This is a genomic window from Streptomyces sp. NPDC107546, assembly GCF_055639175.1.
Window position 1 is genome coordinate 1 of record NZ_JBVKBA010000023.1, and the last position, 55,282, is coordinate 55,282.

The 55,282-nt window shown below is 71.4% G+C and carries 53 protein-coding genes, 1 tRNA gene and 1 pseudogene (1 of these 55 cut by a window edge); 31 read left to right on the top strand and 24 right to left on the bottom strand.

Annotated features, from left to right (window positions below):
• Window positions 1-17: 17 nt before the first annotated feature.
• Complete coding sequence (locus tag ACZ7L1_RS28070; protein WP_471440801.1) at window positions 18-572, bottom strand: DUF5753 domain-containing protein; 555 nt, start codon at window positions 570-572, stop codon at window positions 18-20.
• A complete protein-coding gene (locus tag ACZ7L1_RS28075; protein ID WP_471440802.1) occupies window positions 497-943 on the bottom strand; it encodes a helix-turn-helix domain-containing protein in 447 nt (148 codons plus the stop codon). Before ACZ7L1_RS28075 ends, ACZ7L1_RS28070 begins: the two co-directional genes overlap by 76 nt.
• On the opposite strand from ACZ7L1_RS28075, the gene ACZ7L1_RS28080 reads away from it, so the two are divergent.
• The 4 genes from ACZ7L1_RS28080 to ACZ7L1_RS28095 all read left to right on the top strand — a co-directional run bounded on the left by ACZ7L1_RS28080 (window position 900) and on the right by ACZ7L1_RS28095 (window position 3,089).
• Window positions 900-1,292, top strand: a complete 393-nt coding sequence (locus ACZ7L1_RS28080) for a hypothetical protein (RefSeq protein ID WP_471440803.1) — start codon at window positions 900-902, stop codon at window positions 1,290-1,292. The two genes, ACZ7L1_RS28075 and ACZ7L1_RS28080, sit on opposite strands and share 44 nt — an antisense overlap.
• A gap of 150 nt (window positions 1,293-1,442) precedes the next feature.
• Window positions 1,443-2,261, top strand: a complete 819-nt coding sequence (locus ACZ7L1_RS28085) for a hypothetical protein (RefSeq protein ID WP_471440804.1) — start codon at window positions 1,443-1,445, stop codon at window positions 2,259-2,261.
• Between the two features lie 115 nt (window positions 2,262-2,376).
• Complete coding sequence (locus ACZ7L1_RS28090) at window positions 2,377-2,643, top strand: cupin domain-containing protein (RefSeq protein WP_471440805.1); 267 nt, start codon at window positions 2,377-2,379, stop codon at window positions 2,641-2,643.
• Window positions 2,640-3,089: a PIN domain-containing protein gene (locus ACZ7L1_RS28095; protein ID WP_471440806.1), complete on the top strand. Its 450-nt coding sequence runs from the start codon at window positions 2,640-2,642 to the stop codon at window positions 3,087-3,089. Before ACZ7L1_RS28090 ends, ACZ7L1_RS28095 begins: the two co-directional genes overlap by 4 nt.
• 45 nt (window positions 3,090-3,134) lie before the next feature.
• On the opposite strand, the gene ACZ7L1_RS28100 is transcribed toward ACZ7L1_RS28095, so the two are convergent.
• From ACZ7L1_RS28100 to ACZ7L1_RS28110, 3 genes are all read right to left on the bottom strand, one after another.
• Complete coding sequence (locus ACZ7L1_RS28100) at window positions 3,135-3,785, bottom strand: hypothetical protein (protein WP_471440807.1); 651 nt, start codon at window positions 3,783-3,785, stop codon at window positions 3,135-3,137.
• Window positions 3,786-4,005: 220 nt separating this feature from the next.
• Window positions 4,006-4,710: a GntR family transcriptional regulator gene (locus tag ACZ7L1_RS28105; protein WP_471440808.1), complete on the bottom strand. Its 705-nt coding sequence runs from the start codon at window positions 4,708-4,710 to the stop codon at window positions 4,006-4,008.
• A 103-nt stretch (window positions 4,711-4,813) separates the two neighbouring features.
• A complete protein-coding gene (locus tag ACZ7L1_RS28110) occupies window positions 4,814-6,169 on the bottom strand; it encodes an aminotransferase class III-fold pyridoxal phosphate-dependent enzyme (protein WP_471440809.1) in 1,356 nt (451 codons plus the stop codon).
• A 199-nt stretch (window positions 6,170-6,368) separates the two neighbouring features.
• On the opposite strand from ACZ7L1_RS28110, the gene ACZ7L1_RS28115 reads away from it, so the two are divergent.
• A complete protein-coding gene (locus ACZ7L1_RS28115; protein WP_471440810.1) occupies window positions 6,369-8,225 on the top strand; it encodes a serine/threonine-protein kinase in 1,857 nt (618 codons plus the stop codon).
• Window positions 8,226-8,245: 20 nt separating this feature from the next.
• Here ACZ7L1_RS28115 and ACZ7L1_RS28120 read toward each other — a convergent pair whose 3' ends face one another.
• Window positions 8,246-9,010: an SLATT domain-containing protein gene (locus ACZ7L1_RS28120; protein ID WP_471440811.1), complete on the bottom strand. Its 765-nt coding sequence runs from the start codon at window positions 9,008-9,010 to the stop codon at window positions 8,246-8,248.
• 387 nt (window positions 9,011-9,397) lie between these two features.
• Here ACZ7L1_RS28120 and ACZ7L1_RS28125 point away from each other — a divergent pair, with 387 nt between their 5' ends.
• The 7 genes from ACZ7L1_RS28125 (at window position 9,398) to ACZ7L1_RS28155 (ending at window position 16,171) form a co-directional block, all read left to right on the top strand.
• On the top strand, window positions 9,398-9,736 hold the full coding sequence (locus ACZ7L1_RS28125) for a YbaB/EbfC family nucleoid-associated protein (RefSeq protein WP_471440812.1): 339 nt from the start codon (window positions 9,398-9,400) through the stop codon (window positions 9,734-9,736).
• Window positions 9,737-9,875: 139 nt separating this feature from the next.
• Window positions 9,876-10,475: a recombination mediator RecR gene (gene recR / locus ACZ7L1_RS28130; RefSeq protein WP_391600248.1), complete on the top strand. Its 600-nt coding sequence runs from the start codon at window positions 9,876-9,878 to the stop codon at window positions 10,473-10,475.
• Window positions 10,468-11,127 carry a DUF5063 domain-containing protein gene (locus ACZ7L1_RS28135; protein WP_471440813.1) on the top strand — a complete coding sequence of 220 codons (660 nt, stop codon included), beginning with the start codon at window positions 10,468-10,470 and terminating at the stop codon, window positions 11,125-11,127. The genes recR and ACZ7L1_RS28135 overlap by 8 nt, the downstream gene beginning before the upstream one ends.
• 270 nt (window positions 11,128-11,397) lie before the next feature.
• Window positions 11,398-12,690 (top strand): aspartate kinase, encoded by a 1,293-nt coding sequence (locus ACZ7L1_RS28140; protein WP_471440814.1) that lies wholly within the window; start codon window positions 11,398-11,400, stop codon window positions 12,688-12,690.
• Entirely contained in the window at window positions 12,687-13,766 is a 1,080-nt protein-coding gene (locus ACZ7L1_RS28145) for an aspartate-semialdehyde dehydrogenase (RefSeq protein WP_471440815.1), read from the top strand. Before ACZ7L1_RS28140 ends, ACZ7L1_RS28145 begins: the two co-directional genes overlap by 4 nt.
• A gap of 378 nt (window positions 13,767-14,144) precedes the next feature.
• On the top strand, window positions 14,145-14,813 hold the full coding sequence (locus tag ACZ7L1_RS28150; protein ID WP_471440816.1) for a SigE family RNA polymerase sigma factor: 669 nt from the start codon (window positions 14,145-14,147) through the stop codon (window positions 14,811-14,813).
• On the top strand, window positions 14,810-16,171 hold the full coding sequence (locus tag ACZ7L1_RS28155) for a hypothetical protein (protein WP_471440817.1): 1,362 nt from the start codon (window positions 14,810-14,812) through the stop codon (window positions 16,169-16,171). The genes ACZ7L1_RS28150 and ACZ7L1_RS28155 overlap by 4 nt, the downstream gene beginning before the upstream one ends.
• 57 nt (window positions 16,172-16,228) lie before the next feature.
• On the opposite strand, the gene ACZ7L1_RS28160 is transcribed toward ACZ7L1_RS28155, so the two are convergent.
• From ACZ7L1_RS28160 to ACZ7L1_RS28170, 3 genes are all read right to left on the bottom strand, one after another.
• Entirely contained in the window at window positions 16,229-17,116 is an 888-nt protein-coding gene (locus tag ACZ7L1_RS28160; protein WP_471440818.1) for an SURF1 family protein, read from the bottom strand.
• A gap of 48 nt (window positions 17,117-17,164) precedes the next feature.
• Window positions 17,165-19,015: a S9 family peptidase gene (locus ACZ7L1_RS28165; RefSeq protein WP_471440819.1), complete on the bottom strand. Its 1,851-nt coding sequence runs from the start codon at window positions 19,013-19,015 to the stop codon at window positions 17,165-17,167.
• Window positions 19,016-19,145: 130 nt separating this feature from the next.
• The gene (locus ACZ7L1_RS28170) at window positions 19,146-21,101 is read right to left on the bottom strand and encodes an NAD-binding protein (protein WP_471440957.1); all 1,956 of its coding nucleotides are present in this window, start codon (window positions 21,099-21,101) and stop codon (window positions 19,146-19,148) included.
• Between the two features lie 254 nt (window positions 21,102-21,355).
• On the opposite strand from ACZ7L1_RS28170, the gene ACZ7L1_RS28175 reads away from it, so the two are divergent.
• On the top strand, window positions 21,356-22,303 hold the full coding sequence (locus ACZ7L1_RS28175) for an MIP/aquaporin family protein (protein WP_471440820.1): 948 nt from the start codon (window positions 21,356-21,358) through the stop codon (window positions 22,301-22,303).
• 127 nt (window positions 22,304-22,430) lie between these two features.
• On the opposite strand, the gene ACZ7L1_RS28180 is transcribed toward ACZ7L1_RS28175, so the two are convergent.
• Window positions 22,431-24,557, bottom strand: coding sequence for a SpoIIE family protein phosphatase (locus tag ACZ7L1_RS28180; protein WP_471440958.1), 2,127 nt, complete (start codon window positions 24,555-24,557; stop codon window positions 22,431-22,433).
• Window positions 24,558-24,990: 433 nt separating this feature from the next.
• Here ACZ7L1_RS28180 and ACZ7L1_RS28185 point away from each other — a divergent pair, with 433 nt between their 5' ends.
• The 3 genes from ACZ7L1_RS28185 to ACZ7L1_RS28195 all read left to right on the top strand — a co-directional run bounded on the left by ACZ7L1_RS28185 (window position 24,991) and on the right by ACZ7L1_RS28195 (window position 27,051).
• On the top strand, window positions 24,991-25,578 hold the full coding sequence (locus ACZ7L1_RS28185; protein WP_471440822.1) for an RNA polymerase sigma factor: 588 nt from the start codon (window positions 24,991-24,993) through the stop codon (window positions 25,576-25,578).
• The gene (locus ACZ7L1_RS28190) at window positions 25,568-26,455 is read left to right on the top strand and encodes an anti-sigma factor family protein (RefSeq protein ID WP_471440824.1); all 888 of its coding nucleotides are present in this window, start codon (window positions 25,568-25,570) and stop codon (window positions 26,453-26,455) included. The genes ACZ7L1_RS28185 and ACZ7L1_RS28190 overlap by 11 nt, the downstream gene beginning before the upstream one ends.
• Before the next feature lie 185 nt (window positions 26,456-26,640).
• Window positions 26,641-27,051, top strand: coding sequence for a hypothetical protein (locus ACZ7L1_RS28195; RefSeq protein ID WP_471440826.1), 411 nt, complete (start codon window positions 26,641-26,643; stop codon window positions 27,049-27,051).
• A gap of 7 nt (window positions 27,052-27,058) precedes the next feature.
• Here ACZ7L1_RS28195 and ACZ7L1_RS28200 read toward each other — a convergent pair whose 3' ends face one another.
• Window positions 27,059-27,898: an EamA family transporter gene (locus ACZ7L1_RS28200; protein WP_471440828.1), complete on the bottom strand. Its 840-nt coding sequence runs from the start codon at window positions 27,896-27,898 to the stop codon at window positions 27,059-27,061.
• Window positions 27,899-28,336: 438 nt separating this feature from the next.
• Here ACZ7L1_RS28200 and ACZ7L1_RS28205 point away from each other — a divergent pair.
• Window positions 28,337-28,582, top strand: a pseudogene (locus tag ACZ7L1_RS28205) (hypothetical protein); the annotation flags it as partial.
• Window positions 28,583-28,734: 152 nt separating this feature from the next.
• Window positions 28,735-29,616 (top strand): COG4705 family protein, encoded by an 882-nt coding sequence (locus tag ACZ7L1_RS28210; RefSeq protein WP_471440830.1) that lies wholly within the window; start codon window positions 28,735-28,737, stop codon window positions 29,614-29,616.
• A 35-nt stretch (window positions 29,617-29,651) separates the two neighbouring features.
• Here ACZ7L1_RS28210 and ACZ7L1_RS28215 read toward each other — a convergent pair whose 3' ends face one another.
• Complete coding sequence (locus tag ACZ7L1_RS28215; RefSeq protein ID WP_471440832.1) at window positions 29,652-30,056, bottom strand: ArsR/SmtB family transcription factor; 405 nt, start codon at window positions 30,054-30,056, stop codon at window positions 29,652-29,654.
• A 115-nt stretch (window positions 30,057-30,171) separates the two neighbouring features.
• Between ACZ7L1_RS28215 and ACZ7L1_RS28220 the strand changes: the two genes are divergently transcribed.
• From ACZ7L1_RS28220 to ACZ7L1_RS28230, 3 genes are all read left to right on the top strand, one after another.
• Window positions 30,172-32,172 carry a heavy metal translocating P-type ATPase gene (locus tag ACZ7L1_RS28220; RefSeq protein ID WP_471440834.1) on the top strand — a complete coding sequence of 667 codons (2,001 nt, stop codon included), beginning with the start codon at window positions 30,172-30,174 and terminating at the stop codon, window positions 32,170-32,172.
• The gene (locus tag ACZ7L1_RS28225; RefSeq protein WP_471440836.1) at window positions 32,169-32,579 is read left to right on the top strand and encodes a (2Fe-2S) ferredoxin domain-containing protein; all 411 of its coding nucleotides are present in this window, start codon (window positions 32,169-32,171) and stop codon (window positions 32,577-32,579) included. The genes ACZ7L1_RS28220 and ACZ7L1_RS28225 overlap by 4 nt, the downstream gene beginning before the upstream one ends.
• Window positions 32,580-32,812: 233 nt before the next feature.
• The gene (locus ACZ7L1_RS28230) at window positions 32,813-35,485 is read left to right on the top strand and encodes a WD40/YVTN/BNR-like repeat-containing protein (protein ID WP_471440838.1); all 2,673 of its coding nucleotides are present in this window, start codon (window positions 32,813-32,815) and stop codon (window positions 35,483-35,485) included.
• A gap of 110 nt (window positions 35,486-35,595) precedes the next feature.
• On the opposite strand, the gene ACZ7L1_RS28235 is transcribed toward ACZ7L1_RS28230, so the two are convergent.
• Together ACZ7L1_RS28235 and ACZ7L1_RS28240 are read right to left on the bottom strand one after the other, a co-directional pair.
• A complete protein-coding gene (locus ACZ7L1_RS28235) occupies window positions 35,596-35,817 on the bottom strand; it encodes a hypothetical protein (protein ID WP_471440840.1) in 222 nt (73 codons plus the stop codon).
• A gap of 653 nt (window positions 35,818-36,470) precedes the next feature.
• A complete protein-coding gene (locus ACZ7L1_RS28240) occupies window positions 36,471-37,073 on the bottom strand; it encodes a TetR/AcrR family transcriptional regulator (RefSeq protein ID WP_471440842.1) in 603 nt (200 codons plus the stop codon).
• Window positions 37,074-37,163: 90 nt separating this feature from the next.
• Here ACZ7L1_RS28240 and ACZ7L1_RS28245 point away from each other — a divergent pair, with 90 nt between their 5' ends.
• A complete protein-coding gene (locus ACZ7L1_RS28245; protein ID WP_471440844.1) occupies window positions 37,164-38,072 on the top strand; it encodes an oxidoreductase in 909 nt (302 codons plus the stop codon).
• 98 nt (window positions 38,073-38,170) lie between these two features.
• On the opposite strand, the gene ACZ7L1_RS28250 is transcribed toward ACZ7L1_RS28245, so the two are convergent.
• The 3 genes from ACZ7L1_RS28250 to ACZ7L1_RS28260 form a co-directional block, all read right to left on the bottom strand.
• Window positions 38,171-38,244 (bottom strand) — tRNA-Pro (locus ACZ7L1_RS28250).
• A gap of 32 nt (window positions 38,245-38,276) precedes the next feature.
• On the bottom strand, window positions 38,277-39,053 hold the full coding sequence (locus ACZ7L1_RS28255; protein WP_471440846.1) for a Pr6Pr family membrane protein: 777 nt from the start codon (window positions 39,051-39,053) through the stop codon (window positions 38,277-38,279).
• Window positions 39,054-39,138: 85 nt separating this feature from the next.
• A complete protein-coding gene (locus ACZ7L1_RS28260) occupies window positions 39,139-40,080 on the bottom strand; it encodes a metallophosphoesterase (RefSeq protein ID WP_471440848.1) in 942 nt (313 codons plus the stop codon).
• Between the two features lie 156 nt (window positions 40,081-40,236).
• On the opposite strand from ACZ7L1_RS28260, the gene ACZ7L1_RS28265 reads away from it, so the two are divergent.
• Complete coding sequence (locus ACZ7L1_RS28265) at window positions 40,237-40,704, top strand: GatB/YqeY domain-containing protein (RefSeq protein WP_471440850.1); 468 nt, start codon at window positions 40,237-40,239, stop codon at window positions 40,702-40,704.
• 81 nt (window positions 40,705-40,785) lie between these two features.
• Here ACZ7L1_RS28265 and ACZ7L1_RS28270 read toward each other — a convergent pair whose 3' ends face one another.
• Complete coding sequence (locus ACZ7L1_RS28270; protein ID WP_471440852.1) at window positions 40,786-43,083, bottom strand: transglycosylase domain-containing protein; 2,298 nt, start codon at window positions 43,081-43,083, stop codon at window positions 40,786-40,788.
• 409 nt (window positions 43,084-43,492) lie between these two features.
• Here ACZ7L1_RS28270 and ACZ7L1_RS28275 point away from each other — a divergent pair, with 409 nt between their 5' ends.
• Window positions 43,493-43,831, top strand: a complete 339-nt coding sequence (locus ACZ7L1_RS28275) for a WhiB family transcriptional regulator (RefSeq protein WP_471440854.1) — start codon at window positions 43,493-43,495, stop codon at window positions 43,829-43,831.
• 372 nt (window positions 43,832-44,203) lie between these two features.
• On the opposite strand, the gene bagB is transcribed toward ACZ7L1_RS28275, so the two are convergent.
• Together bagB and bagA are read right to left on the bottom strand one after the other, a co-directional pair.
• Window positions 44,204-45,670: an ATPase BagB gene (bagB, locus tag ACZ7L1_RS28280; protein ID WP_471440856.1), complete on the bottom strand. Its 1,467-nt coding sequence runs from the start codon at window positions 45,668-45,670 to the stop codon at window positions 44,204-44,206.
• Window positions 45,667-46,644 (bottom strand): ATPase BagA, encoded by a 978-nt coding sequence (gene bagA / locus ACZ7L1_RS28285; RefSeq protein WP_471440858.1) that lies wholly within the window; start codon window positions 46,642-46,644, stop codon window positions 45,667-45,669. Before bagA ends, bagB begins: the two co-directional genes overlap by 4 nt.
• A 210-nt stretch (window positions 46,645-46,854) precedes the next feature.
• On the opposite strand from bagA, the gene ACZ7L1_RS28290 reads away from it, so the two are divergent.
• The 4 genes from ACZ7L1_RS28290 to ACZ7L1_RS28305 all read left to right on the top strand — a co-directional run bounded on the left by ACZ7L1_RS28290 (window position 46,855) and on the right by ACZ7L1_RS28305 (window position 49,330).
• The gene (locus tag ACZ7L1_RS28290) at window positions 46,855-47,016 is read left to right on the top strand and encodes a DUF4177 domain-containing protein (RefSeq protein WP_003981536.1); all 162 of its coding nucleotides are present in this window, start codon (window positions 46,855-46,857) and stop codon (window positions 47,014-47,016) included.
• Window positions 47,013-47,480: a RidA family protein gene (locus ACZ7L1_RS28295; protein ID WP_471440860.1), complete on the top strand. Its 468-nt coding sequence runs from the start codon at window positions 47,013-47,015 to the stop codon at window positions 47,478-47,480. Before ACZ7L1_RS28290 ends, ACZ7L1_RS28295 begins: the two co-directional genes overlap by 4 nt.
• Window positions 47,481-47,595: 115 nt before the next feature.
• The gene (locus tag ACZ7L1_RS28300; RefSeq protein ID WP_471440861.1) at window positions 47,596-48,465 is read left to right on the top strand and encodes an NUDIX hydrolase; all 870 of its coding nucleotides are present in this window, start codon (window positions 47,596-47,598) and stop codon (window positions 48,463-48,465) included.
• A gap of 34 nt (window positions 48,466-48,499) precedes the next feature.
• Entirely contained in the window at window positions 48,500-49,330 is an 831-nt protein-coding gene (locus ACZ7L1_RS28305; protein WP_471440863.1) for an MBL fold metallo-hydrolase, read from the top strand.
• A 288-nt stretch (window positions 49,331-49,618) separates the two neighbouring features.
• Here ACZ7L1_RS28305 and ACZ7L1_RS28310 read toward each other — a convergent pair whose 3' ends face one another.
• Window positions 49,619-50,293: a Crp/Fnr family transcriptional regulator gene (locus tag ACZ7L1_RS28310; protein ID WP_103837943.1), complete on the bottom strand. Its 675-nt coding sequence runs from the start codon at window positions 50,291-50,293 to the stop codon at window positions 49,619-49,621.
• 275 nt (window positions 50,294-50,568) lie between these two features.
• On the opposite strand from ACZ7L1_RS28310, the gene nth reads away from it, so the two are divergent.
• From nth to ACZ7L1_RS28325, 3 genes are all read left to right on the top strand, one after another.
• A complete protein-coding gene (nth, locus tag ACZ7L1_RS28315; protein ID WP_471440865.1) occupies window positions 50,569-51,726 on the top strand; it encodes an endonuclease III in 1,158 nt (385 codons plus the stop codon).
• Window positions 51,727-51,862: 136 nt separating this feature from the next.
• Window positions 51,863-52,576, top strand: a complete 714-nt coding sequence (locus ACZ7L1_RS28320; protein ID WP_471440867.1) for an NUDIX hydrolase — start codon at window positions 51,863-51,865, stop codon at window positions 52,574-52,576.
• A gap of 125 nt (window positions 52,577-52,701) precedes the next feature.
• On the top strand, window positions 52,702-53,901 hold the full coding sequence (locus ACZ7L1_RS28325; RefSeq protein ID WP_471440870.1) for a MarP family serine protease: 1,200 nt from the start codon (window positions 52,702-52,704) through the stop codon (window positions 53,899-53,901).
• Window positions 53,902-53,940: 39 nt separating this feature from the next.
• On the opposite strand, the gene ACZ7L1_RS28330 is transcribed toward ACZ7L1_RS28325, so the two are convergent.
• The 3 genes from ACZ7L1_RS28330 to ACZ7L1_RS28340 all read right to left on the bottom strand — a co-directional run.
• Window positions 53,941-54,120: a hypothetical protein gene (locus tag ACZ7L1_RS28330; protein ID WP_263231158.1), complete on the bottom strand. Its 180-nt coding sequence runs from the start codon at window positions 54,118-54,120 to the stop codon at window positions 53,941-53,943.
• Between the two features lie 189 nt (window positions 54,121-54,309).
• On the bottom strand, window positions 54,310-55,260 hold the full coding sequence (locus ACZ7L1_RS28335; protein ID WP_471440872.1) for an alpha/beta fold hydrolase: 951 nt from the start codon (window positions 55,258-55,260) through the stop codon (window positions 54,310-54,312).
• Window positions 55,257-55,282, bottom strand: partial view of a phage holin family protein gene (locus ACZ7L1_RS28340; RefSeq protein WP_471440874.1) — the end only. The gene runs 454 nt beyond the window's last position; the window shows 26 of its 480 coding nt (coding positions 455-480); its start codon lies beyond the right edge, outside the window; its stop codon occupies window positions 55,257-55,259. The genes ACZ7L1_RS28335 and ACZ7L1_RS28340 overlap by 4 nt, the downstream gene beginning before the upstream one ends.

The following is a 55,282-nucleotide window of genomic DNA, read 5'->3' on the forward strand; positions in this document are numbered from 1 at the left end:
TGGGTGCTCTGAACGTTCTACGGGCCGGGCTGGTCCGTCGCGACGCCAACCCGGCATAGCGAGAAGCCCCCGGCTTCAGCCGGGGGAGGAGTCACGTAGACCACGTGGTGGTGCTCCTTCGTCTCCAACAGGACCATGTCACCGCGCGTGCCCGCGTGGGCGCCGCGCAGTCCGCGCTCCAGCGGCACCACTTGGACGCTGACATTGTCCCTCTCGGCATCCTCGGCGAGCGAGTGCAGTTGCCCGTGCAGCACGTCCCAGCTGCCGAAGGGCCGCCGCAGCACCGACTCGTCGAGGATCAGCTCGATCATTGCGGTGGGATTCCGATCGAATAGCGCCTTGCGAGCCATGCGTGCTTCAACCAGCTCCTCCACCTTGCCGTCGCTGAGTTTCGGGTAGCCTCCGCCGATCAGAGCGCGGGCATAGCTCTCAGTCTGGAAGAGACCGTCCATCACGTACGTCTGGTACGACGACAGGGTCACGGCCTCCGCCTCCATCAGGGCGAAGTTCTTGAACTGCGGCGGGTACTTGTCGAGCAGCACGTACTTGCGGGCCTTCTCGAAGACGCCCAATCCCCCGCGAGCGCCTCCTCCAGCTTGACGAGCATCGTGTCGCTCGCGGGCTGCGCGCACGTCTCCATCGCGCTGACCGCCGACCCGGTGTACCCGATCTTCCTCCCCAACTCCTCCTGCGACAGTTGTTGCTGCTCGCGCAGCGCCTTCGCCAGAGCGGCGACCAGGTGCGCCGTCCCGCTCGCCTCCGCCTTGTTCACAGCCCGCGCCATTGCGGTCACCCCCGAACTCAACCGGTCGCAAGTCACTCGTGCCGGTTTCCGACCGTTGCCATTGGTCGACACAGAGTTATGGAAGACGCTATCCCCGCCTGTCGAAACTGGCCGCATGAATACGCAAAGTGACCTGGACTGGATCCCCTCCACCGGCATCCAACTCCGCAAAGCCGGCGTCCGGTTCGACGCCCTCCGGATCGACGGCGACCGGGGCCGCGCCCTCGCCGACCGTCTCGCCCGCATGACCGGCGGAGCCCCAGGACCCGTCATCGAGGAGGACAACGGAAGACGTGCCGTCTACTTCCTCGTCCCGGTCGGCACCACGTCCCACCGCTCCTGGCCGGACGGAGTCACGCGCCTCACCGCCGGCCCGAACCGCATCTCGTACATCCCGATCCCGGCGCTCGACGGCCTGACCTGGCTGAGTTGGCGCTACCGGCCGACGGCATCCGGCGACCTGGTCCACACGCTGCTCCTGCGCACCGCCCTTCACTCCCCGGAGTGAAATATGCCAACGGCCGCCTGGGAAAGGTCAGTTCCGGCTTGCATCCATCGCTCTGCGTGCCCATAGAGTCGCGCCAACAGGCCAAGCAAAAAGAACGCCCCCGCGGTGCGCCAACACCCGGGGGCTCGACACCAGGAGCTAGCCCTCCCAATGCGCATCCATCGTACGACGCCCACGCGCGCCTTTTCCGTCTTCTCCAACGCTCTTCTCCGCGACCGCAGCATCTCCTGGTGCGCGGTAGGCGTACTGACGTACCTATTGAGCCTGCCGAACGACGCCCGCGTCACCATCCGCACGCTCGCGGAGCAGCGGAAGGAGGGGCGGGCGCGGATCGCCGCCGCCCTGCATGAGCTGGAGGAATCCCGGTATCTGCGGCGGGTGGTGCACAAGAGCCGCGCGACGGGCCAACTCTCCACCGTCTACGAGGTGTTCGACACTCCGTACGAGGACGAGCCACCCTCGGGTGAATCGGAGGAATCCCAGAACCTGGCCTCCGGCGAGTCGGCCGACGCGCCGTCGGACGCTCCCCCTTCGGGGGAAAAGACCAGGGAAGAAGAACCTCCCTCCCCGCCGCCGTCCCCGCCGTCCCCGCCCGCCGCTCCGAGCGAGCGCACCGCGCTCGCGGCCAAGCTGCTCGGCTCGCTCGGCCGCACGCACCCCCGGCTGACGCTCGGTGCCGAAGACGCGCTGCGGCTCGCACCGCTGGTGGAGGCCTGGTGGGACGCGGGGGCGAGTACTGCCCAGGTGCGGGCGGCCCTGACGGACGGGCTGCCGCCCCGCGTGTACTCGCCCCGCGCCCTCATCGAGAACCGCCTGCGCCGCAAGCGCCCGGCGCCGCCAACGCCCGGACCGGTCACGACCGTCGAGGTCGAGACCCGCACACCTGGCGCGTCCGCCTACCGGGAGGCGGCGCGACGGGGCGGCGCGCTGGCATGGGCGCTGCTGCGGGGCCAGGCCGCGCCCGCGTAGGCGCACAGACTCCCGGCCGCACGACCGTGCCGCCGGGTCCTTCCAGAGAAACGGAGTGCTGATGACCGTCACACTCGAACGCCCTGAGACGGTATACCGACGGTATACTCTGCTCATGGCTGACACCACGATCAAGGTCGACCCCGCTGTCCGAGACCGCCTCCAGGAGCTCGCCCGGGATCGCGGGATGAGCATGCGGGACCTCGTGGCGGAGCTGGCCGGGGCCACGCCCACCAAGGAAGAGCTGCGCAAGCGGTACGAGGAGACCAAGGCGTACGTCGAGGAGCACTTCCTCGGCAGGCCCTACACCGAGGACGACGAGAAGGCCGGCGAGAAGCTGTGGGCCGACCTGCAGGCCGGGCGCATCGGGGAGATCCAGTGAGGGAGCAGGACCAGTACCCGCTGCCGCGTGCCGTCATCTTCGACGACACTGCCGCCCTCGCGCTCGGCGCGGGGAACAGCATGGCCTCCCGGCTCGTCGTCGAGGCCGAGAAGGACCCCGCCCTGCGCGTGTACATCCCGGCGCTCAGTCTGGCCGCCGCCGAGCGGGAGCGGGCGGGAGTCGCCGAGCACCTCGGCGCGCTGCCGTCCCTCAACATCGAGGCGCTCGACTTCGCCGCGGCAACCGCCGTGGGTAAGCGCCTGCGGACAGCGGCCGCCGCAGAAGCAGAGGACGACGGAAAGCTGGAGCCGGACTGGAGCGGTGCGCACGTGCTGCACCTCGCCCTGCCCACGGTGGAGTGGCCGCGCGGCCGTCCCGTCCTGACCAGGACACCCACCCGGTACCGCGGTACGGGTATCCGTACGATCCGGATCGTGGAGAGCTGACGAGGAGCCGGGGAGGGGCTCCCGCCCGGGAGCCCCTCCCCGGCCTCAGCTGAAGACGATCATCGAACCCTGCGCCAGGCTTCGTGTCGCCGCCGCGTGCAGGCCCAGCCACACATGCCGTTCGCGGGCGAACGGGCTCGGGTCGTACGGGGCCGGAACCGCGGGTTCCTCCAGAGCCGTGGGGGCGAGCGGCGGGTCCGGGGCGGCCGGGGGGTTCGCCGGGTCGATACCGATCGACGGGGCCACGAACTCCAGCTCCCGCAGCAGCGCCTGCGACGAGCCCAAGGGGCCGCCGCCCGCGAGGAGTTCGTCGTTCGACAGGGGCTGTGGGAAGTCCACCGGGACGTAGGCGCCCGCGTGGTCGTAGTGCCACACCAGGTGCGACTGCTGTGCCGTCGACTCGAACATCTCCAGGAGCTGCTCGTAGTCGCCGCCCAGCTCGTCGACCGGGGTCACGGCGAGACCGCACACCTGGAGCAGATAGGCACGGCGCAGGAAGTGCAGCGCGTCGTAGTCGAATCCCGCGACCGGAGCCACCTCGCCGGTGAGGCCCGGCATGTACTGGTACACCGGCACCGGCGGCAGTCCGGCCTCGCCCAGCACCTTGTCGTAGAGGGCGAGTTCCTCGGCGAACGGGTTGTCGGGGGTGTGGCACAACACGTCGACGAGCGGGACCAGCCACAGGTCACAGGCCAACAGTAAGCTCCTCGGGTTATCGGTGTGGTGCAGGAAGCGTAATGGGCGTGCGTGCGGCCGGTCGCGCTCATCCGTGCAAGCCGTGCAGGTCCCATACCCACACCCCACCCACCCACTTACATGGCGGCGGTGAAGGGGAGTCGGCGCGAGGGACGACGACGGACAGGTCGATGGAGATGGCCGGCATGTCCTCCAAGACGTCCGCGGCCTGCCCCCGTGCTCAACCGGCGGCCAGGCGCTCCAGCAGCGCGAGGGAGTGCGCGTTGTACGCGGCGACCACTGCGTGCGCGGCGGCCGGGTCGCGGCGGGCGAGGGCGTCGACGAGTTCGGTGTGCCCGGACCACAGCCGGCCCTTCAGATCGGTGACCCGGCGCAGGTGCTGCACCGCGCACACCCAGGACTGCACGCGCAGCCGGTGCAGGAAGTCGGCGAGATAGGGGTTGCCGTACAGGGCGCTCAGCTCGCGCCAGAAACGCAGGTCGTAGCCGATGAGGACGTTCAGGTCGCCGGCGGTGGCGGCGCGCTCGGCCTCTTCGCCGCGGCGGCGCACCGCGGCGAGGGCGGCGCTGCGGCGCGGATCGTCCGTGGCGGACCTGCGGTGGCCTGTGCCGGCACCGTCCTCGACGAGTCGGTGGAAGATGCCGTCGGTGACCAGGCTGCGGGCCTCGATCATGCCGCGGTAGTCGTCCAGGGAGTAGGCGCGGACCTCGAAACCCCGGTGCTGGACGGCGTCCAGGAGACCCTGCGCCGACAGGTCGACCAGCGCCTCGCGGACGGGGGTCGCGGAGACGCCGTACTGCTCGGCGATCTCCTTCACCGTGAACTCCTGCCCCGGCTGCAACCGGCCGGCCAGCACCTCGTCGCGGAGCGCGTCCGCGATCTGCTGCCGCAGGGTGCTACGAGTGACGGCGCCGTTGCCGGGCATCGTTGGCTGGGTCCCCCTCCGCGTACGGGTGCGTCTTCCTGCCGGAGACACGTCACCTTACGCGTTGGGGGACCCGTGAGGCCCCTGTGTGCGGCGGAGCCGGTCAGACCGTGTACTCGTCGGCCACGGACAGCGCCGCGTCCAGGGCCGCGAGGCCCTCCTTCGCCTCCGCCTCGGTGATCGTGCAGGGCGGGACGACATGGGTGCGGTTCATGTTGATGAAGGGCCACAGACCGTGCGCCTTGGCGGCGGCGGCGAACGCGGCCATGGGGGCGTTCGCCTCACCGGCGGCGTTGTACGGCACCAGCGGCTCCCGGGTCTCACGGTTGCTGACCAGCTCCAGGGCCCAGAACATGCCGACGCCGCGCACCTCGCCCACCGACGGGTGCCGCTCGGCCAGCGCGCGCAGGCCCGGCTCGATGACCTGTGCGCCGACCACGGCGGCGTTCGCGACGACGCCCTCCTCGGCCATCAAGTTGATCGTGGCGACCGCGGCGGCGCAGGCCAGCGGGTGACCGGAGTAGGTCAGACCGCCCGGGTAGGGCCGCCTGCCGAAGGTCTCGGCGATCCGCGGCGAGATGGCGACGCCGCCGAGCGGCACATAGCCGGAGTTCACACCCTTGGCGAAGGTCATCAGGTCGGGGACCACGTCGAACAGATCGGCCGCGAACCATTCGCCGGTGCGCCCGAACCCTGCCATCACCTCGTCCAGGACGAAGACGATCCCGTGCTGGTCGCACAGTTCCCGCACGCCCGCGAGGTAGCCGCGGGGCGGAACCATGATCCCGGCGGTCCCCGGGACGGTCTCCAGGACGATCGCGGCGATCGTGCCGGGCCCTTCGAAGGCGATGGTCGTCTCCAGGTGCTCCAGCGCCCGCTCGCACTCCTGCTGCTCGGTCTCGGCGTAGAACCGCGAGCGGTACAGGAACGGCGCCCAGAAGTGCACCACGCCCGCCGCACCGCTGTCGGAGGCCCAGCGGCGCGGGTCGCCGGTGATGTTCACGGCCTGCTGGGTGCCGCCGTGGTAGGAGCGGTACGCGGAGAGCACCTTGGGCCGGCCGGTGTGCAGGCGCGCCATGCGCACGGCGTGTTCGACCGCGTCGGCGCCGCCGTTGGTGAAGAAGATCTTGTTCAGGTCGCCCGGGGTGTGCCGGGCGATCAGCCGGGCGGCCTCGGAACGGGCCTCGACGGCGAAGGCGGGCGCGAACGTGGCCAGGGTCGCTGCCTGCTCCTGGATCGCGGCGACGACCTTGGGGTGCTGGTAGCCGATGTTGGTGAAGACGAGCCCGCTGGTGAAGTCGAGGTAGCGGTTGCCGTCGTAGTCCCAGAAGTACGACCCCTCCGCACCGGCGACGGCGAGCGGGTCGATGAGCTCCTGCGCTGACCACGAGTGGAAGACGTGCGCACGGTCCGCGGCCTTGACGGCGGCGCCGGTCTGGGGGTCGGTCTGAGGGATCATGCCGGGAGGTTAGGAGCGGCGCAGGCGGGCGGGACATGGGCGGGATGTCTGCGGTCAGGGGTATTCCGCGACAGGTTGTCGGGTGCCGGGCGCCTCGACGCGGCCTGTTACGGAACCGTGCACGCCGCTGCCGCCGACTCCCTCCAAGGCGGCACTATTCTCTGGCTGTCGCACGCACAGGGGGGTAGGTGAGGCGGCGATGGAACGGCTGGGGGCCGGGGATCCACCGGGGGTGCCCGGGGGCTTCAAGCTCCGGGGGAGCGTGGGGGGGTATCGGCTGCTTGCGCGGCTGGGGGCCGGCGGTATGGGCAGCGTGTATCTGGCCCGCTCCGACCGGGGCCGTACGGTCGCGGTGAAACTCGTGCGGCGGGAGCTGGCCGAGCAGGAGGAGTTCCGGGCCCGCTTCCGGCAGGAGGTGCAGGCCGCGCGGCGGGTCGGCGGGTACTGGACCGCGCCCGTCCTGGACGCCGACACCGAGGCCGACATCCCCTGGGTCGCCACCGGCTACGTCGCCGGGCCGACCCTCCAGACCGTGGTCTCGCAGGACCACGGTGCGCTGCCGGAGCGGTCGGTGCGCGTGCTGGCCGCCGGGCTCGCTCACGCCCTGCAGGACATCCACGCCGCCGGGCTGATCCACCGCGACCTGAAACCGTCCAACGTCCTCGTGACCATCGACGGTCCCCGGGTCATCGACTTCGGCATCGCCCGCGCGCTGGAGACCCTCACGGGTGCCGGCTACACGCGCACCGGGGCGCTCGTCGGGTCGCCCGGGTTCATGGCGCCCGAGCAGGTGCGGGGTGACCGCGTCACGCTCGCGTGCGACGTCTTCTGCCTGGGCTCCGTGCTCGCGTACGCCGCCACGGGCAGCCTTCCCTTCGGCAGCGCGAACAGCGGGGTGCACGCCCTGATGTTCCGCATCGCGCAGGATGACCCGGATCTGGAGGGTCTGCCGCAGGGGCTTGCGGACCTGGTACGCGACTGCCTGCACAAGGACCCGGCCGCGCGGCCGACCCCGGCGCAGATCCTGGAACGCACGGGCGCCGACGACACGCTCAGCGAGGGCCGCAGCCGCGAGCCGTGGCTGCCGGGCGCCCTGATCGCCCAGCTGGGGCGCCATGCGGTGCGGTTGCTGGAGACGGAGGATCCGGAGGACCTGGAGGAACGGGGAGATCCGGGGGGTCCGGGCGGTACGGAGGGGCCTCAGGGGCCGGCGGGTGGGGCGGGGCGGGGGGGTCCGGGGAGTCCGGGGGAGGCTGGAGCGGGGGCTCCGGCGGCTGCGGATGCGCCCACGACTCCGGCACTCCCGGCAGCTCCCACGATCCCGGGGCCGCCCCCCGCCTCGGGCGCCCCCTACGGTGCGGTCCCGCCACCGCCCGGCGTCTTCGGCCCTCCGCCGCAGGACCCCCGGCTGCCTGGCCCCGGAGGCTGGGGCACGTCGCCGTACGGTCCGCCCGCGTACGGTGATCCGGCAGCTGCGCGGCGCAGCGGTCGTTTCACCGCCGTGCTGATCGTGGTCGCCCTCGTCGTCGCCCTCGGCGCGGGCGGTTCGGTGTACGCGGTGCTGCGCGGGGACGGGACCGGCACCGGCGGCGGCACCCCGTCCCGGACCTCCGCCGCGCCCTCGACCCCCGGCCCGAGCACGCCCGGGCAGCCGTCCCCGTCCCCGTCCACTTCGGCTTCGGCGTCCGCGTCGGCCGGTACCGGCTCTCCGGGGGCCGTCCCCGGCGCCTACCTCGGCACCTGGACGGCCGCGATCGACAACGCCACCGGGCACAACACCCGGCGCCTGGTCATCCAGCAGGGCGGGGTGGGCGACACGGTGCTGTCGCTGACCGCCGACGGCGACACGTACCACTGCGTCTTCCGGGCCGAGCTCGCCGAGAAGCCCGCCGCGAACGGCCCGCTGAGGATCGGCCCGTCCACGGTCACGGGCGGCCGGTCGGCGTCGTCCTGCACCCCGGGCGGCGCGACAGAGCTGACGCTGCTCCCGGAGGGCCGCCTCAAGCGTGTGAACACGACCACCGGCGAGGCCCTGACCTACACGAAGGCGGGGTAGGCGCAGGCCTGGTCACCTGGTCACCTGGCCTCCGGCGGTCGCTGCCGCGGCATGTTGGGCCGTGCGCCCGGCGGCGGGAACCGCCCCGGAAGCGTGCCCTCCGGGCGGGGCGCCGCCGCGCCCGACGACTGCATCGCCAGCGGTGCCGAGCCCGTGCGGAACTCCGCCATCCAGTCCGCCGTCTCCGCCCGCACCAGCTCCGTCACGTCCTCGGAGAACCGTCGCAGTACCGAAAGGCACCGTTCCGCAGCCTCCGCCGCGGTCCCCTCCGTCGGCCCCAGGACCTCCCGCACGCTCTCGGAGGCCCAGTCGAACTGCAGCGCCTGCAGCCGCCGCCCGATCGCCTGTGCCGTCGCCACGTCCCGCATCCATCCGGACGTCACCCCGAAGTACCGGTCCCCGGCCACACACGCCACCCCGACCAGCAGCGACAGGTACGCCCACGGCGCCGCCCCGTCCGCCACCCCGGTCAGATCCAGCAGCGGCAGCGCGGCCCCGCACACGGCCCCCACCGCCGCGCCCGCGCGCAGCGCCTGCGCCCCCCGCCGTTTCCACACCCGGTTCCCGAGGTACCAGGCCGCCGTCTCCAGCGCCCGCCGCTCCACCCACCGGTACAGCTCGTCGAGCCGCTGCGCCGGCTCCCCCCAGTCGCCGTGCGGGAACGGCCGGCCCATGAGGTCGCCGGGGGCGCCGGGGTCGCCCGGGTCGCCCGGCCGCAGCCCCGCCGCTCCGTCGCCCCGCCCGTCCTGGAGCGGACCCTCGGGCTGCATCTCCGGCTGACTCACCCGGCACTCCCTACCTACGGCCATGACGTTCCGCGATGCACAATCCCCTGCACGTTCCGCGGTACGTGCGCTGCTCACTTCGTGCACCCCCGCAGTGTGCTCGTGACGCATGGTGCTGAAGCGCCGCACCCTTCCTACCGCCGGGCGGATGGCGGGCAACCTGGTTTCGCGGCTTTTCCGCCCGGAAGGAGGCCTTGGTCGGGTATACGACGCTCGGCAAACTCACTCGAAAGAGTGCCGCCGTGGGCGGGAACCGAGTCCGGACGGGCTACCCCAGCGCACACCCCGGTGACCACGTAGGCTCGTGCCGAGGCGGCAAAGCCCGCCCTGACATCCGTACGCACATACGCACATCCGAAGCCGAACCGTACGAGGCAGGAGCTGATCGTGATTCCCGGTGGTGGGCAGCCGAACATGCAGCAGTTGCTCCAGCAGGCCCAGAAGATGCAGCAGGACCTCGCCGACGCGCAGGAGGAGCTGGCGAGGACCGAGGTCGACGGTCAGTCGGGCGGCGGCCTGGTGAAGGCGACGGTCACCGGCGCCGGCGAGTTGCGCGCCCTGGTCATCGACCCCAAGGCGGTGGACCCGGAGGACACCGAGACTCTCGCCGACCTGATCGTCGCGGCCGTCCAGGCGGCCAACGAGAACGCGCAGGCGCTCCAGCAGCAGAAGCTCGGCCCGCTGGCCCAGGGGCTCGGGGGCGGCATCCCCGGCCTGCCGTTCTGAGCCCACCGGGCGGTCCCGCCCGGGGAAGGGCGTCCACGGGACCGTCCCTTCTGCGTAAGGCAAGCGCCAACTACCGTACGTACGAGGAAACCGAGTCCGGCTACGGTACGTACCGAAGCTCTTCAGGAAAGGCAGTCCGTTGTACGAAGGCGTGGTCCAGGACCTCATCGACGAGCTGGGGCGGCTGCCCGGCGTCGGTCCCAAGAGCGCGCAGCGGATCGCCTTCCACATCCTGCAGGCCGAGCCGACGGACGTGCGCCGCCTCGCCCAGGCGCTGCTCGAGGTGAAGGCGAAGGTCCGCTTCTGCGCGACCTGTGGCAACGTCGCGCAGGAGGAGCTGTGCGGCATCTGCCGCGACGCCCGCCGTGACGCGTCCGTCATCTGCGTGGTGGAGGAGCCGAAGGACGTCGTCGCGATCGAGCGGACCCGCGAGTTCCGGGGCCGCTACCACGTGCTCGGCGGCGCGATCAGTCCCATCGAGGGCGTGGGCCCCGACGATCTGCGCATCCGCGAACTGCTCGCGCGACTGGCCGACGGCACGGTCACCGAGCTGATCCTGGCCACGGACCCGAACCTGGAGGGCGAGGCCACGGCCACGTACCTCGCCAGGATGATCAAACCCATGGGCCTGAAGGTCACCCGCCTGGCCAGCGGCCTCCCGGTGGGTGGCGACCTGGAATACGCGGACGAGGTCACCCTCGGCCGCGCCTTCGAGGGGAGACGACTCCTAGATGTCTGACGCCACGCTGCACGCGACGACGCAGGACCCGGACGACTTCGCGGTCCAGATCGCGGACCAGATCGAGAGCTTCCTGGTCGCCGTCACGGAGGTCGCGAAGGGCGACGAGCCGGACTCGGCCGTCCCGTTCCTCCTGCTGGAGGTCTCCCAGCTGCTCCTGGCCGGCGGCCGCCTCGGCGCGCACGAGGACATCGTCCCCGACGAGCGTTACGAGCCGGACCCGGGTCCGGAGCCCGACGTGGACGAGCTGCGCGAGCGGCTCGCCGCCATGCTGGACCCGGTCGACGTCTACTCCGAGGTCTTCGACCCGTACGAGCCGCGCAAGGCCCCGGTCCCGGCCCGTATCTCCGACGACCTGGCGGACGTCATCACCGACCTGCGCCACGGCATGGTCCACTACCGGGCCGGGCGCACCACGGAGGCCCTGTGGTGGTGGCAGTTCTCGTACTTCTCCAACTGGGGCGCCACCGCCTCCGCCACGCTCCGCGCCCTGCAGTCGGTGGTCGCGCACGTCCGCCTGAACCAGCCCCTGGAGGAACTGGACGGCCTCGACACCGACCAGGACCTCGGCGACGAGATACTCGCCGAGGAGGCCGGCCGGGTCATGGTCAAGGAGATCGCGGACCCGCTGGGGCTGCGGTCGGTCAAGTGACCCCTCCGCTGTGACTCGCGGCACGTTTCGCGTACCGTCCCGGCCCCGGGGCAGATGCCGTGCTGAGCGGCCTCGGGTGCCGACGGAAAGCGGTGGTGAAAACCGTCGTACGGCCGTCGTGCGTCCGAAGAAAACCGGGATGATCCCCGCGTGAGCGGGACATCTCACCATGCGGTATCCCGGAAGGGAAATTGGGTCGCTCGATAGACTGAGCCGACCGCACCTGCGTCTCGCAGGCGCGGAAAGAGACGGACTGAGCGAGGAGCGCACGTGGGCCTTGTCGTGCAGAAGTACGGAGGCTCCTCCGTAGCCGATGCCGAAGGCATCAAGCGCGTCGCCAAGCGGATCGTGGAAGCGAAGAAGAACGGCAACCAGGTGGTTGTCGTGGTTTCCGCGATGGGCGACACGACGGACGAGCTGATCGATCTCGCCGAGCAGGTTTCCCCGATCCCTGCCGGGCGCGAGCTCGACATGCTGCTGACCGCCGGAGAGCGGATCTCCATGGCACTGCTGGCCATGGCGATCAAAAACCTGGGTCACGGGGCCCAGTCGTTCACCGGCAGCCAGGCAGGTGTCATCACCGACTCGGTCCACAACAAAGCCCGGATCATCGACGTCACGCCGGGTCGCATCCGGACGGCGCTGGACGAGGGCAACATCGCGATCGTCGCCGGCTTCCAGGGCGTCAGCCAGGACAAGAAGGACATCACCACGCTCGGCCGTGGTGGCTCGGACACCACTGCGGTGGCCCTCGCGGCCGCCCTCGACGCCGAGGTGTGCGAGATCTACACCGACGTCGACGGCGTGTTCACCGCCGACCCGCGCGTGGTGAAGAAGGCCCGGAAGATCGACTGGATCTCCTTCGAGGACATGCTGGAGCTGGCCTCGTCCGGGTCCAAGGTACTGCTCCACCGCTGCGTGGAGTACGCCCGCCGCTACAACATCCCGATCCACGTCCGCTCCTCCTTCAGCGGGCTGCAGGGCACGTGGGTCAGCAGCGAGCCAGTCGTTCAAAAGACACAGCAGCAAGGGGAAACGAAGGTGGAGCAGGCCATCATCTCCGGTGTCGCGCACGACACCTCCGAGGCCAAGATCACGGTCGTCGGCGTGCCGGACAAGCCGGGCGAGGCCGCCTCGATCTTCCGGGCCATCGCCGACGCCGAGATCAACATCGACATGGTCGTCCAGAACGTGTCGGCCGCGTCGACGGGTCTGACGGACATCTCCTTCACGCTCCCGAAGAGCGAGGGGCGCAAGGCGATCGACGCCCTGGAGAAGGCCAAGACCGCGATCGGCTTCGACTCGCTGCGCTACGACGACCAGATCGGCAAGATCTCCCTCGTCGGCGCCGGGATGAAGACGAACCCGGGCGTCACGGCCGACTTCTTCACCGCGCTGTCCGACGCGGGCGTGAACATCGAGCTGATCTCGACCTCCGAGATCCGTATCTCGGTCGTCACGCGCAAGGACGACGTGCCCGAGGCGGTCCGCGCGGTGCACACCGCGTTCGGTCTGGACTCCGAGAGCGACGAGGCGGTCGTCTACGGAGGCACCGGGCGATGACCGGGCTCCCCCGCAGGGGGACGAAGCCGACGCTCGCGGTCGTGGGTGCGACCGGGGCCGTCGGTTCGGTCATGCTCCAGATCCTGTCCCAGCACGCGGACATCTGGGGCGAGATCCGTCTGCTCGCCTCGCCGCGCTCGGCCGGCCGCAAGCTGGCCGTGCGCGGCGAGGAGGTCGAGGTCATGGCGATCTCCGAAGAGGCGTTCGTCGGCGTCGACGTGGCGATGTTCGACGTACCGGACGAGGTCGCGGCGCACTGGGCGCCCATCGCCGCCGCGCTGGGCGCGATCGTGGTGGACAACTCGGGCGCCTTCCGTATGGACCCCGATGTGCCGCTGGTCGTGCCGGAGGTCAACCCGCACGCCGCCCGGGTGCGTCCGCGCGGCATCATCGCCAACCCCAACTGCACGACGCTGTCGATGATCGTGGCCCTCGGCGCCCTGCACGCCGAGTTCGGGCTGCGTGAGCTGGTCGTCTCCTCGTACCAGGCCGTGAGCGGTGCGGGCCGCGCGGGCATCGACACGCTGCGGCAGCAGCTGTCGCTGGTCGCGGGCACGGAGCTGGGGACCAAGCCCGGTGACGTCCGGCGCGTGGTGGGCGAGAACACCGGGCCCTTCCCGGAGCCCGTCGCGCTCAACGTCGTGCCGTGGGCCGGGTCGCCGCGTGAGGACGGGTGGTCCTCGGAGGAGATGAAGGTCCGTGACGAGTCCCGCAAGATCCTGGGGCTGCCCCAGCTGCGCGTGGCCGTCACCTGTGTTCGCGTGCCGGTGGTCACCACGCACTCGCTGACCGTCCACGCCTGTTTCGAGGGCGAGGTCACGGTGGACCGGGCGCGCGAGATCCTCGCCACAGCACCCGGCGTCGTCCTGTTCGACAACCCGGAGGCGGGCGAATTCCCCACGCCCGCGGACGTGGTGGGAACCGACCCCACGTGGGTCGGCCGGGTGCGGCGGGCCCTGGACGACCCGACGGCGCTCGAACTCTTCGTCTGCGGCGACAACTTGCGCAAGGGCGCCGCACTGAACACCGCGCAGATCGCCGAGCTGGTGGCGGGGGAACTGGGCGCCACCGCGTAGTGCCCCGACAGGCGGCCGACGGCCGGAAACCCCATCGCCGTTGGCTGAAACGTTTGTAGGATCTATGTGGGTTGCACGGACCATCCCGTGGTCCGGACCTTGAATCGAAGTCTCTCGACGTTCGAAGATTTCACTCCCCGCCCTCGCAACCGCGCGCTGGGCGGGGAGCGTCTTTGCGGTCGCCCTTCGGGGGGCTGGGCACCACCACACACGGGGCATAGGGGAAGAGCTGGTACGCATGAGGGCACTCGACGCACGGTCCGGTGCGCTGGGGGGCGCAGGAGGGGACGTGCAGACGGATGTGCTGTCCGACGCGAACGTCGCGAACGTGATGCCTGTCGCGTACAACCCTGGCGGGGGCAGACGTGTCCAACTGGCGTGGCAGAGGTACTCGAATTCACCGCGGTACAGGCGCGGGGCGCGGCCCTTCGTCCGTCCCGCCGCCCCCGGATGCCCGGCGCGCCCGGCGGCATGCCGGTGATCGCCCCCATGCCCGCAGCGCGGCCGACCCGCATACCGAACCAGCGCGAGGGCGCTGAGGAGACGACGGCCGCCGGCACCACGGTCGACCACCTCACCGAGACCTATCGCGCCCACTACCGCTCCCTGCTGGGTCTGGCGGCGCTCCTCCTCGACGACACCGCCTCCTGTGAGGACGTCGTCCAGGAGGCGTTCATCCGCGTGCACTCCGCGCGCAAGCGCGTGCGCGACCCGGAGAAGACGCTCGCGTACCTCCGCCAGACCGTCGTCAACCTGTCGCGCTCCACGCTGCGCCGCCGCATCCTCGGCCTGAAGCTGCTGACGAAGCCGATGCCGGACATGGCGAGCGCGGAGGAGGGCGCGTACGACCAGTTGGAGCGCGACTCGCTGATCAAGGCGATGAAGGGCCTGCAACGCCGTCAGCGTGAGGTCCTGGTGCTGCGCTACTTCGCCGATATGACCGAGGCTCAGGTGGCTCAGACGCTGGGGATATCGCTGGGCTCGGTGAAGGCGTACGGCTCGCGCGGCATCGCGGCGCTCCGTGTCGCCATGGGGGCATCGGCATGAGCAAGTACGAGGAGCGGCGCACCACCCCCTGGGGGCGCGACTCCCACGAACGACACGAACCGTACGAGTGGCACGAGCCGACGGACCGGCCAGGGTCCCTCGAGGCCGACCACGAGCAGCACGCTGGGAACGGAACCGTGAACCACCGCCCCGACGACCACGCCCGTGCGGACACCGGGCGGGACCGCGCCGCCGCGGACCACCTCTCCGAAGCCTTCGGCAGGGACACGGGCGGTGCCGGTGACGGCCTCGGCGCGGGGCGGGACCGGCTCCTTGCGGCGCTCGGGGGAGGCGGGGCCGGGTCGGGCTCCGGCGGCGGTGGCGAGGATCTGCCCGCCGACGGCGACGGGATGCCCGAGGGGCTCGGTTCGGACGAACTGGCGCTGCGGCGGATGCTGCACCAGGCCGTGCGCGACATCGAGCCGCGTGAGGGCGGTCTCGACCATCTGCGGCGTGCGGTACCCGCCCGGCGGGCCCGCAAGCGGCAGGCCGTGATCGGTATGGCGGCCGCCGCCCTGTTCGTCGGCACCGCGATCCCGGCTCTCGTCCACGTCTCGAACGCCACGGGTTCGAACGCGGACCCGTCCATCGCCGGCCAGGCCTCGCAGGCCCAGGGCGGTGCCGACCAGGGCAAGGGCCCGGACGGCGGCTCCAGCGGCTCCGCCGGCTCGGCCGGCACGTCCAGCCAGACGGGCAAGGGGGGCCAGAAGGGCAAGGAGGACAAGGGCAAGGGGGCGCCTGGCGGGGCCACCGGGGGGACGAACCCGTCGGCCTCCGCGCAGACCGCTCCCGCGTGCACCGCGGCCCAGCTCGGTCAGTCGGCCGCCACCGCGGGCGCCCCGGACTCCACCGGCGCGGTCTACGGCACGTTCCGCGTCACCAACACCTCCACCACGGGCTGTACCGTCTCAGGCAGCGGCACCGTCACCACGGCCGCCCAGGGCGCGGCGGACCCCGCCAAGATCACCGTGGTGAACCACGTCACCGGCGACCCGGCCACCGGCCTGCCCGACCCCACGCAGGAAGTCTCCTCCCTGGTGCTCAAGCCCGGAGCGGCTTACGAGGTCAAGTTCGCCTGGGTGCCCTCGGAGACCTGCCCGACCACGGGCAGCGGCACCGGGGGCGGCGGGGGCGCCTCACCCGACCCCAGCCCCTCGGCCAGCACGAGCACGAGCGGCGGCGGCTCGAGCCCGGAGAGCAGCGGCACGTCACCGCAGCTCATGACGGAGGACGGCGTGGCCGACGGCAGCGTGACCGTCTCCCTCACCCCGGGCACCGGCGCCGCGAGCTCCTCGACCACCATCGCGAACGCCTGCGCCGGCACGATCTACCACACGGGGATGCTGGCGGGGGCCTGACCCGCGGCAGCATCCCGGACCGGCCGGACCTGCCTCAGGGGCCGCTCGGCCCCTGCTTCAGGCCTTGGCGGCCGGCGTCGGGCTTTCGCCGGCGGCTTCCTCGTCTGCGGCCGACTCGCGGGCGGCCGACTTGTCGCCGGCCGCCGGCGAGGGCGCGGCCTCGCCGGTCGCGCCGGTGCCCGGCCCTTCCGGTACGAGGCCCAGCTGTGCGTCGCGGGCGTACTCCACCTCGCGGCGCAGCAGCCGGAACCACATGAAGACCGTGAAGCCCGCGAAGACGAACCACTCGCCGGTGTAACCCAGGTTCTGGAACGCCTTCAGGTCGAGTCCGCTCCCCTGGGGCGCCGTCGCCGGTACCGCCTTCATCCCGCTGTCGGCCTTGGTGAGGGTGATCCACGCCTCGTACAGGTCGTAGGGCACCAGGTTCACCAGCGTCGCCGTGCTGATGTCCGCGGTCTGCCCGGCCGGCAGTCCGCCTGCCGCGTTCACCCCGTTCGACCCCGGGCTCTCCGGGGCCTGCAGGGCGCCCGTGACGGTGACCTCGCCGGCCGGCGGCGCCGGGGCCTTCGCGGGGTCGGCGTCACCCGGCAGCCAGCCCCGCACCACCGGCAGCGCCTTACCGCCGTCGGTCCGCAGCATGCTCAGCACGTAGAACCCGCGCTTGCCGTCCAGCTCCCGGTCCGGCACCAGCAACTGCTTGCCGTACCGGCCGGTGGCCGTGGCCTGCCTGCCGGACGTGCTCTTGTCCACCGGCAGCAGTTCGGCCAGCGGCCGGGCCGCCTCCCCGCGGCCCGCGGTGACCTGCTCGCTCGCCGCCCGCTGCTCGTGCACCCGTGCCTCGAACCGGCCCAGCTGCCACGACCCCATGAAGACGCAGAACGGGATGGCCAGCAGCACGAAGACGTTGATCCCCCACCAGCGGGGCGTCAGCAGAAACCGGTACACGCCATCAACGGTACGGTGCCACCACCGTGGGCCCGGCCCTGGGGCCCGTTATGCCGGGGCGCCACCCCCCAGATGCCGCGCCGCGAAGTCCAGCTCCAGCCGGACCTGCTTGATCCGCTCGTCGACCACCAGCGAGCCGTGCCCCGCGTCGTACCGGTACACCTCGTGCACCGCACCTCGCGCGGCGAGCCGGTTCACATAGTTCTCGACCTGGCGGATCGGGCAGCGCGGGTCGTTCACCCCCGCCGAGATGTACACCGGGGCCTTCACCGCGTCGACGTAGGTCAGCGGCGAGGACGCCTCGAACCGCTCCGGCACCTCCTCGGGCGTGCCCCCGAGCAGCGTCCGGTCCATCGCCTTCAGCGCCTCCATCTCGTCGTGGTACGCCGTGACGTAGTCCGCGACCGGTACCGCCGCGATCCCGATCGTCCACAGCTCGGCCTGGGTGCCGAGCCCGAGCAGCGTCAGGTAGCCGCCCCACGAGCCGCCCGTCAGCACCAGCCGCTGCGGGTCCGCGAGCCCGGACGACACCGCCCACTCCCGGACCGCCGCAATGTCCTCCAGCTCGATCAGCCCGACCCGGTGCTTGAGCGCGTCCGTCCACTCGCGCCCGTACCCCGTCGAACCGCGGTAGTTGACCCGCACCACCGCGTACCCGTGGTCCACCCAGGCCGCCGGGCCCGCGGCGAACGAGTCACTGTCGTGCCAGGTCGGCCCGCCGTGGATGTCGAAGACCGTCGGCAGCGGACCTGAAGCCCCCGCCGGCCGCTGCACCAGCGCGTGGATGCGGCCGCCCGGCCCGTCCACCCACACGTCCTCCACCGGCACCGACCCGGGCGCCTTGATCCCGGGAGGATCCAGCACCACCCGGCCCGAGGTGGACCGGACGACCGGGGGCTCGGCCGCGGACGACCACAGGTACTCCACGGTCCCGTCGGGCCGTGCCGTCGCCCCGGACACCGTGCCCGGCGGCGTCGGCACCCGCACCAGCTCCCGCGTGGCCAGGTCGTAGCGGAACAGCTCGCTGCGGGCCTCGAAACCGTGCACGATCAGCAGCGCGGAGCCGTCCGGATACCATTCCGCGGCCACGTCACCCGGCAGGTCCAGCTGCAGGTCCGTCTCCTCGCCGGAGGCGACGTCCCACACCAGCGGCTCCCACCGGCCGCGCCGCTGGTGCCCGATGAGCAGTCGGGTGTCCCCGTCGACCGGTGCGAAGCCCAGGACCTCCAGGCCCAGCTCGACCGTGCCGCCCTTGGTGTCGTCCAGCTCCGCCACCGTCGAACCGTCCGGCCGCAGCACGCGCAGCGCCGAGTGCATCGCGTCGCCGTGCTCGGTGTGCTCGATCGCGATCAGCGAGCCGTCGTGGGAGAGGTCGCCCACCCCGGCCGACTCGCGGTGCCGGTAGATCTCCACCGGATCCCGGCCGGCCCGCACGAGATGGATCGTGGAACCGTCCTGGTCGGTCGAGCGGCCCACGACCGCCGTCCGCCCGTCCCGCCCGATCGCGAGCCCCGCCGGATACGACGGCTCGAGTCCGGGAGCCGCCGGCTCGTCGGGCCCGGCACCCGCACCGGAGGCACCGGGCACGAACCGCTGGCGTCTCCAGATCCCGAACTCGTCGCCGTCCGTGTCGTCGAACCACCAGATCCACTCGCCGTCCGGCGAGAGCACGCCCTCCGTCGTGCCGTTCGCCCGGTCCGTGACCTGGCGCTGCTCGCCCGTGACACGGTCCCAGGCGTACAGCTCGTACGTCCCCGTCGCGTTCGAGACGAACAGCGAGCGGTGCGGCGCGTCCTCCGCCCAGTCCGGCAGTGACACCCGCGGCGCCCGGAAGCGCTTCTCCCAGTCCGGCATGTCCCCGCCGCGCTCGGGCGAGGTGGACCCGTTGCTCTCAGTCATGGCCCCATAGTGCCTGGCCGGGCCGACTTCCCGCGGGCGAGGTCCGCAGCCTGTGGACAACTCGCCCGCAGGGGAGGCCGCAGCCTGTGGACAACCCGGCTCGACCCCAGCGGCACGCCCGCGGGCGGGATCAGGCCCCTTCCGGCTCCCGGCGCCTGCGCCCCAGCAGGTCCGCCAGACCGCGCCGCGTCGCGGCCAGGATCACTCGGTCCTCCGCGCGCAGGACGTAGGTGGGCGGCAGGTCCCAGACCAGGCCCGACGCGCGGTCGGACGTGCGCGTCTGCGGGTCCGGCGTCCGGCCGCGTTCCTCCGGCGCCGCGGTGTCCAGGGCGAGCACCCGCCACGCCCCGGCGCGGAACGCCTGGGCGACCGTCTTCCCCTCCAGCTGCGGATGCCCGGCCACGTCCACGGCGGCGAACAGCAGCACCCGCCGCTCCACCGGGATCGCCCCCAGGATCTGCCGGCCCAGCATGGCCCCGGCGAACGCGGGCGCGGCCAGGTGGGACACGCTGCGGCTGCGCGTCTGTGCGTGCGGGTGCGCGGCACGCAGGGTGCGGTAGACGGCGGTCGCGAAGTCGTCGTCGTACAGGCGCAGGACGACCCGCAGGTCGGGCCGTACCGAGCGGGCGTACAGGACGGCCTCGAGGTTCGTCGTGTCGGAGCTGGTCAGGGCGAGCAACGCGTGCGCCCGGTGGATCTTGGCGGCTTCCAGCACGCCTTCCTGGGTCACGTCCCCGAGCACGACCGGCACCCGTAGCCGCCGGGCCGTCGCGAGGCCGCGCGCCTCCGGGTCGCCCTCCACGCACACCACCGGGATCCTCAGCTCCCGCAGCCGGGTCATGACCCGGGTGCCGATCTTGCCGACGCCGAGCAGCACCACGTGTCCGGACAGCCCGCGCGGCGGTCTGCGCAGCGCGGTTCCGCTGCGGAAGGTGCCGAGGGCTTCGAGCACGGCTGCCAGCAGCACGGGCAGGAGCAGCAACCCGACCAACGAGGACAGCAGTTGCAGGATCTGCCGCCCGACGGGTTCACCGATGGCCGGATTGTCGATGGCGAACAGGTCCAGCAGTGTCAAGTAGGTGGCGCGCAGCGGGGGTTCGCCGGTGACCGCCATCGACGCGATCGCGAGCCCGACCACACAGCCCACCAGTCCGGCGACCGACCAGCGCAGCCGCCGCGAGAACAGCGAGCCGAGCGGTACGACACTGCGCCCTGCGGGCAGCGCCGGACCGGTGTAGGAGACGGTCTCCAGGACGATGGTGCCGCGTCCGGTGGCCTCCGCCACCGCACTTTCGTCCGGCAGGAGTCGGGGACCCTGCTCGCCGTCAAAACCGTCGGCCCCGGCAGGGTCGTTGGCCGTCGCGGACAGCAACGCCAGCGTGCACAGTCCGGGATCGGCGACCTGGCCCGGCCGTGGCGGCGGACGCTCGACGGCCCGCAGCATCAGCCCGTCGGTCTGTACCACCTTGGTGGTGCCGGCGACGGCGGTCGCGGCCAGGGCGGGCGCGGCGGTGTCGGCGTCGGACAGCACGGTCGTGGACGCGTCGAACGCCTCCGCGTCGCCGGTCCCGCCGGACGCCAGAGCCGCCGCCTGGTCGAGGAGGGCCTCTATGTGCTGCCCGAGCCGCCGGTTGTACAGGCGCAGGACGAGCCGCAGCCGCGGGTTGAGGCGGCGGGCGGTGAGCGCGGCGCGGATGTTGGTCTCGTCGTCGTCATAGACGAGTGCCAGGGCCGCCGCCCGGTCCACGCCGGCCTCCGCGAGCACGGTCTCGGACGCCTCGGGGGCCTCCACCATCCGCAGCGAACCGGCGGGTTCGGCGCTGCGGCCGCCGCCTGATCCGCCGGTGCGTCCGTCCGTGCCGTTGGTGTTGCCGTTTCCGTTGCCATTGCCGTTTCCGTTGCCCGCCGCGCGCGTGACCGCGGCGGAGACCCGGTCGAGCAGCGTCGAGGCGCGGGCACGGCCCACCACCGGCCGGCGGGCGACCCGGACGGCGGGCGGGACGACGAGCGTCACCTGCTCGCCGTACACCCCGCGCAACTCGGCGGCCAGCCGGTGCGCGAGCCCGTCGTCCCCGCACACCACCATGTGCGGGACGCCGTCACCCGACCCGTTCTGCTGCGGAACCCCTGCCCCCACGAGGAGAAAGACTGCCGTATCGGGGGTGTTGGTTCCACAGAGGCGCATGAGGCACCGGGCCTGGTCCGCACGGGTGACGGTGACGACGGTGAACAGCGGGGCTGCTGTCCTTGAGTCATACTCGTGGTGAGTTCGACCGGCGTCCTCGACCGCTCCTGCGGGACGAGCCGTGACCGGCCTGACCAGTCCCTGAGGGGGCCATCATGGCTGTGGAAATCCCGCCCCTGATCAAACCCTCCCGACTCAAGCGCCGAGGGGGACTGCTGGGCGAATGCCTAGCGGAGTTCCTGGGGACGCTGGTGCTCATCGCGTTCGGATGCGGTTCGGTCGCCGTGGCCGTCGCCGCGCTGCCGGGATCCGGCCGTACCGCGGGACCCACCACCTTCTTCCTGAGCTCCGGCGACTGGCTCCTGATCACCTGGGGCTGGGGCCTGGCCGTGACGTTCGGCATCTACGTCGCGGGCGGCGTCAGCGGCGCCCACATCAATCCGGCGGTCACGCTGGCGTTCGCGGTGCGCCGCCGGTTCCCCTGGGCCCGGGTGGTCCCGTACTGGTTCGCGCAGCTGGCCGGCGCGTTCGTCGGGGCGGCGCTGGTGTACGCCGTCTACCACGACGCGATCAACACCTTCGACCACGCCATGACGGGGCCGAAGACGAACGGGCACACGCTCGCCAGTTTCTCGATCTTCGGTACGTTCCCCGCGCCGTTCTTCCACGGCGGCACCTGGGGCCCGCTCGTGGACCAGATCGTCGGTACGGCCTTCCTGGTCTTGTTCGTCGTGGCGGTCGTCGACCTGCGCAACACGGGGGTGCGGGCCAACCTCGGGCCCTTCGTGATCGGCCTCGCGGTCGCCGCCATCGGCATGTCGTACGGGGCGAACGCCGGATACGCCATCAACCCCGCCCGGGACTTCGGACCGCGCCTGTTCACCTGGGTGGCGGGCTGGCAGAGCCTCGCGCTGCCCGGCACCCTGCCCGGCTCCTTCAGCGACTACTGGTGGATCCCGATCGTCGGCCCGCTCGTCGGCGGTGTCGTCGGGGTCCTGGTCTACGACCTGTTCATCGGTGACGTCCTGTACATCCGCGCACAGGGCGCCGAGCCGCCGGAACCGGGCCGGACCCGTCCGGTGGAGACCACGGACGAGGAGTGACGGGCGATCGGCATCCGAGCCGATGACCGGGCCGGTGCCTGAACCGACCGGGCCGGTGCCTGAACCGACCGGGCCGGCACCTGAACCGACCGGGCCGGTACCTGAACCGATCACCGTGCCCGGCACATCACGGCGCGCGCAGCAGCAGGACGGCGATGTCGTCTCGGTGGCGGCCGGTGGGCCAGACGTGGCGGACCAGGCCGTCGATCAGGTCCTCCAGCGCATGGTCACGGAAGTCGGCCAGATACCGCGCCAGGGCGTCGGTGGCCCGGCCGGTGTCGCTGCCGGGGACTTCGACGAGGCCGTCGGTGTAGAAGGCCAGCAGGGCGTCGGCGGGGAGCGGCACGCGGGTGACGGGGTACTGGAAGTCGACGTCGACGCCGAGCAGCGGCCCGGGCTCCACCTCCAGCAGGCCGACCTCGTGGGAGCCGTGGCACAGCAGCGGCGGAACGTGGCCGGCGCTGACGAGGGCGATCTCCCGGTCGGCCAGGTCGAGCTGTGCGTAGAGACAGGAGGCGAGCAGGCCGGAGTTCAGGTCGATGAGGAGCCGGTTGGTGCAGGCCAGGACCTGGTCCGGGGGTGCGCCGGCGGTGGCGTGGGCGTGGATGGCGGTCCGCACCTGGCCCATGAGGGCGGCCGCGGCGATGCAGTGGCCCTCGACGTCGCCGATGACGGCGGCCGCGCTGGTGGAGCCGAGGCGCAGCAGGTCGTAGAAGTCGCCGCCTACCTCGACGCCGCGGCTCGCGGGCAGGTAGCGGGCGGCCACGTCCAGTCCGGCCATGATGGGCAGAGCGCGCGGCAGGAGCGCCTGCTGGAGGTCGTGCGCCAGGCCGTGCTGGGCGTCATACAGCCGGGCGCGGTCCAGGGCCTGCGCGATCAGCCCGGCCAGCGAGGTCATGACGGCCCGCTCGTCGGCGGAGAAGGTGTGGGGCCGGACGTAGGACAGGACGCAGCAGCCCACCGGCCGTCCCGTGATCACCAGGGGGAGGAAGGCCCAGGCCTGTTTGCCGCTCAACAGGGGTGCATCGGGGTAGCTGCAGGCCAGTTCGTTGGGGGTGGCGAAGAAGGCGGGGGTGCCCGTCGTGAGGACCTGCCCGGCGGGGGTGAGGTCGGTGTCCAGCGTGAGCCCGTCGAGGCGCTCGACGACCTCGGGCGGGTAGCCGTACGAGCCGAGGATCTTCAGGCGACCGGCGTCGGCGGCCGACAGCACCAGGCCCTGGGCACGGACGGCGGGCAGGATCTGGTCCGTGATCAGGTCGAACAGGTCGCGCACGCTCACCGTTTCCGTGAGCGCGGCGGCCAGGTGGACGAGCTGGTACAGACGCCCGGTCGGGGTCACCTTGACCGGCCGGGGACGTGTACTCGGGGTGGGCTGCTCCCCGGCAGGGGTGATACGGACGCTGATGCCGCTGGTGTCCGGGTAGAGCTCGAAGCTCAGCCACTGATCCGGTGGGCGCAGGGCGGTGAAGGACAGGGCGGCGCGGCTGACCACGGCCGTGCGGTAGTGGTCCTCGATCACGGGGTCGTCCATCCATGGCAGCGACTGCCAGGGCCGGGTCCCCAGCAGTCGGCCGCCGTCGCGGCCGAGCAGGCGGGCGGCGGTCTTGGTGACGAAGGTGATCCTGCCCTCGAGGTCGAGGGCCAGGGCGCCCTCGGGGAGGCGTTCGGCGTAGTCGACGGCGACGAGACCGGCGTAGGCGGGGTGGCGCGGGGTGTCGAGGGAGACCACGCGCGGCTGGTCGGGCAGCGTGGGCGGGCGTGACGCGTGGTCCAGGAGACGGGCCAGACGGCGGGCGCTGGAGGTGATGTGGTGGCGTTCGCGGGAGGTGGGCCTCCGGGCGTGGTCGGCGGGCCACATCAGCACCAGTCCGCCCCAGCAGCGTCGCATCCCGCTCACGGCGTGCGCGGCGAGCGGGAACCTGTAGGGCAGGACCGCGGCGACACGCGGGTACCGGCGGGCCATGTCGTTCTGGTCCCCGATCCACACCAGCTGTTCCTCGCGGATCGCGTCGGCGACCGGGACGGGAGCGGTGAGCGGCAGCCGCCGCCATGGGGCGGTGAACTCCAGAGGCATGCCGCACACGGCCACCAGCCGCAGCACCGGCTCCGCCTCCTCGTTCAGGTAGATACCGCCGATGGAGGCTCCGGTACGACGCACCGTCGTGGCCAGGACCGTGTCCAGGGCATCGTCCAGCCCGTCGGGGGCATCGCCCAGCGCCGGAGCCGTGCCCTTCGGCCCATCGTCGCCACCCATGGCCATATCCGGACAATACGCCCATTGAGGGTCGCTGACATCGTAAGCGTCGCTGCTCGGGCGGGCTGCCGGGCCGCCCTCGCGGCTCCTCCCGGCACGGCAGGTGCCCGGTGGCCGGAAGGTGAAGACCATGCCGATCGAGGGCCGCCAGTTTCACCCAAAGTCATGGGCGATTATGATGTGGTTGTGGGTATTTGATCCCATATGAGGTATGGGACGGGATCCCATCTGAGCTAGGTGTCACCTGCGGGTGGTGATCCGGGGACGCCCTACGAAAGCCCAGCCGGAGTCGCCATGAACTCCAACCGAGCCGCCGGCACCGCCCCCGGCTTCCGCTGCTGACACGGAGACGGCCATGACCTTCCGTGACGGGCGGCCATCCCCCTGGCGCGGCCGGGCAATCCCTCGGCGTGAACGGGCCGTATATACCGGTATGCAGAGGTTTCGGTTCCCCGTGGGCCGTCTCCCGGACGAAGCTCTGCTGTCCGGGCTGGCCACCGGCGATCCGGAGCTCGCCGTCACCTTCGTACGGAGGTTCCAGCACAAGGTCTTCGGTGTCGCCGTCGCCGTCACCGGGGACCCACAGCTCGCCGAGGACATCGCCCAGCAGACGTTCGAACGGGCGTGGCGCCATGCGCAGATCTACGACTCCCGCAGGGGTTCCGTGACGACCTGGCTGACGACCATCGCCCACAACCTCGCCATCGACGCCGTCCGGTCCCGGCGGCCGGAGCCGCTGGCACCCGATGACCTCGAGGCGGTCCTGGGCGTCGTCAGCGAGACGCCCGAGCAGTACGCCCTGGCCGACGAGGCGTCCTCGCGACTGCGGGCCGCGGTGGCGCAGCTCCCGCGCGAGCAGGGCCGTGCCCTGGTGATGGCGGGCATCTACGGCATGACGGCCCAGCAGATCGCCGACTGGGAGCACATCCCGCTGGGCACCGCCAAGACGCGCATCAGGACGGCGATGGGCAAGTTGCGCACCACCCTCGCCCCTCCCCAGGGGAGCGACCATGCCCAGTGACATGGCCTGCGAGAAGCTGCGGGAGATCGGCCCCGAGCTGGCCCTCGGTGTGCTTCCCGGCCGGGAACGCGCCGGGGCGGTCGCCCATCTGGACCGGTGCGCGGACTGCCGGGAGTACGTCGCGCAGCTCACCCTCGTCGGTGACCGGCTGATCGGACTGTTGCCGTGCGGTGAGCCGCCGGTCGGGTTCGAGACCCGGGTGGCGCAGGCGCTCACACGCAGCGCACAGGGGCAGGGGGGGAGGGCGCAGGCTGGGCGGGCAGGGGATGAGCAGGCCCGGGGTGTGCAGGTCGAGGGCGTACAGGTCGAGGGTGTACAGGTCGAGGGTGTGCGGACTGACGGCGTGCAGGCGCAGGGCACACCGGCGCACGAAGGGCGCGTCCGTGAGGCGGGCATCCCGCGTCAGGGTCGGCGCGGCCGCCGGGTACGGCTACGGGTCGCCTCCGCCGTGGCCGCGCTCGCCCTCGCCTTCGGGTTCGGCGGCTGGGCGGTCGGCACGGCGATAGAGGAGCTCACGGCCGGACCCTCCAGCCCCGCCGGGGCACCCACGGGGATGCTGAGGGCCGCACTGGTCTCGGCCCGGGCCTTCGGGAAGTCGGCGGGCGAGGTCTACGCCCACCCCGGGCCCGCGGGCTGGCTCTACATGTCCGTCGATCTGGCCGACGCCGGGACGCCGTACGACGGCAAGGTCTCCTGCCTGCTGGTGCGGCACGACGGGAGCACGGTCCGCGTCGGCGAGTTGACCCTGCGCAAGGGCTACGGCTACTGGGCCGGCCCCGCCCCCGTCGATGCCTCGACACTGGCGGGCGCCCGGCTGACGGCGCCCGACGGGACGGTCCTGGCCACGGCTCAGTTCGGCGCGTCCGGTCTGGCGTAGGACGGGCGCCTCACGGACGGGCGCCCTGCTCGGTCGTCCGCTGGCCGGTCGTGCGCAAGCCCTGATTCACCCCAAAGAGTGAAGAAGTGGATGGATGTCCGGGCTGCCCCCCTTCGGTGCGGTGTCCTGAGGCACGCATGCCGTGCCCGGACCGGCGAAGAGGGGAAGAAGAGGGGGGAGAGCGTATGCGGGTCTTCGTGCTGTGCGCGTGGCTGCTGACCGCCGGTTTGGGCGGTTACCTCGCCACCGTGTGGATCCGTCACGGCGGACTGCGGCAACGCACGTCCGGCGTGACGCGACTGCCGCTGTGGCTGGTCCTGGGCCATGTGACACTCGCCGTGGCCGGGCTCGCGGCCTGGACCGTGTACCTCGTGGGCGGGACCGGGGCCTCGGCCTGGACGGCGTGCGCGGTCGTCCTGGTTGTGGCCGCCTTCGGCTTCATGATGCTGCTGCGCTGGCTGCCCAGCTCCGGACGGCACTCCCACGGCGGCACCACCGCCGAACGGCACTTTCCCCTCGCTGCCGTGGTGGCACACGGGACGAGCGCCGGCGCCACCGTGCTCCTGGTCGTGCTCGTGGTGCTGCGCCGGGCGTGAATCCGCCTCACGCCAGGGTGAGCAGAACGATGGCGACGGCCGAACCCACCAGACCGACAACCTGCGTCCGGGTGGCCCGCTCGTGTAGGACCGTAAGCCCGAGGACGGTGGGAATCGCCGGATACAGGGAGGCCAGGACGACGGCGATGGCCATCATCTGCCGACGCGCCGCCCACAGATAGAGGATCAGCCCGAAGCTCGCACCCGCCCCGACGAGGACCGCCTCACCCAGTCGCCGCACGGGCTGCCGGAACCGGGGACCCTGCCACCAGGCGCTCGGTAACAGGAGCAGGACGGCGGCGAGACGCCCGGCGGCCACGGGCCACAGACCGCTCGCCGGGGCGGCCTGAGCGAGGCCGATGTACTGCAGGGCCACCCCCGAACTGGCGATCAGCCCGTCCACCGACGCCTTCTTCCCGTCCCCGCCGCGACCGGGGCGAGAGCCGCCGGAGACGAGCCACAGGGCAGGCAGGGTGAGGCAGATCCCCAGCCAGGCCACCCCTGTGGGGTGGTCGCCCAGGAGGAACACACCGCTCAGCACGGACAGGGCGATCCCGGTGACGGCGCTCACCGGGACCACGATGCTCATGGCTCCCCGGCTCACACCGCGGTTGAGGAAGTGCATGGCGGTCCCGCTGCCCGCCCCCGAGAGGGCGCCCCAGACCACATCCGCGGGCCGAACCGTCTCGGCCGGCACCAGAGCAGCGGCCACCACCGCGAACAACAGACCGCCGACCTGCCCGAGGAAGGTGACCACGGTGAAGTGAACCCGGCGGGACAGCAGTCCGCCGGCGAAGTCGACGGCGCCGTAGCAGACCGCCGAGGCCAGCGCGAGAAGAGCACCCATCCACCCAACAGTTCCCAGACGCGAGCGCCCGATCCCCCTCACCGCCAGGGCTGTTGCTCCCGCGGCCGACACCCCTCGCCGCTCGCCCGCACCCCTGTCCGCCGATCGCCCTCGACGGGCCATCCTCCCTGCCGCTTCGTTCTTCGCGGTCAAGTCGATGACGGCGGTGTCGTCGGCGGGACGTGTGCGGGGGACGAGCGCGAACCGACCAGGAGCAGGCAGAGCACGGCGACCCGGCGACGAGCCCGGCGAGGAGCAGCAGTGGGTCGAGGGGGCGGACCGCGGAGGCGGTGCTGTCGGTCGGTTCGACGGCCTGCTGGGTGGGTGCGGCCCCGGGGGCTGCCGCTGTCGGGGAGGGGGACGGGCTGCTCGATCCGGGTGCGGTGGCGGTCGCGTTGTGGCCGGCGTGCGCGGTGGGGGCGGCCGCGGCGGCGGACCGTCGCCCACTTCGCGCTGGGTCCGAACGCGGTATGGAGCTTCTGGATCGCCTACGTCCTCACCCGTCCGCTCGGCGCGTCGATCGGCGACTACCTCTCCCGGCCGACCGGCGACGACGGTCTCGGGCTGGGCACGGTGGTGACCAGCGGGCTCTTCCTCACCGTCATCGTCGGTCTGGTCGTGTACCTGAGTGTGAGGCGCAAGGACGTCAGCGAGCCGGAGGCGGCTGCCCGACACGCGGACTGACCTGCCCTGCGGTCCGTGTTCAGGATGTGGTCAGGCTCTCTGTGCCACGGTCGGAGTTCTCGGCCGCCGTCGGCGGCCGGCTCGTCTCACAGGGCGCTCGTCCCGGTTCCGGGGCGGGCGCCCTGTCGTTCGACCGGACAGGAGAAGGTGACTTGGACGAACCGGAGGTCCGCTCCGATCTCGACGTGGCGGGCACGTCGAGTACGACCGGATCGGTGATGAGGAAGCTGCCCGAGGTCACGCTGACCTTCTGGATCATGAAGATCGCCGCGACGACCCTGGGTGAGACGGCGGGCGACCTCTTCGCACAGACCCTGAAGCTGGGCTACTTCCTCACCACGATCGCGCTGTTCCTGATCTTCGTGGTGACGCTGGTGGTGCAGCTGCGGTCCAGCCGCTACAACCCGTTCTTCTACTGGACCGTGATCCTTTCGACCAGCATGGCCGGCACCACGATGTCCGACTTCATGAACCGTGACGCCAGCGCCAAGTACCTCTCCAAGGGCGCGACGTCGCTCGGCTGGGGTCCGCAGGGCCTCGGCCTCGGTTATCCCGTCGGAGCGGCGATCCTCATCTCGATCCTTCTGGCGATCTTCCTCGTCTGGAAGCTGAGCGGCATGACGTTCCAGATCCGCGACATCGTCACCTTCAAGGGCGAGGCCCTGTTCTGGTCGGCGATCCTCGTGTCGAACACCCTCGGCACCTCGATGGGCGACTTCCTGTCCGACAGCTCCGGCCTCGGCTACGCCGGCGGCGCGCTGCTCGTGACCGGGCTCCTCGCCCTGCTGGCCGTATCGATGAAGGTGCCCGCGGTGCCCAACGTGCTGCTGTTCTGGATCGCCTTCGTCCTCACCCGCCCGCTGGGCGCCACCGCCGGTGACTTCCTCACCAAACCGGTCACCACGGGCGGCATGGATCTCGGTACCGCGGGCTCGTCGGCCGTCCTCCTCGGCGTCCTGTTCACACTCATGGCCTACTCCCAGGTACAGGAGCGCCGGACCGCTGCCCAGCCGGCAACGACGAGAGCGCGATGACCGGTCCGGCCGTCACGGCTGTCGCCCGGGGTCGGTCAGGCGCTCGCGACGGGTGCCGCCTCCCGCTCCGGCCCCGTGCCGGTGCCGGCGGTGTCGCTCAGGCCGAGGCGGAGGTGCTCGACGTGATAAACGGCCTGGTCGAGGAGTTCGGCGACGTGGTTGTCGTAGAGGGAGTACACCACTGAGCGGCCTTTTCGGGTGCCGACGACGAGGCCGAGGTTGCGCAGCAGGCGCAGTTGGTGGGAACAGGCGGACTGTTCCATGCCGACCTCGGCGGCCAACTCGGTCGCGGGCAGGGGGCCCTGCCGCAGGCGGGCGAGGATGAGCAGCCGTGAGGGGGTCGCCAGTGCCTGGAGGGTGGTGGCGACCTTCGCCGCGCCGGCGGCGTCCAGATGCCCGCGCGGGACGCTTCCGGCTGGCGGTGCGGCTCCATGACCCATGTGCACATCGTACGGGGCATCTTCCATGAACACATGAATGTCTCTTCATTCGTTCCTGCTACGGTGGTGGGGTCGGACCGTGTTCCGCCCCCGATCCGTGAAGGACCCCGTGTCGATGTCTTCCACTCTCACCCGCCCGGCGCCGGACGGCGCAGTCCGCGAGGCGGTGGTGCCGCCACGGCGGCGCACCCGTGTCTTCACGCTGCCGGAGGCCCGGTGGGCGGCGACCGCGCTGGCGCTGTTCCTGATCGCGCTGCCGCTGTACCTGACCGGGGCGCCCGCGTGGTCGTGGGGGCCGTTGTTCGCGGCCGTCTACGTCACCGGTGGTTGGGAGCCGGGTTGGGCCGGCCTGCGGGCACTGAAGGAGAAGACCCTGGACGTCGACCTGCTCATGGTCGTCGCCGCGCTCGGTGCGGCGGCGATCGGCCAGGTGCTGGACGGGGCGCTGCTGATCGTCATCTTCGCCACCTCCGGTGCGCTGGAGGCGATCGCCACCGCCCGCACCGCGGACTCGGTGCGCGGTCTGCTCGACCTGGCACCCGTCACCGCCACCCGTCTGATGGATGACGGCGATGAGGAGACCGTGCCCTCCGAGCAGCTGCACGTGGGCGACACGATCCTGGTGCGGCCAGGTGAGCGGATCGGTGCCGATGGGCGGGTGCTGGACGGGGCCAGCGAGGTCGACCAGGCCACCATCACGGGCGAGCCGCTGCCGGTGGCCAAGGAGACCGGGGACGAGGTGTTCGCCGGCACCCTGAACGGCACCGGCGCGCTGCGGGTGAAGGTGGAACGGGACCCGTCCGACTCCGTGATCGCACGGATCGTCGCCCTGGTCGAGGAAGCATCCGAGACCAAGGCGCCGACCCAGCTGTTCATCGAGAAGGTCGAACAGCGTTACTCCCTGGGCATGGTCGCGGCGACGGTGGCACTGTTCGTGCTGCCGCTGCTGTTCGGCGCCGACCTGCGGCCCACGCTGCTGCGCGCGATGACCTTCATGATCGTCGCCTCGCCGTGCGCGGTGGTACTGGCCACCATGCCGCCCCTGCTGTCCGCGATCACCAATGCCGGTCGCCACGGCGTGCTGGTGAAGTCGGCCGTCGTCATGGAACGCCTCGGCCAGGTGGACGCCGTCGCGCTGGACAAGACGGGCACCCTGACCGAGGGCACCCCACGCGTCACCGACGTCCGCCCGCTGACCGGCTCCGGCCTGAGCGAGCAGGAGCTTCTGCGGCTGGCGGCGGCGGCCGAGCACCCCAGCGAGCACCCGCTGGCCCGCGCCGTCGTGGACGCCGCCCGCACCCGTGGTCTGGACATTCCGCCGGCCGAGGACTTCGCCTCCGCTCCGGGCACCGGCGTCACCGCGACGGTGGCGGGCCGCACGATCGCGGTCGGCAGCCCCGCTCGCCTCCTGGGCGGCAGCCCCGCACGCCGGCTGGACGGCAGCACTCACCCGGCCGCAACGGTCGCCGCCGGCCTGGAAGAGGAGGGTCGCACCGCGGTTCTGATCACGGCTGACGGCACGCCGGTGGGAGTGATGGGCATCGCCGACCGGCTGCGCGAGGAGGCCGCCGCAACCACCGCTGCGCTGGGCCGACTGAGCGGTACCGCCCCGGTGCTGGTCACCGGCGACAACCCGCGCGCCGCCGCCCGGCTTGCCGCGGAAGTCGGCATCACGGACGTGCGCGCCGGTCTGCTGCCGCACGACAAGGTCGCCGCGGTGCAGGAGCTGGAGCAGGCCGGACGGAAGGTGCTCGTGGTGGGCGACGGCGTCAACGACGCTCCCGCGCTGGCCGCGGCCCACACCGGCATCGCCATGGGCCGGGCCGGATCCCACCTGGCCCTGGAGACCGCCGACGCAGTCGTCGTCCGCGACGAACTCGCCACCGTCCCCACCGTGATCGCACTCTCCCGTCGGGCCCGCCGCCTGGTGGTGCAGAACCTGGTGATCGCCGCCGTCTTCATCACCGGCCTGGTCCTCTGGGACCTCGCCGGCACCCTGCCGCTGCCTCTTGGCGTCGCCGGACACGAGGGCTCCACCGTCATCGTCGGCCTCAACGGCCTGCGCCTGCTGGCCGACGGCGCCTGGCGCCGCGCCCGGGCAGGGATCGACCAGTGAGCCGCCGCGTCCGCACGACCGGCCGCGCCGCGGCGGCGCAGCCGGCCCGCTGCACGGTCACCGTCTGCCGCGGCTGCTGCTGCGGCACCTCGAAGATCCCTGGCCTGGACCATGCCGAGCAACTCGCCCGGCTGCGGCAGGCACTCGCCGACACCGCACAGGTCCGGGTAACCGGATGCCTGGACGCCTGCGAGCACGCCAACGTGATGGTCGTCCAGCCCTCCGCCACGGGACGGGCGGCCGGCGGTCGGCCCGTGTGGCTGGGGCTGGTCGACGATGCGGGCGCCGCCGCAGACATCGCCGTCTGGATCACCGCAGGCGGCCCCGGCCTGGCCGACCCGCCCGGCATCCTCGACCTGTACGCGTTCACACCCTCCCGGCGTATTCGCCAGGTCGTCGAGGGATGACCCGACCCGATAGCGGCCACGGCCCAATGAGCTCGGAACGGTGCACGGTTGTCCGCGGTGCGGCCGGCCCGCGTACAAGTTCCCCGTGACCTGCGGAAGTTCGGGCTCATGTGAGCCGCAAGGTAAACAACCCACCATTTTTCCTGTGAGCCCTTTGTCTGGCTGTTGTGGCCACGACAAGATCCCCTCTGCGCCGGGACACCCCCATATGCCCGGTGCAGGGAGGAGAGGGCATGTTGCCCGCGAAGCACCAGCGACGGTTCATGACCTGCACCGTCGTAGCGGCCGCGTTCGGACTGGTAACCACCCAGTCGTTCGCGGCATCGACCGACACCAGACCCCGGCCCTGGCAGGCGCGCCACCAGGCCGCCATGGGCCGGCAGCACATCAAGGCGGTGCACGCGGGCCAGGGAATGTCCGCGTTCGCCGCAGAGGGCGACGACGACGGCGCCGACGAGGCCGAGAACTCGGCCGAGGCGACGGCGCAGTTCACCGAGGCCCGCACCGCGCCCGGCGTGGTCGCGCCCGGCGCCTACGGGGCGGCCTGGCAGCAGCTGCAGTCGATGAGGCACACGAGCGGCGGCTGGGACCACGTCACCAAGAAGGCGTACAACTCCGACGACCCGCGCTACCGCGATGTGAACTCGAACTCCAGTGGCGGCGCGGGCGACGTGACCGGCCGGATCACCGGGATCGCCGCCGACGGCCAGGGCTATGTGTACGCGGGCGGCGCCAACGGCGGCGTCTTCCGGTCCACCAGCGGCGGCGGACACTGGAAGCCGATCTCCGACAAGCTTCCGTCGCTGTCGACGGGGACCCTCGCCCTGGACGGCAGGAACCGGCTCTGGTACGCCACGGGCGAGTCCAACACGGGGGCGACGTCCTTCGTGGGCACGGGCGTGTACGTCCTGAAGGACCCGCGCCACGGGCAGTTCCAGCCCGGTGACCGAGTGGGCGGCGCCGAGCTGGAGTCCACCGTCATCCACGCGCTGCGCTTCGCCGGCACCAAGGTGTGGGCGGCGACCAGCACCGGTGTCTGGTCGCACTCCACGACCACCCTCTCCGGGCCCTGGAAGCACGAGTTCGCCCCCAACCCGGACTACCTGCCGGGCGGTTCGAAGGCGGACGACCCGAGCGCGCCGTACAAGAACATCGCCAACGACATCGCCGTCGACCCCAAGGACCCGGACAAGGTCCTGCTCGCGGTCGGCTGGCGTGGCGGTGACGCCTACAACGGCCTGTACGCGAAGGCCGAGGACGGCAGTTGGAAGCCGGTCAGCGGGCTCGGCGACCTGCCCACCAGCAGTGACGACGTCGGCAACATGACGTTCGCCGCGGCGGCCGACGGCTCCCGCCTGTACGCCATCGACCAGTCCCCGGCCCAGATGGCCGCCAACCCGGACAGCGGGCTGAAGGGCGTGTACGTCTCGAAGAACGGCTCGCCGTTCGGGCCGTGGACGCAGATAGCGGACTACACCAAGCTGAAGGCGTCCGGTTCTGCCCTCCAGGGCGCGGGCTACATGCCCGGCATCCAGTCCTGGTACAACCAGTTCCTCCAGGTCGACCCGGCCGACGCCGACCACGTCTACCTAGGGCTGGAAGAGGTCTTCGAGACCAAGAACGGCGGCCAGAGCTGGATCACTCCCGGTCCGTACTGGAACTTCACCTTCCCGTGCTGGAGCATCGACCCGGCCAAGCAGACCGGCGACTGCTCGCCCACGACCCACTCCGACCAGCACGCGGTCGCGATCGGCAGCTACAAGGGCAAGAGCTGGGCGTACGTCGGCAATGACGGCGGCATCTACCGGCGCCCGCTGAACGGCGCGGTCGACTCGGGCGGTCACGCCAAGGACTGGCAGTCCCTGAGCGACGGCACTCTCGACACCCTGCAGTACTACTCCGTGGGCGTCGGCAAGGACCTCACCTACGGCGGCGTCTCGGTGACGGGCGGCCTGCAGGACAACGGCCAGTCGATCCTGCGCGGCCGGGACAAGGTCATGGGTTCCAACTTCGGTGGCGACGGCGGCGACACCATCACCGACCCCGCCAACGGCTGCAACATCGCCGAAGAGTACGTCTACCTGGACATGTGGGTCACCCAGAACTGCGGTGTGAACGACGGCTCCTGGTCGACTGACCCGTCCAAGGCCACCGAGTACGAGGTCGCCCCGCCGGACAAGGATTTGGGTGGCGCGGGCGCCCGCTTCATCGCCCCGATCGCAGCCGACGCCAAGGACACCAACACCTGGATCGCCGGCGGTCGGCATGTGTGGGTGAACACCAAGGGCTACGCGATCCGTTCCGGCAAGGAGTGGAACAACGCCTACGACCTCGGCGAGGGCCATGTGGCCACGGCCGTGGCGTCCTCGGGCGGCACGGTGTACGTCGGTTGGTGCGGCCCCTGCAACAACCAGGGCTTCACCCGGGGCATCGCGGTCGGCAACGCCGACGGCACCGGCTGGCACCAGCTGAACCTCCCGGTCGACGGCACCATCCCCAACCGCTACGTCTCCGGCTTCGAGATCGACCCCGCCAACGCCCAGCACGTCTACGTGGCGATCAACGGCTTCTCCCGCCGCTTCACCGAGGGCCCCGGCGCGGGCGTCGGCCACGTCTTCGAGTCGAAGAACGGCGGCGCGAGCTGGAAGGACATCTCCGCCAACCTGCCCGACGTCCCCGCCGACACGGTCAAGCTCCTGCCGAACGGCGGCCTCGCCCTCGGCACCGACCTGGCCACCTTCTACCGCCCCGCCGGCGCCATCCAGTGGCAGGTCCTCGGGCACAACCTGCCCACCACGGCCGTGATGCAGCTGCGCCTCGGCCCCGACGGCAAGCTGTACGCCGCCACGCACGGACGCGGCATCTGGTCCTTCGACGTACGGCGCCTCAAGGGCCGTAAGGACTGATCACGACCCGTACGACCCGTACGACCCGTACGACCCGTACGCCCCGTCGTACGAAGACGGCCGGTGCGGACCCCGCTTCCCGGGGCGCACCGGCCGTCTGGCGTTCGGGTTCACTGCACCGGATACGCCGCCACACTCAGCCGAAGTGTGAACAGCGGCGTGCTCTCGGGACCCCAGGTCACGGTCACCGCGCCAATGCGCGCGGCACGCACCGCGACCCGGGTGACGCCCTTGCTGTCGATGGCGGACGAGGTCACCAGCGCCAGCATCGGGTTGCTGCTGTGCGGCTGTGGCCAGGAGCCGTGGGCGCGGGGTTGCAGGACGACGGTCACCGTCGTGCCGGGGCGAACGCACAGGCTGTGGACGGAGGCGTCCTCAGCCCTGTGGGTGACGGTGGTGGAGCCTGCGACGCAGCCCGGCGACGCGGAGGCCGTAGCGGGGGCGGTGGGGGTGCCGTTCGGGAGCGACGAGGGTGTCTCCGCAGGCGTGGTCGCCGGCGGCGACGCGGCGGGTGAAGACGGAGGCCCTGGTGTACCGCTGCCGCTCTCCGACGGCGTTGGCCTGTGCGGATCGGCGGAAGGACGTGGCGGGGTCGAATCGGACTGCGCGCTGCCACCGCTGCCTCCACAAGCGGTCAGAAGGCAGGCGACGGCAGCCAGGGTGGCCCCGAACCGCGGCCGCCGCTGCCCCGGCCCGCGTCTACGCTGCTCCAGCGCCACAACGCCTCCTCATGTCACCGCACGCCCCTGTGACGTCCTGGTCCGGCGCCCGGTTCCCGTGCGCCCATTCGGGCGGTGCGCTCCGGCGGCCTTCACGGAAGCGCTGCCGCTGTTCTGGAGACGTCCTATGCGGCAACGACCCGTCGTACTGTGGCCGCCCGGAACGCGAGGACGGTGAGCGCTCCGAGAACGGCTGACTCCTCAGGTCCTTCACCGGTGTCACCGTCGGCCTGTCGTGCCGGGCGGTGGTGATCTTCGAGGAGGGGTCAGCGGGGCTTGAGGCCGTTCAGGATGAGGTGCACGTGCTCGTCCAGGCCGGCCAGGACCGCGTCCGCGGTCAGGGTGCCGGTGGTGACAAAGCCGGCGAGGCCGTGGATGCAGGCTGCGGCGACGAGGGTGAGGCGTTCCGGGTCGCCGGCGACGATCTCCCCCCGCCGCTGGGCGTCCTCGACCAGTCGGACGAAGGAGCCCATGGAGCGTTCGACGGCGTCGGCCAGCTGGGTGTCGATGTCCGGGTCGTGCTTGCGGGCGTACATGAGCTCCACCAGCGCGGCGTTCTCCACGGCGAAGGTGAGATAGACCCGGGCGAGCGCGGTCATGCGGGGTTCGAGGGGGACGTCGGGGAGGGCCGCCTCTTCCAGGAGCTGGTTCAGGCGGTCGTATCCGCTGATTGCGAGGGCGTCCAGCAGGGCCTGCTTGTCCTTGAAGTGCCGACCGGGTGCGGCGTGGCTCACCCCGATGTCGCGGGCCAGTTCGCGCAGCGACAGGGCGGCTGCGCCCTTCTCGCGCAGGGTGCGCTCGGCGCTGGTGAGCAGTGCGGCGCGCAGGTCTCCGTGGTGGTAGGGGCGGCTTCGCGGCATGGGCGCCATCGTATCCAGAAGTAGCCGCCGTCAGCATTATTGACATTGCCATCTTTGTAGTCATTGACAGCATTGTTGCTGCCGTCTACATTGACGCGCATGGCTGAGAAGACTGGCACATGGAACGCTTCTGATCTCCCCGACCTGTCCGGCCGCACGGCGGTGGTGACCGGCGCCAACAGCGGCATCGGCTTCACGGCTGCGGACGCGCTGGCCCGTGCGGGCGCACACGTGGTGTTCGCGGTACGGGACCCGGAGCGCGGCCGGGCGGCCGCGGCGCGGGTGAACGGCAGCACGGAGGTGCGCCGCCTGGACCTGGCCGACCTGGCCTCGGTGCGGACGTTCGCCGAGGACTGGCAGGGACCGATCGACCTGCTCATCAACAACGCGGGCGTGATGATGCTCCCCGAGCAGCGCACCAAGGACGGCTTCGAGATGCAGTTCGGCACGAACCATCTGGGCCACTTCGCGCTGACGAACCTGCTGCTGCCGTATGTCACCGACCGGGTGGTGACCCTCTCCTCCGGACTGCACCGGGGCGGTGACGGCGAGATCCACTTCGCGGACGTCAACCTGCGTGGCCGCTACAACCCGACCCGCGCTTACGCCCAGTCGAAGCTGGCGAACCTGCTCTTCGTGCTGGAACTCCAGCGCCGCCTGACGGAGGCCGGCTCCTCCGTGCGCGCCCTGGCGGCCCACCCCGGCTACGCGGCGACCAACCTGCAGAGCCACCACGCCAGCCCGTTGATGCGCCTGGTCATGGCCGTCTCCAACCGTCTCGTGGCCCAGGACGACCGCGCCGGCGCGCTCCCCACGCTGTACGCGGCGACGCAGGATCTGCCGGGCGCGAGCTTTGTCGGGCCGGACGGCCTGAACGAGTTGAGGGGCGCGCCTACGCTGGTCGGCCGCAGTGCGGCGGCGAGCGACCCGGTGGCGGCCCGCAGGCTGTGGACGCTGTCGGAGGAGCTGACCGGGGTCACCTGGCCCGCGCGGGCCGGCCTGGGCTGACCTTTCAGCCGACCTCGATGTGCTGGTTCATGCCACCGCAAAGCAGACCAGGCCCGGTGCTGATCTCTCAGCACCGGGCCTGGTCTGGCATTTCACTGTCGGGGTGGCGGGATTTGAACCCACGACCTCTTCGTCCCGAACGAAGCGCGCTGCCAAGCTGCGCTACACCCCGATGTCGCTGCTGTCGCGGCGACGACGTTTACTTTAGCCCACTGGTGGCTGGAGACGAAATCCGGTTTTGCGGCGGCGGCGCGTCGGGCCCGGGCGGACGTGGTCGGCGAGGACCAGGAGGAGGGCCAGGCCGAAGAAGGCCAGGCCGAGCAGGAGTGCGTTGGCGAGGGTGCTCTTGTAACCGAGGTGGGCGACGTCCAGGAACGGATACAGGTAGCGCGCGTTCGCGGTCGGTGGGAGCAGTGCCCCGCGGGCCAGGGTGAAGATCAGGTACGCGAGGGGATAGAGGAGCCAGCGCGTGGCGTGCTGCAGGCCCCAGGGGGCCGGGCGGGTCAGGAGGAGCCAGTCCAGAAGGGCCGCGATCGGGGTGACCGTGTGCAGCACCTGGTTGGCGAGTGCGGACCAGATCGTGGGCCGGTCCGTCATCGAGAAGGGGCCCGGCTCGTTCACCAGGAGCACGTGGTAGATCAGGCTCGCTATCAAGGCGTAGAGCAGCGTGCCGCCGGTGATCAGCGGTGACAGCGGGCAGCGGGCCGTTCGGGCCCGCCAGGCCGACAGGGTGAAGGTCAGGGCCAGCAGCAGGTTGGCCTGGATGGTGAAGTAGCTCAGGACCCGGGCGGGGCTGCCGAGGGCCAGGTCCATGGCCACCGCCGCCGCGGCCATCAGCGCCACCAGCAGACGGTAGCGGGCCACTACGGGGCGGCGTACGGGGGCGACCACGGCTGCAGCGGGGACGATGGACGGTGCCAGCGTCGGCTGGCCCGGCACCGGGGGGAGGTCCGGGATCTCCTTGGGTATCGGCGCGATCATGCCCTCACGCTAAGCGGATGGGGCGAAAGCGGCGATACGGGATGACCCGGGTGGGGTACGGCTCGGGTTGCGCCTCCGGCTCGGGTTACGCCTCGGGTGATGCCTCCCTCGCCACAAGCGTCAGCAGCGTCGCCTCCGGCGGGCACGCGAACCGTACCGGCGTGTAGCGGTTCGTGCCGCAGCCCGCCGACACGTGCAGGTACGACGTCCGGCCCTCCGCCGTGTGCCGTGACAGGCCCTTCACCCGGTCCGTGTCCAGGTCGCAGTTGGTGACGAGGGCGCCGTGGAAGGGGATGCACAGCTGGCCGCCGTGGGTGTGACCGGCCAGGATCAGCGGGTAGCCGTCCGCCGTGAACGCGTCCAGGGTGCGCAGATACGGCGCGTGGACCACGCCCATCGAGAAGTCCGCCGCGGAGGACGGGCCGCCTGCCACGCGCGCGTACCGGTCGCGCTTGATGTGCGGGTCGTCCACGCCCGTCAGCTCGATCTCCAGGCCCTCGATCTTCAGGGTGCCCCGGGTGTTCGTCAGGTTCAGCCAGCCCGCCGCGTCGAAGCTGTCGCGCAGCTCCTCCCAGGGGTTGTGGATGGCGCCGACCACCGGCGGGTTGCCGTTCAGACCGTGGTGGCCCCTCGCCTTCTCCACCAGGTAGCGGGCCGGGTTGCGGAGCTTGGGGCCATAGTAGTCGTTCGAACCGAAGACGTACGCCCCCGGGAACTCCATCAGCGGGCCCAGTGCGTCCAGCACCTCCGGCACGCCTTCGGGGTCGGAGAGGTTGTCCCCGGTGTTGATCACGAAGTCGGGGCGCAGGCCCGCCAGTGAACGCAGCCAGCGCTGCTTCTTGCGCTGCCCGCTCACCATGTGGATGTCGGAGACCTGCAGGACGCGCAGCGGGTGCGTCCCCGGGGGCAGCACCGGGATCGTCACCCGGCGCAGCCGGAAGGAACGGGCCTCGAAGCCGGCCGAGTACAGCAGTCCGGCGGCGGCAACCGCCGTGATTCCCAGGGGTACTCCGTATCGTGCGCGCATACGACCCATCGTGTCAGAACCGGCGGCCACCCCGCCTTCACCTGTGGACAACCCCGACCCGACGACGCCTGCGATCGGCGCCGACGGTCCCGGTCGCCCACCGCGCCCTGGAAATGTACGGGCAGCCGCCCCATCGCACCTGCGACAATCAGAGGCATGACCACGCTCAAGTCGAAGCTGCAGGAAGACCTCAACGCCGCGATCAAGGAGCGCGATGAGCTCCGCTCCTCGACGCTCCGGCTGACGCTCGCCGCGATCACCAAGGAGGAGGTCGCGGGCAAGGAGAAGCGCGAGCTCTCCGACGAGGAGGTCACCAAAGTGATCACCCGTGAGGCGAAGAAGCGGCGGGAGGCCGCCGACGCGTTCGCTCAGGGCGGTCGCGCCGAACAGGCCGAGCGGGAGAAGGCGGAGGGCGAGGTGCTCGCCGGGTACCTGCCCAAGCAGCTGTCCGACGACGAACTGCGGCAGATCGTCGCGCAGGCCGTGGAGGAGGCGAAGGCGGCGGGCGCCGAGGGCCCGCGCGCCATGGGGCAGGTCATGAAGATCGTGAACCCGAAGGTGGCCGGCCAGGCGGAGGGCGGCCGCGTCGCCGCCGTGGTCAAGCAGCTTCTCGCGAGCGGCTGAACCGGTTCGCCTGCTCGCGGGCACACACGCCGACGGGGGCGCGCCTCTCACCGAGAGGGGCGCCCCCGCTGTCATGAAGGGCTAGCCCCTTCGCCCGCCGGTGCCGTTCCCGTTGCCGCCGTTCCCGTTGCCCTGGATGAAGCCGTCGGGGAAGGAGAAGGTGGGCGTCGGGAGCTGGCCCCCGGTGGTTCCGCCGGTATTGGTCGCCCCTCCGGTGGGCAGTCCCCCGATCAGCCCGCCGATCGTCTGCCCGCCGTTGCCGTTGCCGTTGCCATTGCCGTTCCCGTCGCCCTTGCCCTTGTCGCCACCGTGGTCGTCCGGGATGTCGACGAGGTTGAAGTCCGGGGCCGGCTTGCCCGCCAGCGCGCCCGTCATCATGTCGCGCCAGATGGGGCCCGGGACCTGGCCACCGAAGACCTTGTCATAGGTGACGCCGCCGATGGTGATGTGGGTCATCTGCCGCTTGTGCGCCGGGTCGCCGACCCAGACCGCGCCCGCCATGTTCGGCGTGTAGCCGACGAACCAGGCCGCGTACCGGAAGTCCGTCGTACCGGTCTTGCCGGCGCTGGGACGGCTGCCGAGTCCGGCCTCCGTACCGGTACCGTCCTCGACGACGCCCTTCAGGAGCGTGTTGACCGTGTCCGCGGTGGTCTCCGACATCGCGCGCGAGCACGTCGACTTCGGGACCGGCAGGGACTTCTTCTGGTTGCCGACGGTCTGCGTGATCGACTCGATCGCGACCGGTGTGCAGTAGGTGCCGCGGTCGGCGAAGGTCGCGTACGCGCTCGCCATGGTCAGCGGCGACACCTCCTGGGTGCCGAGTGCGATTGACGGGGCCTGGGCGATGGGCGCGCCGTCCGCGCGGTGGAAACCCATCTTCTTGGCGGTGTCTATGACCGGGCAGATGCCGATGTCGCTGATCAGCTGCACGTAGTAGGTGTTGACCGACTTGGCGGTCGCCTCCTTCATGCGGTACGGGCCGTGCTCCGTCTCGTTCTCGTTGGTGAGCTTGGTGCCGTCCGTGTTCCTCCACTGCTTGCCGTCACAGGCGGCGACCGGGCTCGGGTACTCCATCTCGTACGGCGACGGGTACTCCTGGGTCGCCGGCTTGCCGCCCTCGATGGCGGCCGCGGCCACGATCGGCTTGAAGGTCGAACCACCCTGGTAGCCGGCGCCGCCGCCCATGCCCTTGTCCACGGACAGGTTGATCTGGGTCTCGTCCTTGCCGAAGCCGTACGGACGGGACTGGCCCATCGCGAGGATCTTGCCGGTGCCCGGTTCGACGATGGTCGCGGCCGTGGCCACCTCGTCGCTCTTGTTGACGTGGTCCTTGATGGACTTCTGCACCGAGTCCTGCGCCTGCGGGTCGAGCGTGGTGCGGATCGTCAGTCCGCCCTGGTTCCAGATCTTGGCCCGCTCCACCTGGGTCTTGCCGAAGATCGGGTCGTTCAGGAACGCCTCTCGGACGTAGTCGCAGAAGAAGCCGGCGCCCTTGACGGCCGTGATGCAGCCGTTCTTCGGCTGGCTCACGTGCAGGCCGAGGTCCGTCGCCTTGGCCTTGTCGGCGTCCGCCTGCGAGATGTCGTGCAGGTCGGCCATGCGCTGCAGCACCACGTTGCGCCGCTGCTTGGCCTCCGCCGCGTCGTTCACGGGGTCGTAGCGCGTCGGCGACTGGACGAGGCCGGCGAGGAGCGCGGACTCCTGGAGGTTCAGGTCCTTGGCGTGCTTGGAGAAGTAGCGCTCGGAGGCGGCCTCGACGCCGTAGGCCTGATGGCCGAAGAACGTGATGTTCAGGTAGTTCTCGAGGATCTTCTTCTTGCCGAGCTTCTCCTCGATCTGGATCGCGAACTTGAGCTCGCGGACCTTGCGGCCGAGGGTCTGCTGGGTGGCCTGGGCGACCTTGGTCGGGTCGTCGCCGGCCTCCTCGATGAAGTAGTTCTTCACCAGCTGCTGGGTGAGCGTGGAGGCGCCCTGGGCCACTCCGCCGCTCTGTGCGTTCTTGTTCAGCGCGCGCAGGACGCCCTTCAGGTCGATCGCGCCGTGCTGGTAGAACCGCGAGTCCTCGATGGCGACGATCGCCTTCTGCACATACGGCGACATGTCCTTGAGGTCCACCACCGTGCGGTCGCGCGAGTAGACCGTGGCGATCTGGCCGCCCTGGCTGTCCAGGATGGTGGTGCGCTGGCTGAGCTGGGGGCTCTTGAGATTGGTCGGGATGTCGTCGAATCCCTGGACCGACCCCTTGGCCACAAGTCCGAGCGCACCCGCGGCGGGCAGCGCGATGCCGGCCATCACAGCCCCCGCGAGGACACTCACTCCGAGGAACTTGGCGGCCTGCTGCACGGGGGACTGCCCCCCGCCCGAGCGCTTTTTTGGCATGAGGGCAGCCTACGTTCTCATTCACCGGACACGCGTATAGGCCTTGGCCTAAGCTGCTCCCAACTGTCACAGCAGTAGGGCCACGTATCAAGTACGTCCGGCGACCCCGAATCGTTCCGGTGTTCCTCGCACTTTTTTGGCGGATGCGTGCCCGGATTCGCCTTGTGTGTCACCAGGCGTCCGTTGTGACGCCACTGAACTGTCCTGGTTTGCCTGGAAAGCCGCGTTCGTTACCAGCTCACTCCCACGGGTGATCTGTCGTTTACCCATAGTCCGTTCGGACCATTCAAGATTGGGCCCGAAGGGGGTGTTGCGCCGTCCCCTCCTTCCGTAACGTCCTCAACTGGCGGCGGTGAATATGCCGCTGCCGCCGTGGGGGAGCCTCGATTCGGGAGAGGACGGCGCCGGTATGGGCTGGGTAACCGACTGGAGTGCGCAGGCGGCCTGCCGCACTACCGATCCGGATGAACTGTTCGTTCAGGGAGCAGCGCAGAACAGGGCCAAGGCGGTGTGCACCGGATGTCCGGTACGCACGGAATGCCTGGCGGACGCGCTGGACAACCGCGTCGAGTTCGGCGTGTGGGGTGGCATGACGGAGCGGGAGCGCCGCGCACTGCTGCGCAGGCGGCCGACCGTCACCTCCTGGCGTCACCTGCTGGAGACCGCGCGTACGGAGTACGAGCGCGGGGCGGGCCTGCTGCCCCTCGGTGAGGAAGAGGCGTACGAGAACTACGCGGCGGTGAGCTGAGGGCGGCCACCGTCCGAGGCGGGCGCCCGCCGCCGGCGGGCAATGGACGCCCCCTGGTGCCCTCGGCGTGCCCTCCACTCCGACCTGGGTCTCTTCGCAGGTGTTCTTCCACTGGCCCGTTCGAGGGCCCTCTTCAAGGACGGCGCCGCTAGGGGCGGGTGTGTCATGGCCTGCGGAGCCGCGCGTCTGTGCCACGGGCGGCGCAGCACGACCGGGCGGTGCGCAGGCGCCGGCTGCCCTGCCTGCCCGGCCCTGCGAGGCCGACTGCCGCGCCCAAAGGTTCGCGCACGGCCGTAGGCCTGCCTCGGTCCTCCGAGCGCCCGGCGTCCGTACACCGGCCTCGGCCGCGTCCCGGCGACGGCGTCGGGCCCCTCACGCGTACGCTTCGCGCTCCTCGGGTCGATCGGGCTGGTTGGCCGCGAGGCGGTCACCGATGTCCCGTAGCCCCGCGAGGTCGTGGACGTCGCCCGGCAGTGCGGCCACTTCCGCCACGGCCACCTCGGGGTGGAGCGCGGTGAAACGGTCACGCGTGCGCTGCTCGCGGGAGAGCAACTGCATACGCTCGGCGTGCAGTCGCAACAGACCCACGGTGAGGTGCTCGACGCTCCGGTCCTGGTCCGTGGCGGTGGGGGAGTCCGCGCCGGGGCCAGGTGCTCCGGAAGAGGGGGATTCTGAACTGCCGTACGTGTCGGGAGCGTTACGAAGTCCAGCTTTCCCGCCCCGCTGATCCACAATGCGGGACTCGTCAAGATTTTCCGCGGCGGCGAGCGCCCGCTCGGCCGACAACTGGGCGGCGTCGCTGCCGTGGACCCGGTTGAGCACCAGGCCGGCGAGCGGCATGTCCTCGGCGGCCAGGCGCTCCACGAAGTACGCGGCCTCCCGCAGCGCGTCCCGCTCCGGAGCCGCCACCACCAGGAACGCCGTACCGGGTGCCTGCAGCAGCTTGTAGGTGGCGTCCGCGCGCGTGCGGAATCCGCCGAACATGGTGTCCATGGCGGCCACGAACGTCTGGACGTCCTTCAGGAGCTGACCGCCGAGCAGCTTGCCCAGTGCGCCCGTCATCATCGACATGCCGACGTTCAGGAACTTCATCCCCGCGCGGCCGCCCATCTTCGCCGGAGCCATCAGCACCCGGATCAGCCTGCCGTCCAGGAAGGACCCGAGCCTCTTGGGGGCGTCCAGGAAGTCCAGCGCCGAGCGCGAGGGCGGGGTGTCGACGATGATGAGGTCCCACTCGTCCCGCGCCCGCAGCTGCCCCAGCTTCTCCATCGCCATGTACTCCTGCGTGCCCGCGAAGCCCGCCGAGAGCGACTGGTAGAAGGGGTTGCCCAGGATGGCGGCCGCCCGCTCGGGGTCCGCGTGCGCCTCGACGATCTCGTCGAAGGTGCGCTTCATGTCGAGCATCATGGCGTGCAGTTCGCCGCCCGCGGCGTCGTCGATGCCCTTGACCCGCCGCGGGGTGTTGTCGAGGGCGTCGATGCCCATGGACTGGGCGAGCCGACGGGCCGGGTCGATGGTGAGCACCACCACCTTGCGCCCGCGCTCGGCGGCGCGCAGTCCGAGGGCCGCGGCCGTGGTCGTCTTGCCGACGCCGCCGGATCCGCAGCACACGAGGATGCGGATCTGCGGATCGTCGAGGAGCGGGTCGATCTCCAGGACCGGCACCGGGTTCAACGCGCGCGTGGAGCCCGTGTCGTGGGCGTACGGCGCATCGTGGGCCGGATCGGCCGCCTCGGCGTGCCGGTGGGCCGTGTCGTCGTGGGTGTCGTCGTGCGTGGATGCCGTGTCGGCCTGTGTGGGGGCCTGGTCGTCGTGCGTGGGGGCCGGGTCCGAGCTCATGAGATCCCTTGCTGACGCAGTTCCGTGGCCAGTTCGTACAGGCCCGCCAGGTCCATTCCCTCGGCGAGCAGCGGCAGTTCGTGCAGGGGCGGCCCCAGCCGCGTGAGGACGGCACGCTGCTCGCGCTCGAGGCCGAACCGCTCCGCGTATTCGTCCGCCTGCTTCAGCAGCGGGTCCACCAGCCGCTCCGCGAGTCCGCCGCGCCGCGCGCCGCCGAGCCCGGCACCCGAGAGGGACTGGGCGATGGCCGTCCGCGGCGCCGCGTGCGCGAGGTCGAGGTCCGTCTGGTCCAGGACCGTGGGCCGCACCATGTTCACGATGACCCGGCCCACCGGAAGCTTCGCCGCGCGCAGTTCGGCGATCCCGTCCGCGGTCTCCTGGACGGGCATCTCCTCCAGGAGCGTCACCAGGTGCACAGCCGTCTCGGGCGACTTCAGCACCCGCATCACGGCCTGGGCCTGGTTGTGTATCGGGCCGATCTTGGCGAGGCCGGCCACCTCGTCGTTCACGTTCAGGAAGCGGGTGATGCGGCCGGTGGGAGGTGCGTCCATCACCACGTAGTCGTACGCGAACCGGCCGCTCCTGTCCTTCCTGCGGACCGCCTCGCACGCCTTGCCGGTCAGCAGCACGTCCCTGAGGCCGGGCGCGATGGTGGTGGCGAAGTCGATGGCGCCGAGCTTCTTCAGGGCCCGTCCCGCGCCGCCCAGTTTGTAGAACATCTGGAGGTAGTCCAGCAGGGCGAGCTCGGGATCGATGGCGAGCGCGTACACCTCGCCGCCGCCCGGCGCGACGGCGATCTTCCGCTCCTCGTACGGAAGCGCCTCCGTCTCGAAGACTTGTGCGATGCCCTGTCTGCCCTCGACCTCGACCAGAAGGGTGCGTTTGCCCTCCGTCGCGAGGGCGAGCGCGAGTGCCGCGGCGACCGTGGTCTTTCCGGTCCCGCCCTTACCGCTGACGACCTGGAGCCTGCTCACGTCCTCGAGCCTAACCAGTTCGCGCGCGAGCTACGCGGGAGGCTGTGGACAACCGTGGTTCCGGTCGGCCTCCCACCCGGTCGGCTTCGCCGTCCCGGCCGGGCCCGCGCGGCGGCCGCGGCGGCCGTTCCGCCCGGCTTTCCGCCAGGTCGTCGGCACGATGGTGGCCGACCGAGTGCCCGTTGGGCCACAGCGGCTACAGTCGGCCCCATGACCAAGTGGGAATACGTCACCGTGCCGCTGCTCGTCCACGCCACGAAGCAGATCCTGGACACCTGGGGCGAGGACGGCTGGGAGCTCGTCCAGGTCGTGCCCGGGCCGAACAACCCCGAGCAGCTGGTGGCCTACCTGAAGCGGGAGAAGCAGGCGTGAACGCGGTCGAGTCCCGGATCGCCGAACTGGGCCTGACCCTGCCGGAGGTCGTGCCGCCGCTCGCCGCCTACCAGCCCGCCGTGCAGTCGGGGCCGTATGTGTACACCTCCGGGCAGCTCCCGATGGTGGAGGGCAAGCTGCCGGTGACCGGGAAGGTGGGCGCCGAGGTCACCGCCGAGGAGGCCAAGGAGCTGGCCCGCACGTGCGCGCTGAACGCGCTCGCGGCGGTCAAGTCCGTGACGGGCGACCTGGACCGCATCGCGCGCGTGGTGAAGGTCGTGGGCTTCGTGGCGTCGGCCTCCGACTTCACCGGCCAGCCCGGCGTCGTCAACGGCGCCAGTGAACTGCTCGGCGAGGTCCTCGGCGACAAGGGCGTGCACGCCCGCAGCGCGGTCGGCGTGGCGGTGCTCCCGCTGGACGCGCCGGTCGAGGTGGAGATCCAGGTGGAGCTGACGCAGGCGTGATCGACGCTCGCTGACCCCGCGAGGGCGATGACGTTCCTGAGAGGCACGGACGACGTCCTTCGGCGGGCGATCATTGCCTCTCGAACATCCGCTCACTACGGGATAGCCTCCGCCCATGGCGAATGGGCAGTGGTTTCCCCCGGAGTGGCCAGAGCGGATCCGCGCGCTCGCGGAGGGCACGCTCACCCCGGTCACTCCGAAGCGCGCGGCCACCGTCATGCTCCTCAGGGAAGACGCCGGCGCACCCGCCGTCCACATGCTGCGCAGACGCGCCTCCATGGCGTTCGCCGGAGGCGCGTACGCCTACCCGGGCGGCGGTGTCGACCCGCGCGACCACGACCTGAGGATCGGCTGGGCGGGCCCGACGCGCGCGTGGTGGGCTCAGCGCCTCGGCGTCGACGAGACGTCCGCCCAGGCCATCGTCTGCGCCGCCGTACGGGAGACGTACGAGGAGGCGGGCGTGCTGCTCGCCGGCCCGGCTCCGGACACGGTCGTCGGCGACACCACGGGCGCGGACTGGGAGGCGGATCGCGCGGCCCTGGTCGCCCGCGACCTGTCGTTCGCGGAGTTCCTCGAGCGCCGGGGACTGGTCCTGCGCTCCGACCTGCTCGGCGCGTGGACCCGTTGGATCACCCCGGAGTTCGAGCCCCGCCGCTACGACACCTGGTTCTTCGTGGCCGCGCTCCCCGAGGGGCAGCGCACCCGCAACGCCTCCACGGAGGCCGACAGCACGGTGTGGATCCGCCCGGCCGAGGCGGCGGCCGCGTACGACAAGGGCGAGCTGCTGATGATGCCGCCCACCATCGCGACCCTGCGCCAGCTCATCGGCTGCACGACCGCCGCCGAGGCGCTGGAGGCCGCGCCGGGCCGCGACCTGACCCCCGTCCTGGCCACGGCCCGCCTGGAGGACGGCCGGATCGTGCTGTCCTGGCCAGGGCACGAGGAGTTCACCAAGCACATCCCGACGGGCCACGCGCCCGCATGAACCACGCGACCCACGTGACGGAAGGTGCCCTGGCATGACGGACGCCGCAGCCCTCCCCGGCCGGCCGCGCGGCGCGGTCCTCTCCGGCCCGGCCACCACGCGCGCGGTGAACGTCCTCGCGCCCAACGCGTCGGCGATGACCCTGGACGGCACCAACACCTGGATCGTCTCCGAACCCGAGTCCGAGCAGGCGGTGGTGATCGACCCCGGACCGCTCGACGAGGGCCACCTGCGCACCGTGATCGACACGGCTGAGAAGTCCGGGAAGCGGGTCGTGCTCACCCTGCTCACCCACGGCCACCCCGACCACGCGGAGGGCGCCGCCCGGTTCGCCGAGCTGACGGGCACGAAGGTACGCGCCCTGGACCCGGCGCTGCGCCTGGGCGACGAGGGACTGGGCCACGGAGACGTGATCACGGTCGGCGGCCTGGAACTGAGGGTCGTGCCGACGCCGGGCCACACCTCCGACTCCCTGTGCTTCCACCTCCCGGCCGACCGGGCCGTGCTGACGGGCGACACCGTCCTGGGCCGAGGTACGACGGTGGTGGCGCACCCCGACGGCCGCCTGGGGGACTATCTCGACTCCCTGCGCCGCCTCAGGTCGCTCACGGTCGACGACGGCGTCCACACGGTGCTCCCGGGCCACGGGCCCGTCCTGGAGGACGCCCAGGGCGCCGTGGAGTACTACCTCGCCCACCGCGCCCACCGCTTGGCGCAGGTCGAGACGGCGGTCGAGAACGGCCACCGCACCCCGAGCGAGGTCGTCGCCCATGTGTACGCGGACGTGGACCGCTCCCTGTGGCCGGCGGCGGAGCTGTCGGTGCGGGCACAGCTGGACTACCTGAGGGAGCACGGGCTGATCTGAGCCCCCGCGCGGGGTTCTGACACCGTGCACGCTCCGGGGCGGCAGCCCCCCGGCTGGTGCTGTGGCCGGAAAGGTTCACCGGCTCGCGACGCACGGCACGGCACCTCGCCGCGTTGTCGCATCGCCCGAGTACATCCGGTACGCGGGCGACGCTCCGCCTTGCGATGCACCGCACCGGACGCCGCGAGCTTTCCGGCAAACCTTTCCGGCCACAGCACTAGAGGCAACGACAACGGGCCCCGCCTCACCGAGAGACGGGACCCGGAGCCGTACGGCCGAGGCCGAGCGTCAGCGCGACCGCTTCGCCAGCCGCTCCACGTCCAGCAGGATCACGGCCCGCGCCTCCAGGCGGAGCCACCCGCGCTGGGCGAAGTCCGCCAGCGCCTTGTTCACGGTCTCGCGGGACGCGCCGACCAGCTGGGCCAGCTCCTCCTGCGTGAGGTCGTGCACGACGTGGATGCCCTCCTCGGACTGCACGCCGAAGCGACGCGAGAGGTCCAGCAGGGCGCGGGCCACACGGCCCGGCACGTCCGAGAAGACCAGGTCGGACATCTGGTCGTTGGTCTTGCGCAGCCGCCGGGCGACGGCGCGCAGCAGCGCCGCGGCCACCTCGGGCCGCGCGTTCAGCCACGGCTGGAGGTCGCCGTGGCCCAGGCCCAGCAGCTTGACCTCGGTCAGCGCGGTGGCCGTCGCCGTACGCGGGCCGGGGTCGAACAGCGACAGCTCGCCGATCAGCTCACCGGGGCCGAGGACCGCCAGCATGTTCTCGCGGCCGTCGGGGGACGTGCGGTGGAGCTTGACCTTGCCTTCCATGACCACGTACAGGCGGTCACCGGGGTCGCCCTCGTGGAACAGCGAGTCGCCGCGGGCGAGGGTCACCTCACTCATGGAGGCGCGGAGCTCCGCGGCCTGCTCGTCATCGAGCGCCGCGAAGAGCGGGGCGCGCCGCAGAACGTCGTCCACGAGTTCTCTCCTTGTCGACCTGCTCAGGGGATCTTGCTCCCCCGGATACCAGGGGACCGTGTTCCCCATTTTGCCGGACGGTCCAAACAGTGTGATCTGTCACAAGGATGCCGCACCGATGGGCCGGGGTACGCGGCAGGGGTCCAATTGGATGCTGATCTTCCGGGTGCGGGGCGGATGTCGGTGCCGGGCCTTAGGCTGGCCGGGTGTCCAAATCGCCGGTGAGAGCACAGGCCAAGGGGGCTGGACGGGTGGTTGCACGTCGCGATTCCGCTATGGGCGAACAGGGTCCTGGCGGCGGAAGAAAAACGGCTAAGACGGCGAAGACGGCGTCCGAGGAGGCGCCGGAGCAGCGCCCTGCCGCGAAGACGGCCACCGGGAAGACCACGGCCGCCACCAAGAAGGCCGCTGCGGGGAAGAAGGCCGCTCCCGCCAAGAAGACCGCCCCGGCGAAGAAGGCGGCCTCTGCGAAGAAGACGGCCGCCGCCAAGAAGACCGCCCCGGCGAAGCAGACGGCCCTCGCCGAAGAGGCTTCCGCCGAAAAGGCCCCGGCGAAGAAGGCCCCCAGGAAACCCGCCCGCGCCGAGGTCGTCGCAGCCGACGGCGCCGTCGCCGTCAGGAACGTCCCCGCGAAGACCGTCGCCGCCAAGCCCCCCACGAGCGAGTCGCGCACCGCCCTCGTCCGCCGCGCCCGCCGTATCAACCGCGAGCTCGCCGAGGTGTACCCGTACGCCCACCCGGAGCTCGACTTCGAGAACCCCTTCCAGCTCATCGTCGCCACGGTCCTGTCCGCGCAGACCACCGACCTCCGGGTGAACCAGACCACCCCGGGGCTCTTCGCCAAGTACCCGGCCCCGGAGGACCTCGCGGCGGCCAATCCGGAGGAGGTCGAGGAGATCCTGCGCCCGACCGGGTTCTTCCGGGCCAAGACCAAGTCGGTGATAGGGCTCTCCAAGGCCCTGGTGGAGCAGTTCGGCGCTGAGGTCCCGGGCCGCCTCGAAGACCTCGTCAAGCTGCCCGGTGTCGGCCGCAAGACGGCCTTCGTGGTGCTGGGCAACGCCTTCGGCCACCCCGGCATCACCGTCGACACGCACTTCCAGCGGCTGGTGCGCCGCTGGAAGTGGACCGACGAGACCGACCCCGACAAGATCGAGGCGGCTGTCGGCGCGCTCTTCCCGAAGGGCGACTGGACCGACCTGTCCCACCACGTGATCTGGCACGGCCGCCGTATCTGCCACGCGCGCAAGCCGGCCTGCGGCGCCTGTCCGATCGCCCCGCTCTGCCCCGCCTACGGCGAGGGCGAGACCGACCCGGAGAAGGCGAGGAAGCTGCTGAAGTACGAGAAGGGCGGCTTCCCCGGCCAGCGACTCAAGCCCCCGCAGGCGTACCTCGACGCGGGCGGAAAGCCGGCCCCGCCGCTGGGCGCCGGATGAGGGCCGTGCGCGGTGCGGCACGCCACCCGGGGGAGGGACGTGCCGCGACGGGCCGCGGGGCGCGACACCCGCACGAGGGACGCGCGGAACGATCCGTGGTACCGCGGGCGTTGGGATCGGCAGAACGGGGGTGGCGATGACGCACGCGAGCAACACGGGCCACAGGCACGACACGGACGGCGGGCGGCTGCGGCTGAGCACGGAGGGCCTCCCGGACTGGCTCGACCCGGTCGTACGGGCGGCACGGACCGTCGAACCCCTCCAACTCAGCCGTTTCCTGCCGCCGGAGAACGGCGCGGGGCGCCAGTCGGCCGTGCTGATCCTCTTCGGCGAGGGCGAGCGCGGCCCCGAGCTGCTGCTGATGGAGCGCGCCGGATCGCTGCGCTCGCACGCCGGGCAGCCCTCGTTCCCCGGCGGCGCCCTCGACCCGGAGGACGGCGACCCGAAGGGTGAGGGACCGCTTCGGGCGGCCCTGCGGGAGGCCGAGGAGGAGACCGGGCTCGACCCGGCCGGCGTGCAGCTCTTCGGCGTGCTCCCCAAGCTCTACATCCCGGTCAGCGGCTTCGTCGTGACTCCGGTCCTCGGCTGGTGGCGCGAGCCGAGCCCGGTGGGTGTCGTCGATCCGAACGAGACGGCGCGGGTGTTCACCGTGCCCGTGGCGGATCTCACGGATCCGGCCAACAGAGCCACCGCAGTCCATCCCAGCGGCCACCGAGGTCCGGCATTCCTGGTCGAATCGGCCCTCGTCTGGGGCTTCACGGCCGGCGTCATCGACCGCCTGCTGCACTACGCCGGCTGGGAGCGCCCCTGGGACCGCGACAAGCAGGTCCCGCTCGACTGGCGCGCATGACAAGGTGACCTCCGTGCTGTGTTCTCCCGGGGAGCGGCGTGCCGCCGTGCCGCCGCGTGGTGAGCCGTGTCCCCGGCCGGACGACGGCGACCGGAACGTGACGAGGCGAGGCGAGGCTTGAAGCAGTGAACGTGCTGGACATCCTGTTGCTGGTCGCCGCCGTCTGGTTCGCGGTCGTCGGCTACCGCCAGGGCTTCGTCGTCGGCATCCTGTCGGTGATCGGCTTCCTGGGCGGCGGTCTCGTCGCGGTCTATCTGCTGCCGTTCCTGTGGGACCGGGCGACGGGCGGCCACAACGTGAGCACGACCGTCGCCGTCGTCGCCGTCGTCGTGGTGATCGTCTGCGCCTCCGTCGGCCAGGCTCTGACCACCCACCTCGGCAACAAACTGCGCAGATACATCACCTGGTCCCCGGCGCGCGCCCTGGACGCCACGGGCGGCGCCCTCGTCAACGTGATGGCGATGCTCCTGGTCGCCTGGCTGATCGGCTCCGCCCTGGCCGGGACGACGCTGCCGACGCTCGGCCGCGAGGTCCGCAGTTCCAAGGTGCTCCTCGGCGTCTCCCGGGCCCTGCCCGCCCAGGCGGACACCTGGTTCGCGGACTTCTCCTCGGTCCTCGCGCAGAACGGCTTCCCGCAGGTGTTCAGCCCGTTCGCGAACGAACCCATCAACGAGGTCCAGCCGCCCGACCCGGCCCTCGCCAGGAGCGCGGTCGCCGTGCGCGCGCAGCGCTCCATCGTGAAGGTGATGGGCACGGCGCAGAGCTGTGGCAAGGTCCTGGAAGGCACCGGCTTCGTCTTCGGCGACCGCCGCGTGATGACCAACGCGCACGTGGTGGGCGGCGTTGACGAGCCCACCGTCCAGATAGGCGGCGAAGGACGGAAGTACGACGCCAAGGTCGTCCTGTACGACTGGCGGCGCGACATCGCGGTACTGGACGTGCCCGACCTGGACGCCCCGGTGCTCAAGTTCGCGTCCGCGGACGCGACCGGAGGCAGCGGCGCGATCGTCGCGGGCTTCCCGGAGAACGGGTCGTACAACGTCCAGCCCGCGCGCGTCCGCGGCCGCATCACGGCCAACGGCCCCGACATCTACCATCGCGGCACGGTGCGCCGTGACGTGTACTCCCTGTACGCGACCGTCCGCCAGGGCAACTCCGGCGGCCCGCTGCTCACCCCCGACGGCAGGGTCTACGGGGTGGTGTTCGCGAGGTCCCTGGACGACGCCGACACGGGGTACGCGCTGACGGCGGACGAGGTCCGTCAGGACATCGCCCAGGGGCGTGCGGCGAACCAGCAGGTGGACAGCGACAGCTGCGCCCTGTGAGGCCCGGCGGGCACGGAACGGCCGTGGACGGGCGCGGGCTCAGCCGCGCGGGTGGCGCAGACGGACCGAGACCCAGCGGGCCCGGCGGCGCAGAATGCGGGGGATCCCCACCTGGGTGTCCGTGCCCGCCAGTTGCGGGGTGCCCCTCTGGTGGGAGCTCGGCGCGGTGGCCGAGCGGCGGTTGCGTGCTACGTCACTGTAGTCGTGCGTCCAGCCCATACCCGGACGTCTGCCCCCGCCCCAAGGTCGATAACCGCTTCCGGGCCGTCCAATTGGCCTATGCGGCGGGCATGTGGCCGTTCGTGGAACAGGCGTTCTCGTCCGGATACCGGGCGGATGCGCCGAGTCACCGGCCGAGTCCGTGCGCGTTCCGGCCGACAGGCCGATTCCGGAGGGCTGGGCGGCAGATCAGCGGTCGGGCTCGGGGTCCTTCAGCCAGTTGATCAGCTCTGAGGAGAACGCCACGGGGTCCTCCTCGTGCGGGAAGTGCCCGAGACCGTCGAACAGCCGCCAGCGGTACGGCGCCTCGACGTACTCGCCGGACCCGGCCGCGCTCCTGGTCCGCATCACCGGGTCCAGCGAGCCGTGCAGATGCAGGGTGGGGACCCTTACGGGCCGCTTCATACGGCGGTTGAACTGGATGCCGTCGGGTCGGGCCAGGGAACGCACCATCCACCGGTACGGCTCGATGGAGCAGTGCGCCGTCGACGGGATGAGCATGGCGCGCCGGTACACCTCCACGGCCTCGTCGTCCGGCAGCCGCGGTCCCGACCAGTCCCGGATCAGCTGCCCCACCAGAGCGGCGCCGTCGGCGGTGAGCCGGCGCTCGGGGATCCAGGGCCGCTGGAGTCCCCAGATGTGGGAACTCGCGGACGACTGCTTGACGTCGCCGAGCATCGCCGAGCGCCAGCGCCGTGGATGCGGCATCGAGGCGACGGCGAGCCGCCGTACGAGCTTGGGACGCATGACGGCCGCCGTCCAGGCCAGGTAGCCACCCAGGTCGTGGCCGACGAGCGCGGCGTCGGGCTCGCCCAGGGACCGTACGACCCCGGTGATGTCGAGCGCGAGGTTCGCGGGGTCGTAACCGCGCGGCGTACGGTCGCTGCCGCCCACCCCGCGCAGGTCCATCGCCACGGCCCTGAAGCCCGCGTCGGCCAGCGCCATCAGCTGGTGCCGCCAGGTCCACCAGAACTGGGGGAAGCCGTGCAGCAGCAGGACCAGCGGTCCGTCGCCCAGTTCGGCGATGTGGAAGCGTGCGCCATTGGCCGCTACGTCCCGGTGTGTCACCTTTTTCCCGCCGGGGACGTCAAGGCGTACGACCGAGGGGGATTGCGCCGAAGGGGCGGCGGGATCCGTCATGAGGACGAGCGTGCCACAGGCT

Coding starts and splice junctions, on each gene's coding strand:
- ACZ7L1_RS28080 (WP_471440803.1), top strand. CDS start 900: ATGAATACGCAAAGTGACCTGGACTGGATCCCCTCCACCGGCATCCAA.
- ACZ7L1_RS28075 (WP_471440802.1), bottom strand. CDS start 943: ATGCCGGTGGAGGGGATCCAGTCCAGGTCACTTTGCGTATTCATGCGG.
- ACZ7L1_RS28085 (WP_471440804.1), top strand. CDS start 1,443: ATGCGCATCCATCGTACGACGCCCACGCGCGCCTTTTCCGTCTTCTCC.
- ACZ7L1_RS28090 (WP_471440805.1), top strand. CDS start 2,377: ATGGCTGACACCACGATCAAGGTCGACCCCGCTGTCCGAGACCGCCTC.
- ACZ7L1_RS28105 (WP_471440808.1), bottom strand. CDS start 4,710: ATGCCCGGCAACGGCGCCGTCACTCGTAGCACCCTGCGGCAGCAGATC.
- ACZ7L1_RS28110 (WP_471440809.1), bottom strand. CDS start 6,169: ATGATCCCTCAGACCGACCCCCAGACCGGCGCCGCCGTCAAGGCCGCG.
- ACZ7L1_RS28115 (WP_471440810.1), top strand. CDS start 6,369: ATGGAACGGCTGGGGGCCGGGGATCCACCGGGGGTGCCCGGGGGCTTC.
- ACZ7L1_RS28135 (WP_471440813.1), top strand. CDS start 10,468: ATGTCTGACGCCACGCTGCACGCGACGACGCAGGACCCGGACGACTTC.
- ACZ7L1_RS28145 (WP_471440815.1), top strand. CDS start 12,687: ATGACCGGGCTCCCCCGCAGGGGGACGAAGCCGACGCTCGCGGTCGTG.
- ACZ7L1_RS28155 (WP_471440817.1), top strand. CDS start 14,810: ATGAGCAAGTACGAGGAGCGGCGCACCACCCCCTGGGGGCGCGACTCC.
- ACZ7L1_RS28165 (WP_471440819.1), bottom strand. CDS start 19,015: ATGACTGAGAGCAACGGGTCCACCTCGCCCGAGCGCGGCGGGGACATG.
- ACZ7L1_RS28170 (WP_471440957.1), bottom strand. CDS start 21,101: ATGGTGGTGTGCGGGGACGACGGGCTCGCGCACCGGCTGGCCGCCGAG.
- ACZ7L1_RS28175 (WP_471440820.1), top strand. CDS start 21,356: ATGGCTGTGGAAATCCCGCCCCTGATCAAACCCTCCCGACTCAAGCGC.
- ACZ7L1_RS28180 (WP_471440958.1), bottom strand. CDS start 24,557: ATGGGTGGCGACGATGGGCCGAAGGGCACGGCTCCGGCGCTGGGCGAT.
- ACZ7L1_RS28185 (WP_471440822.1), top strand. CDS start 24,991: ATGCAGAGGTTTCGGTTCCCCGTGGGCCGTCTCCCGGACGAAGCTCTG.
- ACZ7L1_RS28190 (WP_471440824.1), top strand. CDS start 25,568: ATGCCCAGTGACATGGCCTGCGAGAAGCTGCGGGAGATCGGCCCCGAG.
- ACZ7L1_RS28195 (WP_471440826.1), top strand. CDS start 26,641: ATGCGGGTCTTCGTGCTGTGCGCGTGGCTGCTGACCGCCGGTTTGGGC.
- ACZ7L1_RS28200 (WP_471440828.1), bottom strand. CDS start 27,898: ATGGGTGCTCTTCTCGCGCTGGCCTCGGCGGTCTGCTACGGCGCCGTC.
- ACZ7L1_RS28215 (WP_471440832.1), bottom strand. CDS start 30,056: ATGGGTCATGGAGCCGCACCGCCAGCCGGAAGCGTCCCGCGCGGGCAT.
- ACZ7L1_RS28220 (WP_471440834.1), top strand. CDS start 30,172: ATGTCTTCCACTCTCACCCGCCCGGCGCCGGACGGCGCAGTCCGCGAG.
- ACZ7L1_RS28230 (WP_471440838.1), top strand. CDS start 32,813: ATGTTGCCCGCGAAGCACCAGCGACGGTTCATGACCTGCACCGTCGTA.
- ACZ7L1_RS28240 (WP_471440842.1), bottom strand. CDS start 37,073: ATGGCGCCCATGCCGCGAAGCCGCCCCTACCACCACGGAGACCTGCGC.
- ACZ7L1_RS28245 (WP_471440844.1), top strand. CDS start 37,164: ATGGCTGAGAAGACTGGCACATGGAACGCTTCTGATCTCCCCGACCTG.
- ACZ7L1_RS28255 (WP_471440846.1), bottom strand. CDS start 39,053: ATGATCGCGCCGATACCCAAGGAGATCCCGGACCTCCCCCCGGTGCCG.
- ACZ7L1_RS28260 (WP_471440848.1), bottom strand. CDS start 40,080: ATGCGCGCACGATACGGAGTACCCCTGGGAATCACGGCGGTTGCCGCC.
- ACZ7L1_RS28265 (WP_471440850.1), top strand. CDS start 40,237: ATGACCACGCTCAAGTCGAAGCTGCAGGAAGACCTCAACGCCGCGATC.
- ACZ7L1_RS28270 (WP_471440852.1), bottom strand. CDS start 43,083: ATGCCAAAAAAGCGCTCGGGCGGGGGGCAGTCCCCCGTGCAGCAGGCC.
- ACZ7L1_RS28275 (WP_471440854.1), top strand. CDS start 43,493: ATGGGCTGGGTAACCGACTGGAGTGCGCAGGCGGCCTGCCGCACTACC.
- bagB (WP_471440856.1), bottom strand. CDS start 45,670: ATGAGCTCGGACCCGGCCCCCACGCACGACGACCAGGCCCCCACACAG.
- ACZ7L1_RS28290 (WP_003981536.1), top strand. CDS start 46,855: ATGACCAAGTGGGAATACGTCACCGTGCCGCTGCTCGTCCACGCCACG.
- ACZ7L1_RS28300 (WP_471440861.1), top strand. CDS start 47,596: ATGGCGAATGGGCAGTGGTTTCCCCCGGAGTGGCCAGAGCGGATCCGC.
- ACZ7L1_RS28305 (WP_471440863.1), top strand. CDS start 48,500: ATGACGGACGCCGCAGCCCTCCCCGGCCGGCCGCGCGGCGCGGTCCTC.
- nth (WP_471440865.1), top strand. CDS start 50,569: ATGGGCGAACAGGGTCCTGGCGGCGGAAGAAAAACGGCTAAGACGGCG.
- ACZ7L1_RS28320 (WP_471440867.1), top strand. CDS start 51,863: ATGACGCACGCGAGCAACACGGGCCACAGGCACGACACGGACGGCGGG.
- ACZ7L1_RS28330 (WP_263231158.1), bottom strand. CDS start 54,120: ATGGGCTGGACGCACGACTACAGTGACGTAGCACGCAACCGCCGCTCG.
- ACZ7L1_RS28335 (WP_471440872.1), bottom strand. CDS start 55,260: ATGACGGATCCCGCCGCCCCTTCGGCGCAATCCCCCTCGGTCGTACGC.